This is a genomic window from Ruegeria meonggei (assembly GCF_900172215.1).
Taxonomy (GTDB): Bacteria; Pseudomonadota; Alphaproteobacteria; order Rhodobacterales; family Rhodobacteraceae; genus Ruegeria; species Ruegeria meonggei.
This window is the reverse complement of the sequence record NZ_FWFP01000001.1, coordinates 1-57,377: the sequence shown is the minus strand read 5'-3', so window position 1 is coordinate 57,377 and position 57,377 is coordinate 1. Positions and strand designations below refer to the sequence as shown.

General features: G+C 57.6%; 50 protein-coding genes and 2 tRNA genes (1 of these 52 running past the window's edge). 31 read left to right on the top strand and 21 right to left on the bottom strand.

Annotation, left to right across the window (positions count from 1 at the left end):
* Both RUM8411_RS00265 and RUM8411_RS00260 read left to right on the top strand, forming a co-directional pair.
* A protein-coding gene (locus RUM8411_RS00265; protein ID WP_085820643.1) for a vitamin B12-dependent ribonucleotide reductase crosses the window boundary here: on the top strand, positions 1–3,113 show its 3' portion. 508 nt of this gene lie to the left of the window's left edge; the window shows 3,113 of its 3,621 coding nt (coding positions 509–3,621); its start codon lies off the left edge, out of view; its stop codon occupies positions 3,111–3,113.
* 902 nt (positions 3,114–4,015) lie between these two features.
* Positions 4,016–4,261, top strand: a complete 246-nt coding sequence (locus tag RUM8411_RS00260) for an EF-hand domain-containing protein (RefSeq protein ID WP_085820642.1) — start codon at positions 4,016–4,018, stop codon at positions 4,259–4,261.
* Positions 4,262–4,318: 57 nt separating this feature from the next.
* Here the strand turns inward: RUM8411_RS00260 and RUM8411_RS00255 are convergent, their stop codons facing one another.
* On the bottom strand, positions 4,319–5,860 hold the full coding sequence (locus tag RUM8411_RS00255; RefSeq protein ID WP_085820641.1) for a trimethylamine methyltransferase family protein: 1,542 nt from the start codon (positions 5,858–5,860) through the stop codon (positions 4,319–4,321).
* Positions 5,861–6,280: 420 nt separating this feature from the next.
* Between RUM8411_RS00255 and RUM8411_RS00250 the strand changes: the two genes are divergently transcribed.
* Complete coding sequence (locus RUM8411_RS00250; RefSeq protein WP_085820640.1) at positions 6,281–6,799, top strand: outer membrane protein; 519 nt, start codon at positions 6,281–6,283, stop codon at positions 6,797–6,799.
* Between the two features lie 6 nt (positions 6,800–6,805).
* Here the strand turns inward: RUM8411_RS00250 and RUM8411_RS00245 are convergent, their stop codons facing one another.
* Both RUM8411_RS00245 and RUM8411_RS00240 read right to left on the bottom strand, forming a co-directional pair.
* Positions 6,806–7,993, bottom strand: a complete 1,188-nt coding sequence (locus RUM8411_RS00245) for a pyridoxal phosphate-dependent aminotransferase (RefSeq protein ID WP_085820639.1) — start codon at positions 7,991–7,993, stop codon at positions 6,806–6,808.
* A gap of 57 nt (positions 7,994–8,050) precedes the next feature.
* Positions 8,051–8,395 carry an MmcQ/YjbR family DNA-binding protein gene (locus RUM8411_RS00240; RefSeq protein ID WP_085820638.1) on the bottom strand — a complete coding sequence of 115 codons (345 nt, stop codon included), beginning with the start codon at positions 8,393–8,395 and terminating at the stop codon, positions 8,051–8,053.
* 216 nt (positions 8,396–8,611) lie between these two features.
* Here RUM8411_RS00240 and cysS point away from each other — a divergent pair, with 216 nt between their 5' ends.
* The 3 genes from cysS to RUM8411_RS00220 are packed head-to-tail and all read left to right on the top strand — an operon-like array spanning position 8,612 to position 12,422.
* A complete protein-coding gene (cysS, locus tag RUM8411_RS00230) occupies positions 8,612–10,009 on the top strand; it encodes a cysteine--tRNA ligase (RefSeq protein WP_085820636.1) in 1,398 nt (465 codons plus the stop codon).
* Positions 10,009–11,643 carry a citramalate synthase gene (cimA, locus tag RUM8411_RS00225; RefSeq protein WP_085820635.1) on the top strand — a complete coding sequence of 545 codons (1,635 nt, stop codon included), beginning with the start codon at positions 10,009–10,011 and terminating at the stop codon, positions 11,641–11,643. Before cysS ends, cimA begins: the two co-directional genes overlap by 1 nt.
* The gene (locus tag RUM8411_RS00220) at positions 11,640–12,422 is read left to right on the top strand and encodes a squalene/phytoene synthase family protein (protein WP_085821059.1); all 783 of its coding nucleotides are present in this window, start codon (positions 11,640–11,642) and stop codon (positions 12,420–12,422) included. The genes cimA and RUM8411_RS00220 overlap by 4 nt, the downstream gene beginning before the upstream one ends.
* Before the next feature lie 4 nt (positions 12,423–12,426).
* Here RUM8411_RS00220 and RUM8411_RS00215 read toward each other — a convergent pair whose 3' ends face one another.
* On the bottom strand, positions 12,427–13,653 hold the full coding sequence (locus tag RUM8411_RS00215) for an MFS transporter (RefSeq protein ID WP_085820634.1): 1,227 nt from the start codon (positions 13,651–13,653) through the stop codon (positions 12,427–12,429).
* Positions 13,654–13,750: 97 nt separating this feature from the next.
* On the opposite strand from RUM8411_RS00215, the gene RUM8411_RS00210 reads away from it, so the two are divergent.
* The 4 genes from RUM8411_RS00210 to RUM8411_RS00195 are packed head-to-tail and all read left to right on the top strand — an operon-like array spanning position 13,751 to position 15,847.
* Complete coding sequence (locus tag RUM8411_RS00210; protein WP_085820633.1) at positions 13,751–14,383, top strand: DNA-3-methyladenine glycosylase family protein; 633 nt, start codon at positions 13,751–13,753, stop codon at positions 14,381–14,383.
* Positions 14,380–15,045, top strand: coding sequence for an alpha/beta hydrolase (locus tag RUM8411_RS00205; RefSeq protein ID WP_085820632.1), 666 nt, complete (start codon positions 14,380–14,382; stop codon positions 15,043–15,045). The genes RUM8411_RS00210 and RUM8411_RS00205 overlap by 4 nt, the downstream gene beginning before the upstream one ends.
* Positions 15,046–15,047: 2 nt before the next feature.
* Positions 15,048–15,551: a GNAT family N-acetyltransferase gene (locus RUM8411_RS00200; protein ID WP_085820631.1), complete on the top strand. Its 504-nt coding sequence runs from the start codon at positions 15,048–15,050 to the stop codon at positions 15,549–15,551.
* A complete protein-coding gene (locus RUM8411_RS00195; protein WP_085820630.1) occupies positions 15,545–15,847 on the top strand; it encodes a putative quinol monooxygenase in 303 nt (100 codons plus the stop codon). Before RUM8411_RS00200 ends, RUM8411_RS00195 begins: the two co-directional genes overlap by 7 nt.
* Positions 15,848–15,857: 10 nt before the next feature.
* On the opposite strand, the gene RUM8411_RS00190 is transcribed toward RUM8411_RS00195, so the two are convergent.
* Both RUM8411_RS00190 and RUM8411_RS00185 read right to left on the bottom strand, forming a co-directional pair.
* A complete protein-coding gene (locus RUM8411_RS00190; RefSeq protein ID WP_085820629.1) occupies positions 15,858–16,283 on the bottom strand; it encodes a VOC family protein in 426 nt (141 codons plus the stop codon).
* Positions 16,284–16,314: 31 nt separating this feature from the next.
* Complete coding sequence (locus RUM8411_RS00185) at positions 16,315–16,920, bottom strand: pseudouridine synthase (RefSeq protein WP_085821058.1); 606 nt, start codon at positions 16,918–16,920, stop codon at positions 16,315–16,317.
* A gap of 212 nt (positions 16,921–17,132) precedes the next feature.
* Here RUM8411_RS00185 and RUM8411_RS00180 point away from each other — a divergent pair, with 212 nt between their 5' ends.
* On the top strand, positions 17,133–17,720 hold the full coding sequence (locus RUM8411_RS00180) for an HNH endonuclease (protein ID WP_085820628.1): 588 nt from the start codon (positions 17,133–17,135) through the stop codon (positions 17,718–17,720).
* A 3-nt stretch (positions 17,721–17,723) separates the two neighbouring features.
* Here RUM8411_RS00180 and RUM8411_RS00175 read toward each other — a convergent pair whose 3' ends face one another.
* The gene (locus RUM8411_RS00175) at positions 17,724–18,188 is read right to left on the bottom strand and encodes a disulfide bond formation protein B (protein WP_085820627.1); all 465 of its coding nucleotides are present in this window, start codon (positions 18,186–18,188) and stop codon (positions 17,724–17,726) included.
* Complete coding sequence (locus RUM8411_RS00170; protein WP_085820626.1) at positions 18,185–18,763, bottom strand: YqaA family protein; 579 nt, start codon at positions 18,761–18,763, stop codon at positions 18,185–18,187. The genes RUM8411_RS00175 and RUM8411_RS00170 overlap by 4 nt, the downstream gene beginning before the upstream one ends.
* Positions 18,764–18,907: 144 nt before the next feature.
* On the opposite strand from RUM8411_RS00170, the gene RUM8411_RS00165 reads away from it, so the two are divergent.
* The 4 genes from RUM8411_RS00165 to RUM8411_RS00150 all read left to right on the top strand — a co-directional run bounded on the left by RUM8411_RS00165 (position 18,908) and on the right by RUM8411_RS00150 (position 23,587).
* A tRNA-Leu gene (locus tag RUM8411_RS00165) sits at positions 18,908–18,993 on the top strand.
* A gap of 488 nt (positions 18,994–19,481) precedes the next feature.
* A complete protein-coding gene (locus RUM8411_RS00160; RefSeq protein ID WP_085820625.1) occupies positions 19,482–20,450 on the top strand; it encodes a TAXI family TRAP transporter solute-binding subunit in 969 nt (322 codons plus the stop codon).
* A gap of 99 nt (positions 20,451–20,549) precedes the next feature.
* Positions 20,550–23,159 carry a TRAP transporter permease gene (locus RUM8411_RS00155; RefSeq protein ID WP_085820624.1) on the top strand — a complete coding sequence of 870 codons (2,610 nt, stop codon included), beginning with the start codon at positions 20,550–20,552 and terminating at the stop codon, positions 23,157–23,159.
* A complete protein-coding gene (locus RUM8411_RS00150) occupies positions 23,156–23,587 on the top strand; it encodes a universal stress protein (RefSeq protein WP_085820623.1) in 432 nt (143 codons plus the stop codon). Before RUM8411_RS00155 ends, RUM8411_RS00150 begins: the two co-directional genes overlap by 4 nt.
* A gap of 1 nt (position 23,588) precedes the next feature.
* On the opposite strand, the gene RUM8411_RS00145 is transcribed toward RUM8411_RS00150, so the two are convergent.
* Genes RUM8411_RS00145 through RUM8411_RS00135 form a run of 3 tightly spaced genes read right to left on the bottom strand, consistent with a single transcriptional unit; the run spans position 23,589 to position 27,677 of the window.
* Positions 23,589–24,629, bottom strand: a complete 1,041-nt coding sequence (locus RUM8411_RS00145; RefSeq protein WP_085820622.1) for a lipocalin-like domain-containing protein — start codon at positions 24,627–24,629, stop codon at positions 23,589–23,591.
* Positions 24,619–27,033 carry an ABC transporter permease gene (locus tag RUM8411_RS00140; protein WP_085820621.1) on the bottom strand — a complete coding sequence of 805 codons (2,415 nt, stop codon included), beginning with the start codon at positions 27,031–27,033 and terminating at the stop codon, positions 24,619–24,621. The genes RUM8411_RS00145 and RUM8411_RS00140 overlap by 11 nt, the downstream gene beginning before the upstream one ends.
* Positions 27,030–27,677, bottom strand: coding sequence for an ABC transporter ATP-binding protein (locus tag RUM8411_RS00135; protein WP_085820620.1), 648 nt, complete (start codon positions 27,675–27,677; stop codon positions 27,030–27,032). Before RUM8411_RS00135 ends, RUM8411_RS00140 begins: the two co-directional genes overlap by 4 nt.
* Positions 27,678–27,842: 165 nt before the next feature.
* Here RUM8411_RS00135 and RUM8411_RS00130 point away from each other — a divergent pair, with 165 nt between their 5' ends.
* On the top strand, positions 27,843–28,277 hold the full coding sequence (locus tag RUM8411_RS00130) for an ion channel (RefSeq protein ID WP_085820619.1): 435 nt from the start codon (positions 27,843–27,845) through the stop codon (positions 28,275–28,277).
* On the opposite strand, the gene cls is transcribed toward RUM8411_RS00130, so the two are convergent.
* The 4 genes from cls to RUM8411_RS00110 form a co-directional block, all read right to left on the bottom strand.
* Positions 28,274–29,686: a cardiolipin synthase gene (gene cls, locus RUM8411_RS00125; RefSeq protein WP_085820618.1), complete on the bottom strand. Its 1,413-nt coding sequence runs from the start codon at positions 29,684–29,686 to the stop codon at positions 28,274–28,276. The two genes, RUM8411_RS00130 and cls, sit on opposite strands and share 4 nt — an antisense overlap.
* A 23-nt stretch (positions 29,687–29,709) precedes the next feature.
* Entirely contained in the window at positions 29,710–30,684 is a 975-nt protein-coding gene (locus RUM8411_RS00120) for an HAD family hydrolase (protein ID WP_085820617.1), read from the bottom strand.
* A gap of 72 nt (positions 30,685–30,756) precedes the next feature.
* Positions 30,757–32,343: an arylsulfatase gene (locus tag RUM8411_RS00115; RefSeq protein ID WP_370738028.1), complete on the bottom strand. Its 1,587-nt coding sequence runs from the start codon at positions 32,341–32,343 to the stop codon at positions 30,757–30,759.
* Positions 32,344–32,573: 230 nt separating this feature from the next.
* The gene (locus tag RUM8411_RS00110) at positions 32,574–33,662 is read right to left on the bottom strand and encodes an AI-2E family transporter (RefSeq protein ID WP_085820616.1); all 1,089 of its coding nucleotides are present in this window, start codon (positions 33,660–33,662) and stop codon (positions 32,574–32,576) included.
* Positions 33,663–33,840: 178 nt separating this feature from the next.
* On the opposite strand from RUM8411_RS00110, the gene RUM8411_RS00105 reads away from it, so the two are divergent.
* From RUM8411_RS00105 to RUM8411_RS00095, 3 genes are all read left to right on the top strand, one after another.
* Complete coding sequence (locus RUM8411_RS00105; RefSeq protein ID WP_085820615.1) at positions 33,841–34,707, top strand: YihY/virulence factor BrkB family protein; 867 nt, start codon at positions 33,841–33,843, stop codon at positions 34,705–34,707.
* Complete coding sequence (locus tag RUM8411_RS00100; protein ID WP_085820614.1) at positions 34,704–36,605, top strand: multiheme c-type cytochrome; 1,902 nt, start codon at positions 34,704–34,706, stop codon at positions 36,603–36,605. Before RUM8411_RS00105 ends, RUM8411_RS00100 begins: the two co-directional genes overlap by 4 nt.
* Positions 36,606–36,702: 97 nt before the next feature.
* A complete protein-coding gene (locus tag RUM8411_RS00095; protein ID WP_085820613.1) occupies positions 36,703–36,891 on the top strand; it encodes a hypothetical protein in 189 nt (62 codons plus the stop codon).
* A gap of 2 nt (positions 36,892–36,893) precedes the next feature.
* On the opposite strand, the gene RUM8411_RS00090 is transcribed toward RUM8411_RS00095, so the two are convergent.
* Both RUM8411_RS00090 and RUM8411_RS00085 read right to left on the bottom strand, forming a co-directional pair.
* Complete coding sequence (locus RUM8411_RS00090; RefSeq protein WP_085820612.1) at positions 36,894–37,610, bottom strand: RlmE family RNA methyltransferase; 717 nt, start codon at positions 37,608–37,610, stop codon at positions 36,894–36,896.
* A 270-nt stretch (positions 37,611–37,880) separates the two neighbouring features.
* A complete protein-coding gene (locus RUM8411_RS00085; RefSeq protein ID WP_085820611.1) occupies positions 37,881–38,993 on the bottom strand; it encodes a Ppx/GppA phosphatase family protein in 1,113 nt (370 codons plus the stop codon).
* A gap of 240 nt (positions 38,994–39,233) precedes the next feature.
* On the opposite strand from RUM8411_RS00085, the gene RUM8411_RS00080 reads away from it, so the two are divergent.
* The 5 genes from RUM8411_RS00080 to RUM8411_RS00060 all read left to right on the top strand — a co-directional run bounded on the left by RUM8411_RS00080 (position 39,234) and on the right by RUM8411_RS00060 (position 42,660).
* The gene (locus tag RUM8411_RS00080; RefSeq protein WP_085820610.1) at positions 39,234–39,530 is read left to right on the top strand and encodes a virulence factor; all 297 of its coding nucleotides are present in this window, start codon (positions 39,234–39,236) and stop codon (positions 39,528–39,530) included.
* A gap of 26 nt (positions 39,531–39,556) precedes the next feature.
* Complete coding sequence (locus RUM8411_RS00075; protein WP_085820609.1) at positions 39,557–40,483, top strand: methylenetetrahydrofolate reductase; 927 nt, start codon at positions 39,557–39,559, stop codon at positions 40,481–40,483.
* A gap of 9 nt (positions 40,484–40,492) precedes the next feature.
* Positions 40,493–41,554, top strand: coding sequence for a methyltetrahydrofolate cobalamin methyltransferase (locus tag RUM8411_RS00070; protein WP_085820608.1), 1,062 nt, complete (start codon positions 40,493–40,495; stop codon positions 41,552–41,554).
* A gap of 128 nt (positions 41,555–41,682) precedes the next feature.
* Positions 41,683–42,510: a polyphosphate kinase 2 family protein gene (locus tag RUM8411_RS00065; RefSeq protein ID WP_085820607.1), complete on the top strand. Its 828-nt coding sequence runs from the start codon at positions 41,683–41,685 to the stop codon at positions 42,508–42,510.
* Between the two features lie 76 nt (positions 42,511–42,586).
* Positions 42,587–42,660 (top strand) — tRNA-Gly (locus RUM8411_RS00060).
* Position 42,661: 1 nt separating this feature from the next.
* Here the strand turns inward: RUM8411_RS00060 and RUM8411_RS00055 are convergent.
* Positions 42,662–43,519 carry a class I SAM-dependent methyltransferase gene (locus RUM8411_RS00055; RefSeq protein WP_085820606.1) on the bottom strand — a complete coding sequence of 286 codons (858 nt, stop codon included), beginning with the start codon at positions 43,517–43,519 and terminating at the stop codon, positions 42,662–42,664.
* A gap of 24 nt (positions 43,520–43,543) precedes the next feature.
* Positions 43,544–45,586 (bottom strand): ASKHA domain-containing protein, encoded by a 2,043-nt coding sequence (locus RUM8411_RS00050; protein ID WP_085820605.1) that lies wholly within the window; start codon positions 45,584–45,586, stop codon positions 43,544–43,546.
* 217 nt (positions 45,587–45,803) lie between these two features.
* Here RUM8411_RS00050 and guaB point away from each other — a divergent pair, with 217 nt between their 5' ends.
* The 3 genes from guaB to RUM8411_RS00035 all read left to right on the top strand — a co-directional run bounded on the left by guaB (position 45,804) and on the right by RUM8411_RS00035 (position 50,880).
* The gene (guaB, locus tag RUM8411_RS00045) at positions 45,804–47,252 is read left to right on the top strand and encodes an IMP dehydrogenase (RefSeq protein ID WP_085820604.1); all 1,449 of its coding nucleotides are present in this window, start codon (positions 45,804–45,806) and stop codon (positions 47,250–47,252) included.
* A gap of 74 nt (positions 47,253–47,326) precedes the next feature.
* Complete coding sequence (locus RUM8411_RS00040; RefSeq protein ID WP_085820603.1) at positions 47,327–48,484, top strand: RsmB/NOP family class I SAM-dependent RNA methyltransferase; 1,158 nt, start codon at positions 47,327–47,329, stop codon at positions 48,482–48,484.
* A gap of 104 nt (positions 48,485–48,588) precedes the next feature.
* Entirely contained in the window at positions 48,589–50,880 is a 2,292-nt protein-coding gene (locus tag RUM8411_RS00035; protein WP_085820602.1) for a hybrid sensor histidine kinase/response regulator, read from the top strand.
* A gap of 3 nt (positions 50,881–50,883) precedes the next feature.
* Here RUM8411_RS00035 and RUM8411_RS00030 read toward each other — a convergent pair whose 3' ends face one another.
* Entirely contained in the window at positions 50,884–51,477 is a 594-nt protein-coding gene (locus tag RUM8411_RS00030; protein WP_085820601.1) for a sulfotransferase family 2 domain-containing protein, read from the bottom strand.
* A gap of 192 nt (positions 51,478–51,669) precedes the next feature.
* Here RUM8411_RS00030 and recA point away from each other — a divergent pair, with 192 nt between their 5' ends.
* The 4 genes from recA (at position 51,670) to RUM8411_RS00010 (ending at position 56,889) form a co-directional block, all read left to right on the top strand.
* The gene (gene recA, locus RUM8411_RS00025; RefSeq protein WP_085820600.1) at positions 51,670–52,737 is read left to right on the top strand and encodes a recombinase RecA; all 1,068 of its coding nucleotides are present in this window, start codon (positions 51,670–51,672) and stop codon (positions 52,735–52,737) included.
* 212 nt (positions 52,738–52,949) lie between these two features.
* Positions 52,950–55,619 carry an alanine--tRNA ligase gene (gene alaS / locus RUM8411_RS00020; RefSeq protein ID WP_085820599.1) on the top strand — a complete coding sequence of 890 codons (2,670 nt, stop codon included), beginning with the start codon at positions 52,950–52,952 and terminating at the stop codon, positions 55,617–55,619.
* A 1-nt stretch (position 55,620) separates the two neighbouring features.
* Positions 55,621–55,908, top strand: a complete 288-nt coding sequence (locus tag RUM8411_RS00015) for a DUF1330 domain-containing protein (RefSeq protein ID WP_085820598.1) — start codon at positions 55,621–55,623, stop codon at positions 55,906–55,908.
* A 351-nt stretch (positions 55,909–56,259) separates the two neighbouring features.
* Positions 56,260–56,889 carry a transglutaminase-like cysteine peptidase gene (locus RUM8411_RS00010; protein WP_234995101.1) on the top strand — a complete coding sequence of 210 codons (630 nt, stop codon included), beginning with the start codon at positions 56,260–56,262 and terminating at the stop codon, positions 56,887–56,889.
* 143 nt (positions 56,890–57,032) lie between these two features.
* Here the strand turns inward: RUM8411_RS00010 and RUM8411_RS22660 are convergent.
* Positions 57,033–57,377: hypothetical protein (locus tag RUM8411_RS22660; RefSeq protein WP_200818514.1), on the bottom strand; the 345-nt coding region annotated here is incomplete at its 5' end.

Sequence of the window (57,377 nt, the reverse complement as noted above, 5' to 3'; positions counted from 1 at the left end):
ACTATAAGACCGGCAAACTGACCAAATCCAAATCCGCGTACGAGCATCCGCAGCCGCATGCATGTTTCATCCAGTCCGTCGACGATGATCTGGTGAACGAGGGCGGTATCATGGACCTGTGGGTGCGCGAGGCGCGCCTGTTTAAATACGGCTCGGGTACCGGGACCAACTTTAGCCACCTGCGTGCAGAGGGTGAGTCGCTTTCAGGTGGCGGCAAGTCTTCGGGGCTTATGGGTTTTCTCAAGATCGGCGACCGCGCCGCTGGCGCGATCAAATCAGGCGGGACAACCCGTCGAGCAGCAAAGATGGTAATCGTCGATGCAGATCACCCCGATATCGAAAAATTCATCGAATGGAAGGTGATCGAAGAGCAGAAGGTGGCCTCGATCGTTGCCGGATCGAAGATGCACGAAAAGATGCTGAACGGTATTTTCGAGGCCATCCGCACATGGGACGGTGCGCAGGAAGATGCGTATGACCCCAAGAAAAACGACGCCCTTAAAATCGCCGTTCGCGAAGCGAAAAAGGTTGCAATCCCCGAGACTTACATCAAGCGCGTGTTGGACTATGCGCGGCAGGGTCACGACAGCATCGAATTTCCGACATACGATACAGACTGGGATTCGGAAGCATATAGCTCGGTCTCGGGTCAGAATTCTAACAACTCGATCAGGGTGACCAATACGTTCCTGACGGCGGTGAAGAAAGACGCCGATTGGGAGTTGATCAACCGCACCAATGGCAAGGTCGCCAAGACCGTCAAGGCACGCGATCTGTGGGAAAAGGTTGGCCACGCGGCTTGGGCCTGTGCCGATCCGGGTATCCAGTTCCACGACACTGTCAACGAATGGCACACATGCCCCAAAGACGGTGAGATTCGCGGATCGAACCCGTGCTCGGAATACATGTTCTTGGATGACACAGCCTGTAACCTGGCGTCGATGAACCTGCTGACCTTTCTCAAGGACGGCGAGTTTCAGGCCGCCGACTATATGCACGCCTCGCGCCTGTGGACCCTGACACTGGAAATCTCGGTGACTATGGCGCAGTTCCCGTCCAAGGAAATCGCGCAACTATCCTATGATTTCCGCACCTTGGGTCTGGGGTACGCCAATATCGGCGGTCTGCTGATGAACATGGGGCACAGCTACGACTCGGACGAAGGTCGGGCCATCTGCGGCGCGTTGACTGCGATCATGACCGGTGTTGCTTATGCGACCTCAGCCGAGATCGCAGGTGAGCTGGGTCCGTTCAAAGGGTATGAGCGCAACGCCGACCACATGCTGCGGGTCATCCGCAACCACCGCCGTGCATCGCAGGGTGTAACCGATGGTTATGAGAAGCTGGCCGTCAAACCGGTACCTTTGGATCATGGCAACTGCCCGGATAAACGCCTGATCGACCTGGCCATGTCGGCTTGGGACGAGGCGCTGAGCCTGGGCGAAAAGAACGGATACCGAAACGCACAGGCCACGGTGATTGCGCCCACTGGCACCATCGGGCTAGTGATGGATTGTGACACAACCGGGATCGAGCCTGATTTTGCGCTGGTCAAATTCAAGAAGCTGGCCGGTGGCGGATACTTCAAGATCATCAACCGCTCGGTGCCGTCGGCGCTGGAAAAGCAGGGCTATTCCTCGGCCCAGATCGAAGAAATCGTGTCTTATGCCGTCGGTCACGGCAGCATCGGCAACGCACCGGGGATCAACCACACTTCACTGACCGGTCACGGGTTTGGACCGAATGAACTGGCCAAGGTGGACGCCGCACTGGAAAGCGCATTCGACATTCGGTTCGTGTTCAACCAGTGGACGCTAGGAGAAGACTTCTGCACCGGCGTCCTGGGCATCCCGGCGACCAAGCTGAATGACCCGACCTTCGATCTTCTGCGTCACCTGGGCTTTACCAAAGCGGATATCGACGCGGCCAACGACCATGTCTGCGGGACAATGACGCTGGAAGGCGCGCCGCATCTGAAGGAAGAGCATTACTCGATTTTCGACTGCGCCAACCCGTGCGGTAAAAAAGGCAAGCGTTTCCTGGGTGTTGACAGCCACATCACCATGATGGCAGCAGCCCAGAGCTTTATTTCGGGCGCGATCAGCAAAACTATCAACATGCCGAATGATGCCACCATCGAAGATTGCCAGAAAGCCTATGAACTCAGCTGGTCGCTGGGTGTGAAGGCCAACGCGCTCTATCGTGACGGCTCGAAATTGTCGCAGCCTCTGGCCGCGGCTCTGGTCGAGGATGATGATGAGGCGGCAGAAGTACTGGAAAGCGGATCGCCACAGGAAAAGGCTGTAGTGCTGGCCGAGAAGGTCATCGAAAAGGTTGTGGTCAAGGAAATCATCCGCAGCCACCGCGAAAAGCTGCCGCATCGCCGCAAAGGTTATACCCAAAAAGCCATCGTGGGTGGTCACAAGGTGTATCTGCGGACGGGTGAGTTCGAGGACGGCCAGCTGGGCGAGATCTTCATCGACATGCACAAGGAAGGCGCTGGCTTCAGGGCGATGATGAACAACTTTGCCATCGCCGTGTCGGTTGGCCTGCAATATGGCGTGCCGCTCGAGGAATTCGTAGACGCGTTTACCTTCACCAAGTTCGAACCGGCGGGGATGGTGCAGGGCAACGACTCGATCAAAAACGCGACCTCGATCCTGGACTATATCTTCCGGGAACTGGCCGTTTCTTATTTGGATCGTACCGATCTGGCCCATGTGAAACCCGAAGGCGCAAGCTTTGACGATTTGGGTCGCGGAGAAGAAGAGGGCGTATCGAACCTGTCTGAAATCAGCGACAGCGCAGCGTCCAAATCACTGGAAGTGCTGAAACAAATCAGCTCCACCGGGTATCTGCGCAAGCGTCTGCCTCAGGATCTGGCGGTTTTCAACGGCGGACAGGTTGAGGTCACTGGCATGTCGGAAGCTGCACCGCAATTCGAAGCGCCAGTGACGGAAACTGCAGTTGCAACCAGCATGGATGCACGGACCAAGGCCAAGATGCAGGGCTATGAGGGCGACCCTTGTGGCGAATGCGGAAACTACACTCTGGTGCGCAACGGCACCTGCATGAAGTGCAACACCTGCGGCTCAACAAGCGGGTGTAGTTAAGAAATTGAAGGTTGGGGACCAGTGCGCCAACACTGATCCCCGGCTTTTCCCCCGCTTTACCAGTGCGGGCGAGGGATAAACCGACTCGGTTCGAAAGACCGATGGAAAGGAGAAAACACGTAAGAGTTCGGCAATCAATGACGCGCTGCCAACCCACAGGAAATACATGAGTTGTCCTCAACTCACCTGTGGATAAGGAGGGACTGAATATGTCTCGACGTAAGAACTCGGAAGTTACAAGTGCTAAGGCTGCATCTGCCGCAGCTAAAGTGCTTCGTAACCCGAAGTCCTCCAAAGCTGCCAAAACGGCAGCGGCGTCGGCGCTCACACAGCGGCCGAACAAGAAGAAGTAAGTTCTTCTCATTAGCGCCCCGGCAACCCGGGGCGCAGGGGTCGGAAGCTGCCACAGTTACCGGCCCCGACGAATACGGATCAAGGCGCAGAGACTTACCTTCGATGCCTTGGTCCACTCGGCCGACATGCCCGTGTTGGCCGGGAACAGGGTGGGGCGGAATATATGCTCTTTCCCACTCTTTCACGGAACGGGTGCGCTCGTTCCATGCGACGTCCAGGCCGCAGGCAAACAAAACACCGGGCGGTCAACGAATGGAGCCTGGATGGCGAAACTGACAGGGGGCCTCGGCCCCCTTTCTTTTTGCCCGCCCTTTGTAGCTATTTAGGCAACGCCTTGCCGGATCGTTCCTATCCCGTCGGGCAAGAACCGCCGAACGCGGATGGGGGAATTTTGCCCAGCGGCCAACCGCAGACGCGACTCTGTCAAACACGCGGAGATTGGCGCGAAAACTTCGGGTTCCCGCAATGCGGGTGACACCGGCGGTGTTGCGGTGTTTTTGGTGCCTGTCCGGACAGGAAATACACAAACTTAATCAGGAGGCATCACAATGAAACCGAAGACTCTGGCCACACTCTCTGTACTTGCTTTTGGACTGCCAGCGCTGGCCGTTGCGCAATCGTCGGCTGACACCAACGGAGACGGGGTTCTGACGATCGAGGAAGTGCAGGCTGTTGTACCCGAAGTTGACGCAGACGGATTTTCGCTGATGGACGCCAACGGCGATGGCGCGTTGGATGAGGCAGAGATTGCTGTTGCGCAGGAAGCAGGTTTGCTACCGTCCACCAACGGCTAACTGCCCTTGAATCAGGAAAGCGGCCAGAGCGATTCTGGCCGCTTTTTCAAATTACTATCAAGAGAGGTGGATGTTGAATGCATCGCGCAACTTTGCGTCCAGCATCGGGTCAAAACGGGCCGGGGACGGCGTTGACAGGATCTCTTGTTTCCGTTGGATCGCCTTTTCGATCAGATCCGGCTTGCCAAGTTCCACCCATTCCTTGGGGGATGCGCGGTCACCGAAGGTTGGATAGACATAATCCGCCTGCATCCGGCTTAGCGTTGCATCCGTTCCCAGATAGTGACCGGGTCCGTCCATGCAAACTTCGGCCATCTGATCCAGCGCCAATGTCTCATCCGTCACTTCGATCCCACGTACGCAGCGCAGTGCCTGACCGATCAGATCATCGCTGAGGATCAGGCTTTCAAAGCAAAAACCCAGCAGTGAAGCATGCATGCCCGCTGCTTCATACACCATGTTCAGGCCAGACAGCCCGGCCATGACGTTCGAACACATCTGTTCCCAACCGGCCTGCATATCCGGCAGTTTCGAATCAGACGCACCGGCAGCAGCCCCACCCGGAAGATCGTAGAACCTGTGCATCTGAGCGCATCCCGAGGACAGCAAAGCCTGTTCCCCCGACCCGATGGACATCGCCCCCGTGCGCAAGTCCAGCCCGAAGGGCCAAGTGCCAAAAACTGCGGGCGCACCGGGGCTTACAGCGTTTACATAAACCAGACCAGCCAGGCATTCCGCTGTGGCCTGGGTGATCGCACCGGCAATGGTCGAGGGTGCCGTTGCTCCGGCCATTCCGGCAGAAAGCAGCAGAACCGGCATTCCGGCCTTGATGCACAGTTCCATCACCTCGCAGCTTTCGGTCGCAAACTTCATTGGCGGTACGACAAAACAGTTCGAATTCGACATGAACGGGCGTTCCCGCCATTTGTCCTCACCCCCGGCAATCATGTGGAGCATTTCGATTGCAGGGCCGACATGGCTGGGTTCGGTGAAGGAGGTGCCGATATGTTTAAACGTGCCAGAGGTGGTGGCATAGACCGTGTTCAGATCCATCTCCAGGTTGTCTGCGATGTCACGACAGACCATAGGTCGTTGAACAAAGTGAATATTTTCAAGGTTTTCGCAGATACGTGACGCGTCATGCAAATCCTGTACTGTCGAATCCCGGTATTCCCGCCCGTGAACGTCCACCATGCTGACAGCTGCACCAGCAGTGCCGTAGTGAACTTTGGTGCCGGACAATTCCAGATCGGTTTTACCGTCCCGGCTGTGCAAGGTGACGGACCTGTTTGCCTTGGCCAGCGTATCTTCGACCAAAGCGCGAGGAAATCGGATGCGGCCATCATCGCCCAGAATGCAGCCAACACCCGTCAGGTAGTCGATGCCGCTTTGGGGCGCATCTGCTAGCCCGATGGTTTCAAGCGCGGTTAGTGCCGCCTCGTGGATACGTTCGATCTGCGCCTGTGTCAGGACATTCAGAACTCCGCCTTCCATGCCGGGGCGGATGGGGCGCAAATGTTCTGGCAGGGCCGAGGCACGGGCCGCACGGCGCGCGGCGCGTCCACCGCTGCGAGGTGTATTACGGGGTTGGTCGTTCATGGTTTGGATTCCGGGTGTAGACGTGTCTTTCAGGGTGGCCAAAATCAGACCGGCCCCGGGCGCCCACGTGCCGCACGCCCGCGGTCCGCACCGATAGTGCGGCTGATCAGGCGAATTATCCAAAATTCGTTTCGCATGCGTGTCCTCGGTATCTGGTCACGAATGGTACTAGGCAGATGGCTGCGTTCTGTTCTGTTTGCGACCCACATGCCTAAAAACGAAGTGCTTGATGTATCTGTCACAGTGTTAGCGGTGACGTCCCAGTTTTTTCCCCTGAGCGGCAAAAGTCTGTTATCCTACCTTCACTTATTAAAGAAAAGGTCGTGATCTCAATTGAATTTTAACGGTTGCTGACCAATTGTTGTGTAATAATGTACCGAATTGATCAAGGCTTTGGCCCAAAGCTTTTTGGAGAGGTTGATGAAAGCCCATAAGGCCCTCATTGTCGGTTTGATGATGACCTGCGCCGCTCCGGCAATTGCCGAAGATTGGACTGGGGCTTATGCCGGATTCAGCTTTGGGTACACAGATGCGGATGGCCCAAACGGCTCCAGCGGAAATGACACCAGTTTCGGCCCCCATGTTGGGTATGACCGCGATTTCGGGTCCTTCGTTTTGGGTGGAGAACTGGAGTATAACCGCCTGTCCCTGAATCTGGGTAATGGTGAGGGCAGTTTGGACAGTATGACCCGTCTGAAACTGCGTGGCGGGTACGATTTCGGTCCTGCATTGGGGTATGTTGTAATCGGCGCGGCCCGGGTCGAATCCTCGGTCGAGAGTGATACGGCGGCTGTCTACGGCATTGGCGTGGCTTACCCCATTGGTGAGCATTTCGTGATCAGCGGCGAGGCTTTGCGCCAGGAGTTTAACGACGTCACCCGTTCTGAGGGTGGGTTGGATTCAAACGTGTTCAACCTGCGTACAACTTTCCGGTTCTAACCCAAACTACTCGGCGGCGCGACGGTCGGCCAGCACTGCGGCATAAGTGCAGATCGTGGTCAGGGCCGCCGCGAACCTGTCGTCATCGATTGTCATAGCAACGCGAATATGACCCCTGGCGGCGGTACCAAAGCTTTCCCCTGGCATGACGGCAATTGAATGCGTGTCCAGTAAGGCGTTGGCAAAACCCTCGCCGTCCAGGCCAGTGGCGCGGATATCCAACATAAGATACATTGCCCCTTGCGCCGGAACCAAGCCAACCGTGTTCTGGGTACTCAGAACTTCCATCGCCAGCGCGCGCCGTCTGCGGAAGGGTGCGGCTATCTCTTCCACCAGTAAATTGCCCGCGTTCAGGGCAAAGCTGGCGGCGTCCTGAATAAACCCGGGCACGCCATAGGTCGTGTGCGTGGCTAGATTGATCAGGTGGGCAATTACCTCTTCCGGCCCAACAACCCAACCACAGCGCGAACCTGTCATGGCATGAGATTTCGACATTGACCCGACGATCAGAGTGCGTTCGGTCATTCCGGGCAAAGTGCGCGGAGAGATATGCGTGCCGTCCCAAACCTGTGTGTCATAAACCTCATCCGAGATCAGCCAAAGATCGCGGGCGTGACAGACCTGTGCGACGCCCTCTAAAGTTGCGCGCGAATAAACCACACCGGTGGGGTTGTTTGGTGTGTTGATCAATAGAGAAACCGCGCCGTCTGCTGCGGCGTCGATCCGCTGGGCACGGGGTTGGAACGCGTCATCGGCACTTGTCTGGATAGGCCGGGCCGTTGCACCAGCCCCACGGATCGTGCCGGGATAAGTGGCGTAATATGGGTCGATGAAAAGGCCAACATCACCGGGATCGCACACCGCGACATGAGCCGCGAACAGAGCGGATTGACCACCCGGTGTGATCAGCACGTTGTTTCGTGTAGTGGGAACGCCGGTGCGGGTCTGCAGACGGGCGGCCACTGTATCGCGTAACAGGTCGGTGCCAGGCACCATTGCATAACCGGTGTGACCCTGCCGGGCGGACAGGTCCATCGCCTCTAGGATTGAGGCATCGGTGCGGATGTCATGCTCACCAATCGTCAGTTCAGTCACTGCGTGGCCTTCGTCGATCATGCGGCGGGCGCGGTAGAACACATCCCACCCGTCACTGCCGCCTTCGGTCAGGTGCGTGATGCGCTGCGACAATTTCATGGTACGCTCCGGTCTGGGATTTACGCAGAATGGGCCAGAGGCGTTCGGAATTGTCAATCAGCTTCGCGGGGGCAGAGCGGCCTGTGCTTTCTTGGTCAACGAAGCCCGGACCAGATCATAAGATGTGGCCAGACGGTGAAGCAATTCCTCGCCGTCGCAATCGAAGGGCAATCGTATCCAGCTGCGGTGAAAATAAGGGGCTTTTACACCGACCCCTGCGTCGATCAGCATCTGTGCGGTTTCGATATCGGGTGTTTTGACTGAAACGCCGTCATTGGCAATGCCGATGCAGGCAAACATTTTGCCGCCGATTTTCCAGGCATCATGCCCGCCGCCCCAAGGATCGGACCATTCGGCACCCGGAAGGGTTCTACATATGGAATTAACATTTTCACGCGTCATGAGACCGAAAATGCGCCAGGGCGAGATGGAACTCAAGACTTGGCGTAGAGAGATCCACGTGCTAGGGGGTGGTCATGAACCGTATGACCTGCATCATTATTTGCTGCATTACCTGCTGATCCTTCAAGCGGGCCGGTTTCTTTCGTTTTCATCTCTGAGACAAGTTGCTAAGCCCGCGCCAACGCGAATAGCTATGCTGTCTTTAGGAGCCGACCGATGACGACAATCAAACTGCACAACACACGGACGCGGACGAAAGAGAACTTCGTTCCAATCAGCGCCGACAATGTGCGGATGTATGTCTGTGGACCCACGGTTTATGACCGGGCTCATCTGGGCAACGCCCGACCGGTGGTGGTGTTTGACGTGTTGTATCGGCTGTTGCGCCATACCTATGGGGCGGATCACGTCACTTATGTGCGCAACTTCACCGACGTGGATGACAAGATCAACGCGACCGCGCTGGCCCGCCAAAAAGCCGGAGCCGTAGGCACGTTGGAGCAGTTGGTCCAGGAACGCTCGGACGAGACCATTAGTTGGTATCTGAACGATATGGGCGCTTTGGGGGCGTTGCAGCCGAACGAAATGCCGTGTGCCACGCAGTACATCCCACAAATGGTTGCGATGATTGAGGAATTGATCGCGAAGGGGCACGCCTACGCAGCCGAAGGACATGTGCTGTTCGCCGTAGACAGCTGGAGAGAGCGATACGGCGCCCTGTCCGGCCGGTCGGTGGACGATATGATCGCAGGCGCGCGTGTTGAAGTCGCGCCCTATAAGAAGAACCCGATGGATTTCGTCCTGTGGAAACCCTCCAGCGATGAGCTGCCGGGATGGGACAGCCCTTGGGGTCGGGGGCGCCCGGGGTGGCATATCGAATGCTCGGCGATGTCGTACGAGCTGCTGGGCGAGAGTTTCGACATCCACGGCGGCGGCAACGATCTGATGTTCCCGCACCATGAGAATGAGATTGCGCAAAGCTGCTGCGCCCATCCCGATGGTGAGTTCGCGCGCGTCTGGCTGCACAATGAAATGCTGCAAGTGGAAGGCAAGAAGATGTCCAAGTCATTGGGCAATTTTTTCACCGTGCATGACCTGTTGGAGCAGGGCGTGCCGGGCGAAGTGATCCGCTTTGTCTTTTTGCAAACTCACTACCGAAAGCCGATGGACTGGACCGAGAAGAAAGCCCGAGAAGCCGAAGCAACGCTGCGCAAGTGGCGGGCGCTGACAGCGGGCATCGAGCCCGCAGCCAAGGCAGCGCCCGCGGCTATTGCCGCGCTGAGTGATGACCTGAATACACCGGGCGCTCTGACCGAGCTTTATCGTCTGGCGGCAGATGGAGATGCCGCGGGGCTGTTGGCCAGTGCGCAGCTGCTGGGTGTGTTGACGCCCGAGATGGGGGCGTGGGCGGAAACCGATGCGATGAACCTGTCTGCACATGCAGATCGATTGGCGGATGCGCGGGCGGTTGCGATGCAAAGCAAGGATTTCTCGGAAGTGGATCGCCTGAAGGCGGCTTACATCGCAGCCGGTTTGGAGGTTCGCATGAGCAAGGACGGTGTTGAACTGGTGCCGGGTACCGGATTTGACGCCACCAAGCTGGAGGAGGTGTGATGCACACGGAACGCCTCTACCTTTACGACACCACGTTGCGCGACGGCCAGCAAACGCAAGGTGTCCAGTTCTCGACAGCTGAGAAGATCCAGATCGCGCAGGCTCTGGACCAGTTGGGCGTGGATTACATCGAAGGTGGATGGCCCGGGGCGAACCCGACGGATAGTGCGTTCTTTGATGCTGCACCAAAAACGTCTGCTCGGTTGACCGCCTTTGGGATGACTAAGCGGTCCGGCCGGTCTGCAGAAAATGACGATGTTCTGGCGGCTGTGATGAATGCGGACACTCAGGCGGTCTGTCTGGTTGGCAAGTCGCATGACTACCACGTCACCCATGCGCTTGGCATCCCGCTGGAGGAGAATGTCGAGAACATCCGTGCCTCGGTCGCGCATGTCGCGGCTCAGGGGCGTGAAGCGCTTTTTGATGCCGAGCACTTCTTTGACGGGTACAAGGACAACCCCGGCTACGCAATTGAAGTCTGTCGGGCCGCATTAAACGCTGGGGCGCGCTGGGTTGTGCTGTGCGACACCAATGGTGGTGCTTTGCCAGCCGAGGTTTCGCGCATCGTGTCAGAGGTTATCGCCGCGGGTTTTCCGGGGGATCGGTTGGGTATCCACACTCATAATGACACCGAAAACGCAGTGGCTTGCTCCTTGGCTGCGGTCAACGCGGGTGCACGGCAAATTCAGGGCACGTTGAACGGGTTGGGCGAGCGGTGCGGCAATGCGAACCTAACCGCGTTGATTCCAACCTTGTTGTTGAAAGAGCCGTATGCCTCGCAGTTTGATATCGGCGTCAGCAATCAAGCTCTGGCGGACCTGACGCGGATCAGCCGGATGCTGGACGACATTCTGAACCGGGTTCCCAGCAAGCAATCGGCCTATGTCGGGGCGTCAGCGTTTGCTCATAAGGCTGGGCTGCACGCAAGCGCTATTCTCAAGGACCCGACGACCTATGAACATGTCGATCCGGCCAGCGTTGGCAATGCACGGATCATTCCGATGTCGAACCAGGCGGGCCAGTCGAACCTGCGCAAACGCCTGGCCGAGGCTGGCCTGACTGTCGATCAGGGTGATCCCGCGCTGGGGCACATTCTGGACCGGATCAAGCTGCGCGAGGCCGATGGCTATTCCTATGACACCGCACAGGCGAGTTTTGAGCTGCTGGCGCGGGACGAGCTGGGGCAGCTGCCCGCATTTTTTGAGGTAAAGCGCTATAAAGTCACCGTCGAGCGGCGCAAGAACAAGTACAACAAGATGGTCAGCCTGTCAGAGGCGGTCGTTGTGGTTAAGGTCGATGGTGAAAAGAAACTGTCAGTCAGCGAATCCCATGACGAAACGGGCAATGACCGGGGGCCGGTGAATGCGTTGGCCAAGGCGCTGTCGAAAGATCTGGGGCAGTACTCGCGCATTCTGGACGACATGCATTTGGTGGATTTCAAGGTGCGTATCACGCAGGGCGGGACCGAAGCTGTGACACGCGTCATCATCGACAGCGAAGACGGGCAGGGGCGGCGCTGGTCGACCGTCGGCGTCAGCGCCAACATAGTCGATGCCTCGTTCGAGGCACTGCTGGACGCGATACAGTGGAAGCTGGTCCGCGATTGCGGGCGGCAGTCGGCGGTGGCCGAGTGACCGTTCAATTCGACGCGGACATAAAGGGCTGCGCAGAGCTGGTGTATAAAGCTGATCCTGACCGTTTCATGGCTGCGATGGCCGCCCCAATCGCAGCCCGGACAGTGCTGTTTCCGATCTTCGCGTTGAATGTCGAGGTCGCCCGCGCGCCATGGGTGACCCAAGAGCCGATGATCGCCGAAATGCGCCTGCAATGGTGGCGCGACGCGCTGCAAGAGATAGCCGAGGGGCAGACCGTGCGCAGGCATGAGGTGGTGACGCCGCTTTCCCGCGTTTTGTCACCGCATCTGGCGACGGTCTTGGATGAATATGTGGCTGTCAGACGTTGGGATATCTATCGGGATCCGTTCGAAGATGAGGCCCATTTCGATGCCTATATCAACCACAGTTCTGCGACCCTGATCGTCGCCTCGGCGCAGGCGCTTGGGGTGGCGGATGAGGCTGTCCTGCGCGACTTTGGCTATGGCGTGGGGGTTGCGAATTGGCTGCGCGCCATTCCTGATCTTGAGGCGCGTGGCCGAATTCCACTACTGGACGGCACACCTGACGCTGTTGGAAACCTTGCCCAAACAGCGCTGGATCGACTAAGACGCGCACGTGTTGATCGGGCCGCCGTATCCGCAGACGCGCGCCCGGCGCTTTACGCCGGCTGGCAGGCGGACTGGGTTCTGCGGCAAACCGTGGCTCGGCCAGAACGTGTCGCTGCAGGCGCGTTGGGGCAAGGAGAGATACGCCGCAGGGCGTCCCTGATGTGGACCGCAGCCACCGGCCGCTGGTGAGGCGTTAGACGGTTTCCGGATCAGACGGCCTCAATACCAGCCACAACAAAGCTCCACCTGCGAGTGTTAGCAAAGGGATCATAGCGAGGTTAACGGCCGTCCAACCCTCGACCGCTGAGCCACCCGAACAGTTCATCAAACCGCCCGATGCCAGCGATGCGACCGTCACACCGCCGAACACCAACAGATCGTTCAGACCCTGCATCCGGCCCCGCTCACTGACATGATGCGACGCTGCCAGCATGGTTGTGGCGCCGATAAAGCCAAAGTTCCAACCGAATCCCAACAAGATCAAAGCGATGAAGAAGTTTTCCAGCTCAACGCCTTGCAGGGCGACGACGCCAGCCCCGCCCAGAATGGCCAGACCCAAGGCCACGATCTTTTCTACGCCAAAGCGCGCGATCAGCTGGCCGGTGAAAAAGCTGGGAACATACATGGCCAAAACGTGGGTCGTCACCACATCGGCCGCGTCATTTGCGCTGTACCCGCATCCCACAACCGCCAGAGGGGTCGAGGTCATCACAAGGTTCATCAGCGCATACGACACCATCGCGCAGATTATGGCCACTGCGATCCGGGGCGTTTTGAGCATTTCCATGCGGCTCCGACCCTTTGGCGCGTCTGCCGCCGGTTTTTCTGGTGTCGGGATGTCGAGGAAGAAGAACAGGGCCGAACCAAAGATATTCACCGCAATCACCGCCAGATAAGTGCCGAGAAACGGAATGACATAGGCCTCAGCCGTCAGTTTGACGATCTGTGGGCCAATGATAGCTGCGGCCAAGCCCCCGGCCATGACATAAGAAATGGCCTTGGGGCGAAACTCGTCGGATGCTGTATCAGCCGCGGCAAACCGGTAGAATCCGTGCGCGCTCATATAGATGCCTGTCAGCAGGCTGCCGAGCAGGAAGATGGGGAAAGACCCCAGGTACAGCCCATAGGCCCCGACCAGACCGCCGCAAGCGCCCGCAGTGGCCCCGACCAGAAATCCAACCCGACGCCCCCAGTGCTGCATGATTGCAGAAATCGGTGTGGCTGCCATCATCGAGCCCAGAACGATCAGCGAAATCGGCAGAGTGGCAAGGCACGGATTGGTAGCCAGCGACTGTCCCGCAAGCCCGCCAACGATAAAGATCATTGGCATCTGTGCGCCAAGTACGGCCTGCGCAGCCACCAAAACGGCGACGTTGCGTTTGGCCTGACTGTTATCTGGGGTGGTCGAGGTCAGTGTCATGCGCCCATGCGTAGCCCTGAAAAGGCAGTCACACAAGCGGGTTGCATCTGCGGCAAAGCGACGTAACGTGCGCGCTACCCCAACTGCCGGAGCGCACATGTCTGTCGGACGGATCATTGACACACCTGACTGCGTCGAAGAAGGCGCGGCATGGTTGGCGCAGGCCTGTCCACGAATGGCATACGCGATGGAACAGACGGGGCCTTTGCCCCTGCGTCGCAAGCCGGACGGGTTTGCCCAGCTTCTGAGCGCGATTGTCAGCCAACAGGTCAGTGTCGCGTCAGCCAATGCAATCTGGAAGCGTTTGCAGCAGGCCAAACTAACCGGGCCGCGCAAGATCATTTGGGCCACAGATGACGACTTGCGTGCTGTCGGGTTGAGCCGCCAGAAAATCCGGTACGCTAGGGCCTTGGCTGCAGCACGCATAGATTACAGTGCCTTACGCGATGTTCCTGATGAAGAAGTTATTGCAATCCTGACCGAAGTGTCGGGTATCGGTGTCTGGACGGCCGAGATTTACGCGATGTTTTCACTGGGTCGCGCGGATGTGATCGCACCCGGTGATCTGGCGCTGCAAGAGGCAGCGCGCATCCTCTATGACCTGCCCAAGCGGCCCACTGACAAGGAACTGCGTCAGATGGCCGAGGCCTGGTCGCCCTGGCGGTCGGTTGCGGCCCGGGTTTTGTGGGCCTATTACCGGGTAGCCAAAGAACGAGAAGGGATCAGATGACACGGGTTTTGAATGCGCTCCGAAAAGAGCCGGTTTCGGGCGACATCCGCTCAGTCGTGGTGTTCGTGCACGGCTATGGGGCCAATGGTGCAGACTTGCTGGGTCTGGCCGACCCGCTGGGCGAACACTTGCCCGATACGCTGTTTGTGGCCCCTGACGCGCCCGAACAGATCGAAGGGATGCCCAACGGGTTTCAGTGGTTCCCGATCCCCTGGATCGACGGCTCGTCCGAAGAAGAGGCCCGCCGTGGCATGGACATGGCGGTTGAGGATTTTAACGCCTTTCTCGACGCCCTGATGGTGGATGAAGATGTGTTGCCGGAACAGGTTGTGCTGTTTGGATTCTCGCAAGGCACAATGATGAGCCTGCACGTCGCTCCGCGCCGCGAGGACCCGGTGGCGGGCATCGTGGCCTTCTCGGGCCGCTTGTTGGAACCGGATCTGTTACCCGACGAAACGGTCAGCCGGATGCCTATCCTTCTGGTGCATGGGGATGCTGATGATGTGGTGCCGCCTCAATCGCTGCCCGAAGCAGCCGAAGCCCTGCAGGCGGCTGATTTCAAAGAGGTCTACGCGCATGTGATGAAGGGCACCGGGCACGGAATCGCCCCGGATGGCCTGAGCGTTGCGCTGGCCTTCATGCGCGACAAGCTGAGCCTGTAATCATGATCGTTGTCCGGCAGATGATGTCCGAAGATGTGGCGGCTTCATGCCGCATCCTGAATGAGATCATCGAAATCGGCGGCACGACGGCGAATGAACTGCCGTTCTCCAAGGCTCTGTTTGTGCAGAAATATCTTGATGGTTCGGACAAGATCTGCTGCCATGTGGCGCTGGATGATCGTGGCGAGGTGGCCGGGTTTCAATGGCTGGGTGTGAACGAAAATTTACCGCAGGATTGCGCTGATATCGCGACTTTTGCTCGACAACATCCGGTTTTAAAGGGCACGGGACGCGCTCTGTTTCGGGAAACGGTCAAGATGGCGGGTGCGATGGGGTATACGACCCTGAATGCGACTATCCGGGCTGATAACGCTCCGGGCCTTAGCTATTATGGCAAAATGGGGTTTCAGGATTTTGCCATAGCATACGGCGTGCCCCTGCGGGATGGCACCCCGATTGATAGAATTTCAAAACGATTTGAACTGAGAAAGGACGCGGCATGTTGATTGTAACCGGAACGGTTGAGGTCTCGGTGGAGGGCGTTGAAAAAGCAGCCAAAGCCGCGCAGGAGATGGTCGCCGAAACGGTTAAGGAACCCGGCTGCCTGATTTATGAATTCAGCCAGATACTGGGCCATGCCAACCGGTTTCGCGTCTATGAGGAATGGCAGGATCAGGCTGCGCTCGAGGCGCATTTTTCGGCCCCCCATATGGCGGCCTTTCAGGCTGTTCTGGGCGAGGTCGGCGTGACTTCCAGCGATATCTACCGCGTTGCCGGTGGCGAAAAGCAACCTCTGCGATAAGGTTCGAGTGTCACGCCCAAAGATGGCTTTCGGCAAATTCAACCGAGTTTCCCGCCGGGTCGCGCACATAGAGTGAGCGTGCCCCGGATGGCCAGTCAAACTGGGCATCAACAGGGATGTTCCAATCGAGAAGATGTTTGCGCATCGTGTCGATCTGCGCGCGCGTCAGGATCAAACAGACATGGCCCGGTCCGCGTGCGCCGTGGGGCGGCACAGGTAGGTCGGGATTTCCCGGCGGTTTTTCCGTCTCATCGGCGTTGAACAGCAACAGAACCGACCCGCCTACACGAAAAAACACATGGCGATTGGATGCTCTTTGGATTTTCTCAAGCGCCAGAACGTCACCATAAAACCGCTCAGCCTCGTCCAGATCGTCGACGTAAAGCGCGGCCTCAAGAATGCCGATAGGCGCAGGTATGTCCGGCGTGACCTTCATGCGATAAGCCTATCACATTGTGGCGTTTTTGTCACCTTCGCGGGCGACGGTCCCGTTTGCGCTGTGGGGCTGCTGTCAATGCAGGTGCGGGCAAGCTGTCCCATTGGCCGGGATCTAGGCCGTTCAGTGTCCAGTCGCCGATCTGCGCCCGGATCAGACGCAGGGTCGGATGCCCCACCGCTGCCGTCATCCGGCGCACCTGACGATTACGTCCTTCGCGCAATGTCAGTTCAATCCAGCAATCAGGAATAGTCTGACGCACCCGGATCGGAGGAGTTCTGGGCCACAACCCCAGCGGCTCATCCATAAGCCGTGCCTTGGCGGGGCGGGTCATGCCATCCTTTAGGTCTACACCTTCTTGCAGGGCCTTCAGGGCTGTTGCATCGGGCAGACCTTCGACCTGAACCCAATAAGTCTTGGTCATTTTGTGCTTTGGGTCGGAAATATGCGCCTGCAGCCGACCGTTATCCGTCAACATCATCAGCCCTTCGCTGTCGCGATCCAGCCGCCCGGCGGGGTAAACGCCGGGCAGGTCGATGTAATCCGACAGCGTGCTGCGCGGAGAATCCGCGTTGGCGCTGTCGGTGAACTGCGGCAGAACATCAAACGGTTTGTTGAAGCGAATGAACCAGGACATGAACCACGCCATAGCCCGGCGATCACATCGGTGCAACCTGTGGATAAGTGTCACGATGTTGTTACGGATCGGGCTTATCCAATCCCCGAGATATTGTGGAAACTCAGGGCTTGTCAGAGTTTTAACACGATATATAGTTAACTAAAGGCCGGGGCGGATGATCTCCGCTCTGATGTCAAAAAAGGCAGAGCAGAGCGTGGAGCGATTCTGATATGGACGGAGACTTCAGGACCGAATTTGTCAGGGAACCCGGTGCGCTGAGGCATCATCCGGCATTGGTTTTGAACGCCGACTATCGCCCTTTGTCCTACTACCCATTGTCCCTGTGGCCCTGGCAAGAGGCAATCAAGGCGGCCTGGTTGGACAGGGTGGACATTGTCGCCGAGTATGACGAGGTTGTCCGAAGCCCGAGTACACAGATACGAATACCTTCGGTCGTGGTGCTGAAAGACTATGTAAAACCCAGAAAGCGCGTGGCCTTCACGCGCTTTAATTTATTTCTAAGGGACGAATTTCGCTGTCAGTACTGCGGCAGCCGCGGAGATCTGACCTTTGACCACGTTGTCCCGCGCGCGGCTGGCGGCGTGACGAGTTGGCAAAACGTTGTGGCGGCGTGCAGCCCCTGCAATCTGCGCAAAGGGTCGAAATCGTTGCGACAGGCTGGAATGAACTTGCGCAAACCGCCGCGCCAGCCAGATGCCGAAGCACTGCGCAATACCGGGCGCAAGTTCCCGCCGAACCATCTGCACGACAGCTGGATTGACTTTCTCTACTGGGATGCAGAGCTGGATGAGTTCTGAACGTTAGCGCGCGCGCCACGCGGTAAGCCACACCAGAACCAGAACGCCCGAAAGAACGGCGTTCCACCCGGCCATGGACAAGCCAAACAGTTCCCACGGGATGTCATCGCACCGGACCAGTGGCGCAGACAGGATTTGATCCATCAGCTCTTGCGTCGACAATCCACCGATATCACCGGACGTGCAGCTTGTGGGGCCTTCCCACCAACCCTGTTCGACCCCGGCATGAAAAACGCCAATGGCTGCGGTCGTTAAGGCCGCAAGGGCGCCAAGAAGTGGCAGCAGTACCTGGCGAGGCAAAGCAAGCGCCAACACTCCGATCAGGATGGCCGCGCCATGAGGATAACGTTGCCAGATGCACATTTTGCAGGGCGGAAGTCCACCGAGGTGTTGAAAACCCCAGGCCCCAAGCAACAACGCCAAAGAGCCGCCAGCGGCGATGAGAACCAGTAAATTTCTGCGTGTCATAGGTACCGCACCAGAAGAAATCCACCGAAAAGCAGAATGATGAACAAGGTGAACATAAGGCCCAGCCGTTTTTCAATAAAGGCTCGGATCGGCTCACCAAATCCCCAAAGCAGACCGGCAACAATGAAAAACCGCAAGGCCCGCGCCAGAATCGATGTGGCGATGAAAGTGCCCAGCGGCATGCCCGTCCACCCCGACATGATGGTGATCACTTTATACGGGAAAGGCGTGATCCCGGCAGCCAGAACAGCCCAGAACCCGAAATCGTTGAACCGTGTGTTGAATTCTTCCATGGCGTGCGCCTTGCCCATGGATTCCAGTATCGGCTGGCCGATTCCTTCGTAAAAAAACGCACCGATTGCGTACCCCAGCATGCCGCCCAGCACCGAAGCGACCAGAGCCACCGATGCAATCAGCCAGGCCCGCGATGGTCGGGCAAGGATCATCGGAATCATCAGAACATCCGGGGGGATCGGAAAGAACGAGCTTTCGACAAAAGCCACAATAGCCAGCGCCCACAAGGCGTGCGGATGTTCGGCCAGACGGATCGTCCAGTCATAAAGCGAACGCAACATAAGGTGTTAAAATCCCATACTCATCGGATGCTAGCCAAACCATGCAGCCATCAAAGCGTCAACCGCCGCCGGAAAACAAACTGGATTTGAGGTGTTTTTTGCCTCTGGACCTTCCCGGTTATGAACGCTAATTCAATGTTCGAGGCCCAAGTGGCGGAATGGTAGACGCAGGGGATTCAAAATCCCCCGTCCTAACGGACGTGCCGGTTCGAGTCCGGCCTTGGGTACCAAAGTAAAAACAGAGAGTTAGGGGAACCTGCTCTCTGTTTTTTCTTTTCTGGATTCTTGTTTGCTCGATTTCCCACATTCCGGGAATTCATGCCGTCCTAGCCATGAGATTCACTTTTTCCCTTGTTCCCCGTCAGTCAGGCGGTTTTCGCCGCAGTTGCGTTCAGGCTCCTTGAGAGTCCGACCTGCAGAGGCTGACATACCATGCGGTTCTGGGCCGGAATCGAGGGGCTACGACCCAACTGAGAAGCTGTGAAGCTGACGGGGAAACTTCTTCGATTGCCGTCAGATATGCAGCTTTGGGCACTGGATCAAGGCACGGGGCTTGACAAGTGCAGTATCTGAATGAAACGTCGAAGGTGTTGGGAGATTTTGGAATTTCAAGCGCTTGCACCTTTAGCAAGGCGTGCGCGCTTGATGTATCGGCGGGGCCCCAGGAGGGGGTGCCGACAAATCTCCCATCCACCATAAGAATTGGGAGTTCTCAAAAATGAAAAACAGCAGCAAGCTCAGCCTCGGCGCGGTGGTCACCGCCGCCCTCATGGCTCCGGCCGCTTATGCAGAAGAATTTATTACCATCGGCACTGGGGGTGTGACCGGGGTTTATTACCCAACGGGCGGCGCGATTTGCCGTCTGGTGAACAAAGGCCGCAAAGAACATGGCGTGCGGTGCTCGGTCGAATCGACTGGCGGTTCGGTTTACAACATCAACACCATTCGCGAAGGCGAGCTGGAGTTTGGCGTTGCGCAGTCCGACTGGCAGTACCATGCCTATAACGGCAGCTCAAAATTCGAAGAAGCGGGTCCGTTCGAAAACCTGCGCGCGGTCTTTTCGGTGCACCCCGAGCCGTTCACCGTTGTTGCACGTGCCGATTCCGGCATCACCAATTTCGAAGACATGAAGGGTAAGCGCGTCAACATCGGCAACCCCGGTTCCGGTCAACGCGGCACCATGGAAGTTCTGCTGGGCGAAATGGGTTGGACCACCGATGATTTCGAACTGGCGACCGAACTGAAGGCGGCTGAACAGTCGGCTGCTCTGTGCGACAACCAGATCGACGCAATGGTCTATACCGTGGGCCACCCCTCGGGTTCGATTCAAGAAGCGACCACGGCTTGCGACTCGGTTCTGGTCAACGTCAGCGGCGATGCGGTTAGCAAGCTGGTTGACGACAATTCGTTCTACCGCACTGCGACCATTCCCGGTGGCATGTATCGCGGCTCGGACGGCGACACCGCGACCTTTGGTGTTGGTGCAACCTTCGTGACGTCGGCAGACGTGTCGGATGACGCGGTTTACGCGGTTGTCAGCTCGGTCTTTGAAAACTTCGATGATTTCAAAAAGCTGCACCCGGCTTTTGCCAATCTCAAGCCCGAAGAAATGATCGCAGACGGCCTGTCGGCTCCGCTGCATCCGGGCGCCGAGAAGTACTATAAAGAAAAAGGCTGGATTCAGTAATTCAGACCTGACGCAGGGTGCCTATGGGCGCCCTGCACAACGCCTGTATCAAACAGGTGAATTAGAAGGCCAAAAATGGCCGCGACGGGGAGACATTTTATGAGTTCCGACACACAATCCAATCGTCCGCTATCCGAAGAAGAGCTACAGGACCTTGTAGCCTCGTCCGACGCGGGTGGACGCAATCCAGTTGGCAATGTCGGGATCTTCCTGGCGATCGTCGCGGCAATCTGGTCCATCTTTCAGGTGGTTCTGGCCTCACCTATTTCCAACTATGTTTTGCCCGGCAGCGTGGTGAACAACTCGCGCCAGTTCCATCTGGCCTTTGCGATGTTTCTGGCCTTTGCGGCCTATCCGGCGCTGAAGTCCAGCCCGCGGAATTATATTCCTGTCCAGGATTGGATCATGGGAATTCTGGGCGCGTTTGTCGCGCTTTATGGCTATTTCTTCTATGACAAGATCGTCGATGCTGGCGGCCTTGCCGACGATACGGACAAGTGGATCGCCCTAGGTGGCTTGATCCTGCTGTTCGAGGCGGCGCGCCGTGCGCTTGGTCCGGCGATGGCGATCATCGCGACGATCTTCTTGGCCTACGTGTTCTTCGGGTCCTCTGAATGGGTGCCCGAGGTAATCCGCTGGAAGGGCGCTAGCCTGAAAAAGGCGATGAGCCATATGTGGATCACATCTGAGGGTGTGTTCGGCATCGCATTGGGCGTTTCGACCAAATTCGTTTTCCTGTTCGTCCTGTTTGGCGCATTGCTGGATAAGGCCGGGGCCGGGAACTACTTTATCAAGATGGCGTTTGGCGCGCTTGGACACCTGCGCGGCGGCCCCGCCAAAGCGGCAGTTGTCGGCTCGGCTGCAACCGGTCTGATCTCGGGTTCGTCCATCGCCAACGTTGTCACCACAGGCACGTTCACCATTCCGCTGATGAAGCGGGTGGGCTTTTCCAGTGAGCAGGCAGGCTCGGTCGAGGTAGCCTCGTCGGTCAACGGTCAGATCATGCCGCCGGTCATGGGGGCTGCGGCTTTCCTGATGGTGGAATATGTCGGCATTTCGTATGTCGAGGTGATCACCCACGCCTTCCTGCCTGCCGCGATCTCGTATATCGCGCTGGTCTATATCGTGCATCTGGAAGCCGTAAAGCGGAACATGCCGACACTGGGCGATCGCGACGTAAAACTGGCGCGCACCGTCGTTGGGATGCTGTCCTTCTTCCTGGTTTTTGCGGGCCTTTGCTATGGTTCTCAGTTCCCGGTGGATGTTGTCACCAGCTGGGTGCCTTCTGCTGCTGGTCTGGTGCTAAGCCTGATCGTCTGCGCGCTTTACATGGCGCTGCTGTTTCTGGCCGCACAGGTACCGGATCTGGAGCCGGATGATCCGAACGCCAAGGAAGTCACGCTGCCGGTCATCGCCGACATCTACAAAGCTGGTCTGCATTACCTTTTGCCGATCATCGTTCTGGTCTATTTCCTGATGATCGAACAGAAATCGCCGGGCCTGTCAGCTTTCTGGGCCACGTCGTTACTGTTTGTAATCCTGCTGACGCAGAAGCCGCTTAAGGCGATCTTCAGAGGTCAGAGCAATGTTTATAACACCTTCATCGATGGCGTGGCCGACCTGTGGCAAGGCCTGATCGACGGCGCGCGCAACATGATCGGTATCGCGTTGGCCACGGCCACTGCGGGCGTGATCGTTGGCACCGTGACTTTGACCGGTGTGGGTCAGGTCATGGCTGACTTGGTTGAGTTCCTGTCGGGCGGCAATTTGATCCTGATGCTGGTCATGGTGGGTATCCTCAGCCTGATCCTGGGTATGGGGCTGCCGACAACAGCGAACTACATTGTTGTCAGCTCGCTGATGGCCGGGGTGGTTGTTGAACTGGGCGCGCAAAGCGGTCTGATCGTGCCGCTGATCGCGGTACACTTGTTCGTCTTCTACTTTGGCATAATGGCAGACGTGACGCCGCCCGTGGGTCTGGCAAGTTTTGCTGCCGCCGCCGTGTCGGGTGGGGATGCAATAAAAACTGGCTTTATCGCCTTTTTCTACAGTCTTCGGACCGTGGCGCTGCCGTTTGTATTCATCTTCAATACCGACTTGCTGTTGATCGATGTCACGTGGGTTGAAGGGATAATCGTGGCCATATCGGCGACCATAGCCATCCTTGTCTTCACAGCAGGAACGATGGGTTACTTCCTGACCCATAGCCGCATCTATGAGAGCTTTGCCCTGATCTTTGTGGCCTTTGCGCTGTTCCGACCAGACTATTTCATGGACCGCATCTCACCGCCCTATGCCGCAGTTGAGCCCGCTGCCTTTGTTGAAACCATTGGCCAGACGCCTCCGGGGACTGAGGTGCGCATGGTCGTCAGCGGTCCCGATTTCGACACGCTTGAGATGACGGACACGACCGTCGTCGTGACTGTCGGCGATGAGGACGGCGGCGAGGCGCGGGTCGATGCCATGGGTCTACTGCTTGTGCCCGAAGATGGCTTGATCAAGCTGGAAGAGCCGCTGTTTGGCACTCCGGTCGCGGATGAGCTGGACATGTTTGACTATTACGGCGATGACGCGGTGCGTCTGACCTCGGTCAACCTACCGTCCAGCCAACCTCCGAAACAGCTGATCTTTATACCGGCGTTTATCCTGCTGGGGTTGATCGCTTTCCTTCAACGTGGCCGTGCCGCCAGACAAGAGGTGCCCGCATGACAAACTCAGTTCTTTGTGCCGTCGATATCAGCAACGGTGATTTGGACGTAAATGTCCTGAAAACAGCTGCTGCATTGGCCGATCAGGGCGGTGCGCAATTGGATGTGGTAACGGTTCTGCCGGATTTTGGGGAAAGCTGGGTTTCCGGCTTTTTCCAACAGGATTTCCACGAAAAAGCCCTGGCAGAGGCGAGTGATAAATTGACCGAGATGTGCGTCTCAACCCTGGGTGCAGAGCGGAACGAAAACATCCGCCATGTGGTCGCCACCGGGACTGCCTATCAGGAAATTCTGAAGACAGCCGAAGGCGCCGGCAGCGATCTGATTGTGATAGGTGCGCACAAGCCGGACCTCAAAGACTATCTTCTGGGGCCAAACGCCGCGCGGGTTGTGCGGCACTCTACAGCTTCGGTCTACGTCGTGCGCTGATCTAATACCCCGTCATCTCAAGGTATCCGCGGCCGGACCGGTTGCCGGATACTTTGACGGGGCCTTCCCAATACTCAAACCGTGTGGCCATCCAGGCCTTGGGGGTCAGAGCTGTGACTTCGACGTCCAGATCATAGTCGGGCAGGGTAACCTGCCACGTAACAGGGACATCGCGGCCTTCTACGCGCGCGGTTTCCAGCGGGATGAAGGACGCTGACCCATCAGGCAGTGGTGTTGCGGTGCCATCAGCGCTGATCCAGGTGGCGGCGGTGAAATCTCCGCGCCCTCCGCGCAGACGAAACGCCATCAGCTTGTCGCCATCATCGAAGCTGAGAGAGAACCAGTCCCACCCGCTTTGATCCTCGGCCAAAGGTTGCGAGGACCATTCCCGGTCCAGCCATCCCTGACCAGTTACTGCAACGTCGCCATCAGGAAGATACAACACGCCTTCAACATCATAAAAGGGCTGTGAGTAGTAATGGCTGGCTTGTCCGTCCGCCGACTTGACGGAATACCCGGCGTCCCCGTGAAACACCAAAGGCCCCAGCGCCGTGAGGGACAGATCATAGTGGAACTCTTCCCCGCTTGCGGTCAGGGTTAGCGTGTCCGGATCGGGGCCGCGCATATGCCATTCGTCAATCCAGGCCTCATAGGGGGCGGCTGTTACGCCGGCCTGACCGATTCCGCCCCGCGACAGACGCTCTGCCAGGTAATGCGCGTCTGGTGTCGTCACTGCCGCGTGTCCCATCCACAATTGCGGGCTCTGCCAACCGTCTGTCTGGGTGGGTTTCAGGGCAGACCGAAAAAGGGTCCACTGAACGCCGTAGTCGCGCCCGTCCTCTCCGATCAGGTTCGCGGTCAGGTACCACCACTCAATCCGGAAACTCGGATGTGGGCCGTGGTCGCGCGGAAACTGGAATTGATAGCCCTGTTTTGGAATATCAAACCCGTCCGCCGAGCCACCCAGACCCGCATAACCCTGCGCCCACATCGGGGCGGGCAGCAGAAAGAGCAGACCAAAAAGCAAGGCTTTAACGTTCATAGGCAAACACCTTCAGCAGGTCAGCGGGCGGCAGGCACAGCAATCGCAGCGCGGGGAGGGCGGCGGCGATAAAGGCGGCCAACAGGGTCAGGGCAAACAGATAGGCCCAATCCTCGGGAAACAGATACATCGGCAACCGCCAGCCAAAGGCCTGAACATTGATTACCGCCAGCAGAGCCCAGGCCAGAACCAGCCCAAGGGGCAGGGCCAGAACTGCGGTCAACGCAGCCAATAATACACTGCGCAACAGTTCAATCCGCGCAAGCTGCGCCCGCGTCAGTCCCAGCGCCCAGACCGGCGCAATCTGCGGCAGGCGCTGGGTCCACAGGGTCAGCAGGCTGGTAAGAATGGCGAACCCTGCAACCCCAAGTGTCAGAATGTTCAGGGCAGAGGTCACCACAAAGGTCTTGTCAAAAATCGCCAGTGATTGCGCCTTCATCGAGGCCTGCTGGACCACTGCTTGGCGCGGCAGATCAAACTGGTCGCGCAGGGCCTGGGCCATCTCGGTCGCGCGCTCTGGTGCAAGGCGAATGCCGAACCGTCGGGTGTCGGCACCCGGCGCGATCCGGTCCAGTTGGGCCATGGACACGATGGCTTGTCCGGTGGGGTTGCCGTAATCCGAATACACTCCGGCAATGGTCAGCGTCTGGTCAGGTTTCAGGGTCAGGTCGTCGCCGGGCCACAAGTTTGATCGGCGCGCAAGCTGTTCGTTGATCAGTACGGCTTCTCCTGCCAATACGCGATCCCATACCTCGTCAGAGGACGCAATAAGCGGCCAGTTCTGGCGATAGCTCTGGTGATCGACAATCCCATACAGGAACAGCGGACCTGACAAATGCGCCAGTTCGATGCTACGGATTGGCAGCACGGCATCCACCTGCGGGTCCAGCCATTGTGCGATCTGTTGCCCCTGTTGGTCGTCGGCGGCCGTCACGTACAGCTCTGATGTCAGGCGTTGATCCAGCCATCCGGTGAAGGTCAGCCGAAAACTGGATACCATGGTTCCCACACCGATATTCGCCGCGAGTGCCAACAACAGGGCCATCAGCGCCAGAGAAAGACCAGGCAATTGCGCACGCATATCGGCCCAAACCCATTGCGTCACTGGTCCTCGTGCACCACGCTGAAGAAGCGACAGCGCAAAGGATAGAAGGGCGGGCAAGACTAAGGCTGCACCAGTCAGGATACCCGCCACCATAGCAAATCCAGCGACTAATCCTTCAAACGCGTAAGCCGTGACAAACCCGCCTGCAATCAGCGCCAGACCGATCAGTGCTGTCGCCCGTCTGCCTGACGCAGCACCCCGCCACGCCTGCAGGCCAGCACCGCTCAGCAAGGGCATGCGTGACAGTCTGTGCAAGGCGTGCCCGCTGGCCAGCAACGTTCCCGCCAGGGCTATCGCAAGCCCCGCCACCACCCATTCAGGTTGCAACCGCATCTGCCCATCAACCGGCGCACCGTATAGACCACGCAGTGTTGCGGCGACGTCCGGCAACAGCGCTCCGGCCAGAAAGAATCCCAGGATCAACCCTAGCGCTCCGCCAATCAGGGCCAGCAGCGTCAGTTCCGCGGTGATCATCCACACAAGACGTCGCATGGACACCCCCAACGCGCGCAGGGTTCGGATCATCCCGCGCCGCTGGGCAAAGGCCAGACCAACCGTGCCGTGAACGATGAACAACCCAACCGCAAAGGACAGTAGACCAAAGGCGGTCAGGTTCAGGTGAAAGCTGTCGGTCAGCTGCGTCGTATCCAATCGGGTTGAGGCATTGATGCGCTCCAGATCCGGCGCAATTTCTGACAGCGGAGGGATGCCCATTGGTTGATCTGGCAGCACAATCAGGCGCGAGATTTGCCCCGGTTGGTTCAATAGAGTTTCGGCCACGCCGATATCTGTCAGGATCAGATCGGACGGCAACGCATCAGACGGCAAGATCGGTGGAAAATCGGAACGTACACCAAGGGTCTGCGCAAGATCGGGCGCAGCCAATAAGCGACCAGGTGCGGTCAACATATCGGCCGGATCGGGGGGCGTGTCGCTTTGTTCCACCTGCGTGACGGCGGGCAGGGCCGGGTAGGTGACCATGTCCACGCCTAGCACCTGCACTCTGCGATCACCGACTTGCAAGGACCCTTCCAGCACTGCCGCAACTTGCCACCCTGCGCGGCGCAGTGCGACATAGCGTGCAAGAGGGATCGGACCGGACGGATCGCGCAGCTCATCATAGCGGCCCAGCGCCAATTGGTCTGAGGCGCGTTGATAGCTGGCGCGTGCCTCGGCATTGATGGCCTGAACCGCCGACCATAGCCCGGTTGCCAACGCAATCCCAATCAGCAGCGTCGCCAATTGCAGGCGGTGCCGACGCCAGTGGGATAGCAGAGCCTGCGTGACAGCCCAGGTCATGCGATGCGACCACCGGTCAGATGCGCGTGCCGGTCCAGCCGTGCGGCGATATCTTGCGAATGGGTCACCAACAGCAATGCTGCCCCGGTGTCGGCCACCAGAGACAACATCAGATCCAGAACCGTCGCGCTGGCTGTTTCGTCCAGATTGCCCGTTGGTTCATCCGCCAGCAGCAGTTTTGGTTGGGCGGCCATAGCGCGGCCTATCGCAACGCGCTGTTGCTGTCCGCCTGACAGGTTCTCGGGGTAACGTGGCAGCAGCTCTGACAGGCCCAGCCGGTTTGCCAGATGGGCTGTCCAGCCCGTGTCCTCGCGCCCGGTCAGCCGAGCGTGAAAGGACAGGTTCTGGGCAACCGTCAACGATGGGATCAGGTTGAATTGCTGGAACACCAACGAAATGCTCTGCCGCCGCAAGGTGGCTCTGCCGCGATCATCCAGCGGCGACAACGCGGTGCCGTCCAGCGTGATCTCGCCCCCGTCCAAACTGTCCAGCGCCGCAGCGAGGTTTAGCAAGGTGCTTTTGCCGCTGCCGCTTTCTCCGGTCAGCGCTAGCGTCTGACCCTGATCAAGGGTCAATGATACATCCCGCAAAACGGGGCGCCCGCCCGGATAAGATTTCTGGACTTTGTCGATGTTGAGAAGCATGCAAAACCCTTGGACTGTGCTCGCAACAATGTGCGCCGCCGCGCGGCAGAGTCCAGCGCCTAGGCACATTCGTTTCCATTCGTCGCAGCTGTTGCTGTGGGGTTGTCCCGTTTCGCCTAAACCGCCATTGTGTGACGAATAATGCAGACCGGGACATGAGAATTAATGACCTTAACTGAGCAGATTGTTTGGGGCAGTATTTATCTGGGCATCTGCTTTATAATTGAGATCATATTTCTAACATGGTGCACGCAGGTGATCCGGGTGATGTCCCTGCGTTTGGAACAAAGCAAAAAGTTCCTAACGATTGCCGCGCCAATCTGTATTTCCTTGGTGTTCATCGTGACCATCCACACTTTTCAGGTCTGGTTGTGGGCCATCGTCTGGGTATTGGGGGACGTGCTGCCCGATTGGAACTCGGCGCTGTATTTCTCATTGGTGACCTTCACCACACTGGGTTACGGCGACATAGTTTTGGGTGAGCAATTGCGTATCTTTGGCGCATTTGCATCCGTTACCGGGCTGTTGTCGTTTGGTCTGTCTACGGCCTTTATGGTGGCTGTCATGACCGAGGTCTTCAAAGAAGAGCTGTCGGCCTAGAGGATCGGTGCAAACAGTCGCGCCAGCGGTGAGCCGAACCGGATAAAGGCGGGCTGATCAGGCAAGTTGCGGGTTAGCTCATAGCTGGACTCGAAATCCTTGCGCAGCATCTTGTCCACTGCCCCGGCAGCCCGAGGATCAAAGAACAAGGCCATTGCCTCGAAATTCAATCGGAACGAACGGTTATCCAGATTGGTCGTACCAACCGCGGCCAGCGTATCGTCCACCACAAATGCCTTTTGGTGCATGAACCCATCTGTGTATCGGAACACGCGCGCGCCGCAGTCCCGGATTTCGTCGAAATAGGCAAAGGCTGCGAGCCAGGGCAGGCGGTGGTCGATCTTTTCGGGCACTAAAATTCGCACGTCCACGCCGCGTAGGGCCGCGTGTTGCAGGGCCGTCATGATGTCGATATCCGGCACAAAATAAGGCGACGCGATCCACAGCCGTTCTTTCGCCTCGGCGATGGCGGCAAAGAACATCATCGCTCCGGTCTCGGTCTCGTCGCCAGGGCCGGTTGCGACGATCAGAGCATTCATGTTTTGCTCGGATTCCGTGCCGGCCCAGTCCAGCTGGTCAATAAGGTCCTCAGCATGCGCCCAGTGCCAGTCTTCAGTGAAGATCAATTGCAATTGTCGGACGATATGACCGGTCATCTTGACATGGGTGTCGCGCCAATGGCCGAAATGCGCGTCCTGGCCCAGGTATTCGACCCCCACATTGTGGCCACCGATAAATCCGGTCTCACCGTCAATAATCACTGTTTTGCGGTGATTGCGGTAGTTCAGCTGAAAACGGTGTTGTGGGCCCCGGCGGTCACGTGGGTTGGCAATCTCGACCCCCGCTGCGCGCAACTCATCCAGATAGGCGGTCGGCAGGCCGTAGCTGCCCACCGCATCCGTCATGAACCGCACCGAGACACCACGATAGGCAGCCGCGATCAAATTGGCTTTGAGTTGTTTGCCCAGCGCATCGTCGCGAACGATGTAGAACTGGATCAGTACATAGTTTTTTGCCGCGTCGATCGCCGCGAAAATCGCTTCGAACGTGGCTTGTCCATCAATCAGCAGTTCCACGCCATTCCCGCGAGAGACCGGCAGATGCGCCAGCGCCTCGAAGGGGCGGGGGTTGATCGACATTGATCCGGGGTCGGGTTTCGAGAAATCCGCAAAGCTCTTGATCCCTTCAACCACGGTTTCGCTGTGTTTGCGCGCGATGCGGTAGCCTTGAAACCGGTGATGCCCCAGAAACAGATAGAGGGGCACCGCAAACATCGGGGCCGAGATCAGAAAGACCACCCAGCCAACTGCGCCCTGCGGCGTGCGCGCGGTCTGTGCCGCCCGTATCGCAAACACCACGGCCGTCACATAAAGGGTCAAGGCAAACGCGGAAACAAGCAGTGTCCACATGGGGTTACCAGTCTCTGAGGTTCTTATTCTGCCCCAGTGTAGATGCGATCCCAATCCTGCGCCATATCAACAATGACCCATCCATTTTCCGAACCTTTGTCCAGACCGTCGGCGAGTTTTCCAATAGGGCTTTCCCGGTCATAGGCCCATTCCCGTTCCGCATCCGTGTGATGGATCAAAACACCAAGCCGGGGGCCATCGCCGGCCGTGGTCCATTCCAGCATGGCGAAATCCCCGTCGGAATTCCCGGCCGCGAGAATTGGACGCCTGCCAATGGTGCGTTCGATGTTGATTGGTTTGCCTTCTTTGTCATCGATGAAGGCAATGCCGGGTGCCTTAATGATCGACGGCGTGCCGTTGGTGACCTCGTAAGTGGTGTCGGTATAAGTGCCCAAAACCTGTTCGGGTGGAATGCCATAGGCTTCCTCGGCAAATACGCGCATGAAGTGGAGCCCGCCGCCTGATACGATATAAGTGCGGAACCCTTCGTCCCGCAGATAGCGCAACAGTTCGACCATCGGCTGATAGGTCATCTGATCATAGGGCAGGCCGGTATCCGGGTGTCGTGCGGTTTGTAGCCAATCCGCGACCGCAGCCTGAAAATCCGGGACATCCACGCCGGAATGCGACGCGTTTAACACTTCGATCAATGCCTCATGACCGCCGTCGACAATTGCCTGCAAATCGCCCTCCGCCGCGGCTTTTAGGGTAGGGGTCGTCAGGATCGAGGGGTCAGCCTCAGCCATCTCAGAAAGGCGGTCCAGGGCGAAGGTCAATTGAAAATAGACCGGCTGTTCAGACCACAGGGTTCCGTCATTGTCGAACACCGCAACGCGCGCTGCAGGTGTGACATAATCCGTGCCTTCAGGATCGGTCACGGCGCCAACAAAGTCGATGATCCGGGCGCGGGTTTCGGTGTTCGCCCAGCTTGGTAAAGGATCGGCGAATACACAAATAGGGGTCGCTGAAATGACGGCGGCTAAGGCAAGGCGCAGCATAATGAATTTCCTTGTTGGTAAGGACAGAGGCCGCAGGTAAATGCGGCCTCTGCGTTCGTTCAACGGTCTGTCTTAGTTGGACGTTGGTGTAGACAGTTTTTCCATCACCTGATCCAGGCTAAAGCTGGCCGCTTTCTGGCGTGGCGGGTACTCCTGGAACGTGCTGAGGAAGTTGCCAACATATTGCTGGGCAGGCACCAGGAAATAGACGCGGTCGATCATCCAGTCGTAATAGGTGTTCGACGTGCGGTAGCCACGTTCATACGGGTCACGCCGCAGGTTGATGATGATAGGCACACGCAGTTCAGTAAACGGCTCCATCCACGCGCGCAGCGTGGCCCAGGCTTTCTGCTCGAGGAAGATCAGTTTCCAATCGTCGAAACGCAGTGCCGACAGATCGCCATCGTCGGTGAAATAGAATATCTCACGACGCGGACTGTCGACGGTTTCACCGGTCAAAAGCGGCAGGATGTTGTAGCCATCCAGATGCACCTTATAGTCCCGGCCCATCGCTGGAGAGGAATATCCGGTTTTCAGCTTTTCCTTGATCTCGGCATCACCAGCGACGGCCAGATAAGTCGGCAACCAGTCCATGTGGTGGACGATCTCATTGGTGACCGAGCCGGGCTCGATCTTGCCGGGCCAGCGCACCATTGAAGGGACCCGCCAACCGCCTTCCCAGTTGGTGTTCTTCTCACCCCAGAACGGAGTCGAAGCAGCGTCAGGCCATGTGTTGTAATGCGGGCCGTTGTCGGTCGAGTAATGGACGATTGTGTTATCCGAAATGCCCAATTCATCCAGCAGATCCAGCAGCTGGCCGACCTGAATGTCATGTTCAATCATGCCAGCGGTGTACTCATCCGCCGCACCACCGATCATATCATTCGCCTGTTCGCGCATCTCGTCTTTGACATGTGTGCGGAAATGCATCCGGGTGCCATTCCACCAGACATAGAACGGCGTTCCATTCTCGTTGGCTTGACGAATGAACTCTACTGCGGCTTCCAGTGTTTCTTCATCGACTGTTTCCATCCGCTTTTTGGTCAGCGGACCGGTGTCTTCGATCTCACCACCTGCGGCCGAACGGATCACGCCGCGCGGGCCATAGGCTTCGCGGAAAGTGCGTCCGTCGGGCATGACGGCGTCACCGGGGTAATCCTCGTGCTCGGGTTCTTCTTCAGCGTTCAAGTGGTAAAGATTGCCAAAAAACTGGTCGAATCCGTGGTTGGTCGGCAGATGCTCATCCCGGTCGCCCAGGTGGTTCTTGCCAAATTGGCCGGTGACATAGCCGTGGTCTTTCAGCAGCCCGGCGATGGTTGGGTCTTCGATCTGCATGCCTTCTTTCGCACCCGGAAGGCCGACTTTGGACAGGCCAGTACGGAACACCGATTGCCCCATAATGTAAGAAGAGCGTCCGGCGGTACAGGATTGCTCGCCGTAATAGTCGGTAAAGATCATGCCTTCTTCGGCGACACGGTCGATATTGGGAGTTCGGTAGCCCATCATACCCATCGTGTAAGCAGATATATTGGATTGACCGATGTCATCTCCCCAAATGACAAGAATATTGGGTTTTTGCTCCTGCGCCCAAGCGGGGATGGCAAGGCATGCAGCAAAGGTTGCTGCGGCAATCTTGCCGATCCATTTCGTTGATATCATTTCTGATTGCGACATAGAAAGCTCCTAAAATACTGGGGCCCATCGAGGGCCGCTTTCAAATCGAGAACGGTGTGCCAGCACCGCTGTAAGCTACTGATTCACGTCTAATGTCGTTGATTAAGGCGGATACGATTGTTCCAAAGCCCGAGACAAACCAGCGACGGTTCTCATAACACATACAGAAAATTAAATACATGGTTATGCGAAATAATATAAGTGAATCAGGAACTTTAAGTTGAGCCCGCAGAGGCTCTTTGATCCTCTGTTAGCCGTCCGTCCAGCGACATCAGGATCGCGATAGGGCGTAGCGCGGGTATGTGGCTGAACACGATCAGGATGCAAACCGTCAGTGGTACGCTGAGAAAAGCACCAATCAGACCCCAGATTGTGGTCCAAAATGTCAGGGCCAAAATCACAAGGAAAGTGGACATGTTCAGGGAACGCCCCAGCATGGCCGGGTCCAGGAAATTTCCGATCATGAATTGCAGCGTGCCGCAGCCCAGTACGATGATCAGAAATGGACCGACGCTTTCGAATTGAACCAGCGCGATCATTGCCGGAAAGATGACCGCGATGATCGAACCGATGGAAGGGATGAAGTTCAGCGCAAAGGTCAGAACGGCCCATGTCTCGGCATATTCCAGTCCAAGCACTTTGAAGACCGAATAGCTGATGCAAGCGGTGATCAGGCTGATAAAGGTTTTGACCCCGACATAGCGCTGCAGACTGTTGGTTATCGCATCCAGAATGGCCGCAAACTCGGCCCCGGTTTTTGGGTCGCCCGCCGCCAGTTGAATCTTTTTTCGAAACGCCAACCGCTCGGCCATCAAGAATGCAACGTAGAGGCTGATCAGAAAGAAGTGGTTCAGCAGCGACGTGGCGCTTCCCAGCAAAACCCGTGCCACATAGGACATGTCGATGCTGATCAGATTATCCCTGATGAAAGAGGTCACATCACTGCCGATCAGCCCGGCAATGCGGTTAACGGCCCCATCGAACTGGGCTTCATAGGTATTGATGGATCGCGCAAACTGGGTCGCCTGACTACCCAGTATATACATGATGACAAACAACCCGGCCAAAACAACCGTGACGCCTGCGATATTGGCCAGCCAAACGGGCACACGCGTCAACGAGGTGATACGGTCGCTCAGCGCTATGATCAGAACGTTGATCAACAAAGCAAGGGTCAGCGGAATAAGAAAAGCAGACCCGGCATAGAGCCCGAGCACCATCAGCGTAGCCACAATCGACACGTCCCGCACGACCGGCAGCCGGAGTTTCGCGGTGTTTGCAGTGTCGTTGTTTTCTACATTCATTGGTTGGCCCATTTCAGAGGCTGCCCTTTATGCGGATGCGGCAACAATCAGTATATGCGGATGATCCTGCACAGCCGGGCAGGATTATGCAATGCGGCCAGACGTTTGTATGAGTTTATTTGCCCAATACGCGGATTTGCCGGTTCAGTGGCGCGGACAGGCAGGATAGACTTCGAGGATGAGCGCGCGAGTGATTCCTTCTTTCGGTCGACCGGTTCAGGCGCTTTGGGTGGCAGTTGTCCGCTTTGACGCCAAGAACGGCTTTGTCATGAGCAGCCACGTCGCCATGTCACTTATGCTGGCCCTTTTTCCCTTTGTTCTGTTTACAGTGGCTTTGGCCGGATCGTTATCGCAGGACTATGTAACCAACGAACTGATCGAGCTGATTTTCGGCGCGTGGCCAAAAGACGTCGCTGGTCCGATTGTGGCCGAACTGCGCTCGGTCCTTGCCGAGTCCAGTTCGGGTGTCATCACGCTGGGCGGTTTGCTAGCGGTGTTTTTTGCGTCGAACGGCGTTCTTGCAGTGCGGAAGGCAATGAACCAAGCTTATCACGATCATGACAGTTGGCCGTTCTGGAAAACGCGGCTGTTGTGTTTGGTGCTGGTGATTGTCGGAGGTGTCGCCATCATGATCATCGCGGCAGTTGAAGTGGTGCTGCCTGTCTACACCCAGCTGGTTTCGGAGAAGACGGATGTGAACGTGTCCGAGTGGCTGTCGGTGGATCGCCTGCGCTGGACCTTTACAGTTGCCGTTCCCGCAGGTGTGGTAGTTGTGGCGCATCTGATCCTGCCAACGGGGCGGCACAAGTTGCGGCAGATTCTGCCGGGGGTACTGCTGACGCTTGCTCTTTGGGCTGCTGGCGGATGGGGGTTTTCGGTCTATATCGCACAGTTTGCCACTTACAGCGCGACTTATGCCGGCCTGGCCGGCGTTATGGCAGCATTGATCTTTTTGTACCTGTGTGCCGCGATTTTGATCCTGGGTGCCGAATACAACGGGGCTTTGATGGACCTGCAGAACGAACCGGAAGGCCCCATTGAATGAGGCTTTTGGGATTTGCCTTATGGCTGCTCACTCCTTTAGCCGCTTTAGCTGAACCGCCAGGCTACGTCGGCTCGGACCAATGTACGGATTGCCATGCAGACGCGGCCGAGGCGTGGTCTACGTCGCATCACGCACTGGCGTGGACGCAGATGAGCGCGGGGCATGTGGAGGCGGATTTTGACGGCACGCAGTTCGAACATGACGGGATGTCAGTGACCTTCGGCAAGACCGGCGGCGCGCTTCAGGCAAATATAGTCGAAAAAGATGGCGCAACCACGCTTTATGATGTGCATTCCGTGGTCGGGATCGAACCCCTGCAACAATATCTGTTCGAAACCGAACCCGGGCGGTTACAGAGTTTTGACGTGGTTTGGGACACCGAGAACAAGCGCTGGTATCACCTCTATCCCGATCAGGACCTGCCGCCTGACGACGGGTTGCACTGGACGGGACCATATAAGAACTGGAACGCGCGCTGCGCCGAATGTCACGCCACTGGTTTTGAAAAGAACTATGACGTGCAGACCCGCAGCTATAGCTCGACCCAGGCCGAGATCGGAGTCGGGTGTGAGGCATGCCATGGCCCTGGGTCTGCCCACATAGACTGGACCAAGGGCCAGAACATCGCGGACGACTTGAACGACTTTGGGTTCACCATGAGCTGGGGCAGGGGTCAGACCGAGGCGGAAATCCAGCAATGCGCCGGATGCCATTCCCGGCGCGAGGCGCATCTGGACGGCAACCCACTGCCCGGTACGCCCTATCATGACGCCTATAACCTGGCGGTGCTGCGGCCAGGGTCTTACCATCCCGACGGCCAGATTTTGGACGAGGTATACGTCTACGGCTCGTTCCTGCAATCCAAGATGTATGCGCAGGGTGTTGGCTGCATGAACTGCCACGAACCACACAGCACCGATTTGCGGGCCGAGGGAAACGGTGTCTGCACACAATGCCATTCACCAGCCGCCAATCCGGAATTTCCGACTCTGACAGCCAAGAACTATGACACAACAGATCATCACCACCATCCGGACGGCAGTGCAGGGGCGCAGTGTAAATCTTGCCACATGATCGAGCGGGTTTACATGGGCGTCGATGGGCGGCGCGACCACAGCTTTCGCATTCCACGCCCGGATCTTGGGCTGGGTGAGGATGCGTGCACCGATTGCCACGAAGATCAGGATCAGCCCTGGGCCGCACAACGGATCGAGGGTTGGTATCCCGCGTCCCAACACCGCGGGCCCCATTTCGGAACTGCTTTTCAAGCAGCGGCAATGGGCGCAGCCACCAGCTCCGACGATCTGTTGAGGATAGCGATTGATCAAAATGCAGCAGGTATCGTGCGGGCGACGGCCGCTTATCTGTTGCAACCTTTCGGGTCACCCGACATTGCGGCCCAAACGGCCCCGTTGCTGACGGATGCCGACCCGCTGGTGCGCGCTTATGCGATCCCTTTGCAGGGTCAGGCTGACTTGCCGGACCGGCTGCAGCGCCTGGAGCCTTTGTTATCAGACCCTTTGCGCAACGTGCGCATTTCGGCGGCGAAAGAGTTCCTGTCCATTCCCGGCCAGTCCCTGACGCCCGAACAACAAGCGCTGGCCGGACAGGGGATGGCAGAATGGCAGGGTGCCATTGCCAACCGTCTGGACTTTCCGGAAACACATCTGGTGCTGGGCGGTATGGCTTTGACTTTCCGCAACTCACAGGCGGCCGAACGTGCGTTCCGCGAGGTTGTCTCGCTGGACCCGCAACGGGCCGAGGCTTGGCCGATGCTGGTGCAACTGGTCCAGATCAATCGCGGCAACGCGGCGGCACGAGATGTCTTGCGCGAGGGATTGGAACTGGTGCCGGAGCATCCGGCGCTACTGCAGCTGAGGACCCAGATCGGACCCTGAAACGGCATGGCTTGGCCCGGTTTCGGCCATTATCCTGGCAAAATTACCGGTTATCGCTAGGGCAGTACAGAAATACCGCAATGCCCTTAGGTGACGAATGTCTGACAAACCGATCCATACATCGCAGCTGCAGCGCCCGTTGTCATTGAATCAGCGGATTGCTGATCTTCAGGCCAAAAAGCCGGAATACATCAACCATGGTGAGGCACTTTTACTGCAGCGCATGGCGGAAAATTCGTTGCGAGAACAGTTTTTGACCGGGGACCGGATTTCCTTCAACGACTAATCTCAGCCGCGGAACCCGGTGGCGACCACAAATTTTTCGGAACTGTCCGAGCGCGACGCAGGCGGCTTTACGTTGGCCACCTTGTCGAATTTCTGTTTCAGTAGCTTTTGCAGGTCGCCCTCAGCACCCCCGGCCAAAACTTTGGCGACAAACGTCCCGCCTTCCTCCAGAACGTCAAAAGCAAAGTAAGCCGCTGTCTCGCACAAGGCCATGATCCGCAAGTGGTCGGTTTGTTTGTGCCCGGATGCCGAGGCTGCCATGTCCGACATTACCACCTCGGCCTTGCCGCCAAGCCAGTCCTTCACCTTCTGATCCGCGTAATCTTCCATGAAATCCAGCACATATGTGTCGGCACCTGCAACGGGCTCGACCTCTTGCAGGTCAATGCCCAGAACGGTGCCGACGCGCTTGCCGGGCCGTTCGCCCAGCGCGTTGACGCGTTTTACGGCGACCTGACACCAGCCACCGGGCGCACAGCCCAAATCGACCACGCGAGCGCCGGGGACAAGAAAGCGAAACTTATCGTCCAGCTCCAATATCTTATAGGCCGCTCGCCCGCGATAACCGTCCACCTGCGCACGCTTGACGTAAGGATCGTTCAACTGCCGTTCAAGCCAGCGGGTTGAACTGAGCGTGCGCCCACGCGCGGTCTTGACCTTTACTTTCAGGTCGCGTTGCCCTCGGCCAGAAGTGTTTTTGCCTGTGGGTGTTTTCGCCATTGGGTCGCTTTCAGTCTGGATTGTGTTCGGGGCTGTTCATCGGATGCCCGTTTCGGTCCCGGACACCCCCGTGATACCGCCAGTGATTGACCGCAAGCAAGGCCTACTGTCGTGTCCCGGCTCTATGTAAGTCGATTTCGAGTTGAGATAGGCCCTTATCACTGGGTCATGACCTGCGGGTGTCGTCGAAAATCTGCGTCCGGAAGGTATCGAGACCATTTTTGATTTCGATCTGCCGAACGGGATACGTCAGCCCAAGGGGTCCCGACATCAGAAGGGCCCGTCTTCCAAAACGCCATTCGCGCTCATTTGTGCGTAGAGCAATCCCTCACGCAGTCCACGGTCGGCCACCGATAACCGATCCGTAGGCCAGCACCGCAGTAATGCCTGCAAAATCGCCGAGCCCGACATTATCAAGGCCTGACGATCATCACCGATCCGTGGATCCCGACGCCGTCCCACCGGGCCCAGTTCCAGATAACCGCGGATGACTTTGTCAATCTGATCGCTGGTCATACGCAGACCGTCCACCTTGGTCCGGTCGTACCGTTTCAGCCCAAGATGCGACGCGGCCACGGTTGTAACAGTGCCGCTTGTGCCAACGATCTGGAAACCCTCGCGTGCCTGCACGTCTTTATAGGGGGCAAAATCGGCTAGGTTTTCTTCGAAAAACCAGCTCATCAAGGCAAAGCGGGCCGAGTCGTCCTCGACATCGTTGAACTGATCCCGCAGCGTGGCAACGCCCAGCGGAACGCTGATCCAGTCGACCACCTTAGCTGCCGGAAAAGGGCTTTCGGCAGTATGGAATCCGTTGTGCAATCGCATGATCGCGGCTGGCCGGTCGCGGCGCGGAACGGATGAGATGTCAATCCACACCAGCTCGGTCGAGCCGCCGCCGATATCCACCACCAGCAATTGTTCGGTTTTGGTCGACACCAACGGCGCGCAAGAGATCACGGCCAGACGGGCTTCTTCCTCGGGCTGGATGATCTCAAGCGTCAATCCGGTTTCGCGCTTTACCTGGCGAATGAAATCGCGTGAGTTGCGGGCGCGTCGACAGGCTTCGGTTGCGACCAGACGCATCCGTTTGACCTTGTTGCGCTTCAGTTTTTGCTGGCAAATCCGCAACGCCTGAATGGTGCGCGCCATTGAAGACCGTGACAGTCGTCCGGTCCGTTCCAAGCCTGCACCCAATTGCACAGACTTCGAGAAACTGTCTACCACATGGAACCCGCTACCCTTGGGCTGGGCTATCAACATGCGACAGCTATTGGTTCCCAAATCCAGAGCCGCATACAACGCATCTGGATCGGGTCTTGCCGGCGCGGGGCTTTCGACCGCCTTCGGGAGCGCGCCCGCACCTTTGGGACGCTTGGGCGCCATCTTAACGCCCTCCGATATTTCAAGTTACCCCGACCATAGGTCGCGCAATTGTCTCGTGCAAGATGCTCATTAAAGTGATGAGCATTTTGATATGCGCATTCTGCGGCGACTAAGGTACAAGCCCGGTAATCCATCGGGGCAAAAAGGTCGCTGGAAATACGCCTTGTGTCGAAAATCGACCGACGCAAGCCCACATTGAGGTCTAGAACCGATCCATCTGGTTAGGAGGAATCATAGGCGATGCCTGACGTAACTATCGTTTACTGGCGCGACATTCCCGCCCAAGTCATCGTTGGCAAAGGCCGACGCGGCGCAAAGCGGCAATTGGAAGAGCGGTTCGAGCAAGCCATCGACCGGGCTGCAATGAAAGTAAATGCCAAAGACAGTGACGCCTATCTGGCCGAATGGCGCAAGGCTGCCCCTTTTGCAATTGACGGCGACCCGTCCGAAATTGCCGAGGCCGAGGCCGTGCGTCTGGAGACGGAATATGATCAGGACCGCATCAAGGCGCTGATCGCTAATGACGGTTGGGCATGAGCCCCAAATCTTTATGGGAGGCCGCAATGGCTTTGCTGAACTTCAAGAAACGCGATGCGGTCGAAAACGGACCGGTGAACCCGACCGTCGAAGCCTTTTTGCGGGGCTATTCGATCGAGGTGATGCCGCGCACCGCCGAAAAGGTCGAGGATTTCCGCGCGCTGCTGCCCGAAGGCACCCGCGTCTACATCGCCCATATCGAGGGCACGCCCATCGAGGACATGGTGAAAACCGCCAAGCGGATCGCGGCCGAGGGTTACCCGGTGATGCCGCATTTCCCGGCCCGGATCATCAACGATGCCGCCACGCTGGAAAACTGGATTTCCATGTATCAGGGTGAGGCCGGTGTAGATCAGGCATTGCTGCTGGCCGGTGGCGTGGCCAAACCGCATGGGGATTTTGACAGCTCGATGCAGATGTTGGAAAGCGGTCTGTTCGACAAGGCAGGCTTCAAGCGCCTGCATGTGGCAGGTCACCCCGAGGGCAACAAGGATATTGATCCGGACGGTTCGACCAAGAACGTTGATAACGCACTGCGCTGGAAACAGAAGTTCTCCGAGAGTACCGACGCGGAAATGGCACTGGCCACGCAGTTCGCGTTTGACGCTAAGCCAATCATAGCCTGGGCGGACAGCCTGAAAGAAGCCGGGATCGACATTCCGGTGCATATCGGCATCGCCGGCCCGGCCAAACTGCAGACGCTAATCAAATTCGCCATTGCCTGTGGCGTTGGTCCGTCGCTGAAGGTGCTGCAGAAACGCGCCATGGATGTGTCAAAGCTGTTGTTGCCCTACGAGCCGACCGACGTGATCACCGAACTGGCCAACCACAAGGCAGCGAACCCGGATTTCAACATCACCAACGTTCACTTCTTCCCACTTGGCGGCATCAAGACCAACGCCAATTGGGCCATCAATAACGGCGGTGCTTCGGCGCAGCCTGTAAACTCCTAAGGAACGGACATGACCCGTACAGTCGTAGAATCAAAAACAAAAACTGCCGTTCTGGGCTTTGACGAACCGTTCTGCGTGATTGGCGAACGGATCAATCCCACCGGTCGCAAAAAGCTGGCGGCCGAACTGGAGGCCGGCGATTTCTCGACCGTTGAGAAAGACGCGATTGCGCAGGTTGCTGCAGGCGCGACCGTTCTGGATATCAATGCGGGCGTTGTCTACAACTCAAACCCCAACCCAAATGAAACCGAACCGCCGCTGATGCGTAAGATCGTTGAGATGGTGCAAGGGTTGGTGGATGTGCCACTCTGCGTGGATTCCTCGGTTCCTGGCGCGCTGGAAGCCGGCCTTGAGGCGGCTGAAGGGCGTCCGTTGCTGAACTCTGTGACAGGCGAAGAAGATCGTCTGGAACTGGTTCTGCCACTGGTCAAGAAATACAACGTGCCGGTTGTTGCGATCTCGAACGACGATACCGGGATATCTGAGGACCCTGATGTGCGGTTCGAAGTGGCCAAGAAGATCGTTGAACGTGCCGCTGATTTCGGAATCCCTGCGCATGACATCGTGGTCGATCCACTGGTTATGCCGATTGGCGCGATGGCGACTGCAGGTCTGCAGGTCTTTGCCCTGGTTCGTCGCCTTCGGGAAGAGCTGGGTGTGAATACCACATGTGGCGCATCCAACGTTTCGTTCGGCCTGCCGAACCGTCATGGTATCAACAACGCCTTCCTGCCTATGGCGATGGGGGCGGGTATGACCTCGGCGATCATGAACCCTGTGGCACTGCCGGTTGGTCCAAAGAAACTGGCAGAGAAAAAGGCCGAAGTCGAAGCTAAAGGCATCATTCTGCCTGCGGATATGGACGATGAAACCTTCTGCCAACTGTTCGGAGTGGGCTCGACCATGCCGCGTGCTGGCAAAGAGATGGAGGCCATCCGCGCCGCCAATCTGCTGACCAACAACGACCCGCACGGAGGCGCCTGGATCAAGTTCAACAAAGCCCCCAGTGAAGCCGGGGCCGAAGGGGCCGGAGGTGGCCGTCGCGGCGGGGGTCGCCGTCGTCGCGCCTGATCACTTTAGCACTACAAACCGAGGCCGGGCCAAGCGCCCGGCCTTTTTCGTTTTGACACTGATCAAAGTCAAAACCCGCAGGAGTTGCGACACTTACCGGACCCTCGCAGCAAGGTTCAGGTGCAGTGATGAGCAAACACCACCCTCCGAAACTGGCAGATGCCGACCTCAGTAAACGGCTGGCAAAACATGAATATTTCAGCCAACTGGCTGAATTTCAGGCGCAATTAACGCTGATCCAGCAGGCATTTCTATTCCACGGAATCAAGGGTGTACTGGTGTTTGAAGGTTGGGATGCCGCAGGAAAGGGCGGAACGATCCGCCGGATCAGCCAAGCACTGGACCCGCGCAGCTTCAAGGTCTGGCCGATAGGAGCACCCCGCAACTACTATCTGAACCGTCACTACTTGCTGCGGTTTTGGGAAAGATTACCACCTGACGGGGCCATTTCAGCGTTCGACCGCAGTTGGTATGGCCGGGTTCTGGTGGAACGGTTGGAAAAATTCACACCCGAAGAGCGTTGGCGTGCGGCCTATCGAGAGATCAGCGATTTCGAGAGGATGTTGGTCGATGACGGAACCCGCCTTGTGAAGCTGTTCTTCCACATCTCTCCGGAAGAGCAGATGAAACGGTTCTCAGAGCGTTTGCGCAACCCTCTTAAACGCTGGAAGCTGACCTATGAGGATTTCCGCAATCGCGAGCGTTGGGCGGATGCCGAAGTGGCGGTGGAAGAAATGCTGTCGCGTACTTCGACCGAAACCGCGCCCTGGTATGTGATTCCTGCCAATAACAAAAAATATGCACGAATCAAGGCGATGCGCGCGATTGTGGATGTGTTTTCAAAGGACATGGACCTTAACCCACAACACTTGGATCAGCGTACTTTGGATGCGGCCAGCCAGGCCTTGGAACTGGACCGCGCTCTGATCGACGGCTTGCGCGCGCGAACGGAATAGCGGGCCTGATGGGTGCTACTTTTGGGCAAAAGACGCTTGAAGTCGATTAAGGCAGAATGCTATCCACAGCAGCGCGGCGGGTATGATGTAATGGTAGCCTGTCAGCTTCCCAAGCTGAACGCGCGGGTTCGATTCCCGCTACCCGCTCCAATCACTCGGATCGACGAGCCTGAAACAGGTTGATGACGGCTGGAATGTACAGGTCTGCGCCGGTTTGGAATTGACGGAACTCTTCGGCGACGGTGGACTGGATCGCCTGAACGTCTTGCTCATCCCCTTCAAAATGGTCGATCACGCGGGCAGCGGGACCGACACGAGTACACAAGGTTGCCGTCCCATCAGCGCCATCAACACTGGCCAGTCCCACCGGGACTGCTTCGGCCTGGATGTCTGACAGTCCGGCTTTGGCCATCATGCCGGTAACATGATCGATATCGTGAAATGCCAGTGGACCGGGCGCATAGCGATCTACACGCGGGGGTTGGCCCAGTCGCGACACCGCAGCGACATGGGGCACGCGAAACCATGGGTTATCGGCCAGGGGTCCCCACGCGGCAAACGTCATTTGTCCACCAAGCCTTAGGGCCTTGGCAATATTGACAAATGCGGCCACGGAATCGCTGAAGAACATGACACCAAACCGAGAGATTGTGGCATCCATTTGCGCAGGCGGAAACTCAAAAGTCTGGGCATCCGCGTGTTGGAAACTGATATTGCTTTGACCAGCCTCCGCCGAGCGGGCAGCCGCGCGATCCAAAAAAGGTTGCGAGATATCAACGGCCAGAATGCGCCCCTCTGCACCAACTTGACCGGCTGCTGACAGCGTGCTGACACCCGTACCGCAGCCAATATCCAGTACGCTCTGACCGCCGGATAAGCCTGCGCGATCCAGAACCAGATCCAGAACAGGTGCCAACGCATGATCCAGTTGATCTTCGTAGGTCAGCCATTTGGCACCGTTTTCGGATTTGCCCCAGAACTCTGCCTGCTCGTAATTCGCTGATTGCATGTCGGCCTCCTGTGAATGGGGCGACTATGACCGTCTGCGTCGACGGCGACCAGAGCCTTCGTCGCCACCACCGGTGTTGAAGGACGGCGCGGGCAGGGTGACCACCTGCGCCAGTTCCGGGAACGGGTCGGTTTTATGGGGGATCGCGTTGGCGGCCACGAAATGATCCTGGAACTTGGGCTCGATCGCGGTTTCAACCTTGGTGATCTGGCGCACTATGCGTTCGATTTCCGCCCGGGCAGTGATATTGCACAGCGCGATCCGGGCACCGGTTCCGGCGGCGTTACCCGCGCTTGAGACCTTGTCCAGCGGCGCGTCAGGGATCATCCCCAGAACCATTGCGTGTTTGGTCGATATATGGGCACCAAACGCCCCGGCCAGAACGACACGATCCACGGTGTCGACTGCCATCTCATCCATCAGCAGCCGCGCACCGGCATAGAGCGCCGATTTGGCCAGTTGAATGGCGCGGATGTCGCCTTGGGTGACGGTGATACGCGGGCCACCTTCGGCACTGGCATCGTGGATCAGGTAGGAATGGGTGCGCCCTTCGGGGATACAGCGCGGCGTGCCGGTTTGTTCTGCCGACCCAATCAAGCCGCTTTCGTCCAACAGACCGGCGATGCGCATCTCTGCCACCGCTTCGATGATCCCCGAGCCACAAATGCCGGTAATGCCCGTTGTTGCAACGACCTGATCGAAGCCCTCTTCGTTCGACCATTTCTCGGACCCGATGACACGAAAACGAGGCTCCTTGGTGACCGGGTCGATTTCTATCCGCTCAATCGCGCCGGGCGCCGCCCGCTGGCCTGAACTGATTTGAGCGCCCTCAAAGGCCGGTCCTGTAGGCGAGGAACAGGCCAGCACCCGGCTGGTGTTGCCCAGCAGAATTTCGGCGTTCGTACCGACATCGACGATCAGCACAAGGTCTTCGGACTTTCCCGGTTCCTCGGACAGCGCCACAGCCGCACAATCGGCCCCCACATGGCCCGCGATACAGGGCAGGATATAGACCTGTGCCCGCGGGTTCATTTTGGTCAACTCCATCTCTCGTGCGGGCAGGGACATGCTTTCAGAGGTAGCCAGCGCAAAGGGTGCCTGTCCCAATTCAACCGGATCCAGCCCTAGCAACAGGTGGTGCATGACCGGGTTGCAGACGAATACAGTCTCGACGATCAGGGCGGCGTCAATCCCGGCCTCTTCGGCAATTGAGGTGGTCAGGTCGTTAATCGCCTCGCGCACGGCGCGAGTCATCTCTTGATCACCGCCGGGGTTCATCATCGCGTAAGACACCCGGCTCATCAGGTCTTCGCCAAAGCGGATCTGCGGGTTCATCAGGCCCGAAGACGCCTTGACCTCACCCGTGTCCAGATCGGTCAAGTGCGCGGCTATGGTGGTCGATCCTAGGTCGATTGCCAGACCGTACAGCCCGTCTTCGTGCAGGCCGGGCCAGATTTCGACGACTTGCGCGACCTCGTCCTTGTGACCTCTGTGAACGGCAACTGTGACTTCCCATTTCCCCTTGCGCAGAACCGGTTGCAGCTTGGACATCAACGACAGATCTGCGGTGATCGCGTCGATCTGCCATTGTTCACGCAGGGCACGCTCCAGCCGCTCAAGATCGCCGGTGGGAGAGTGCATGTCCGGTTCCTCTACCACGACAAAATACAACCGCGTTGCCGGATCCATGGTAATGGACCGCGCGGCGGCAGCCTTGCGCACGACCTGGCGGTGAACCTGGCTTTCGGGGGGCACATCGATCACCACGTCACCCTGAACCGTCGCCTGACAACCCAGACGACGCCCCGGTTTCAGGCCACGTTTGTCGTCATAGCGCTGTTCGACCGCGTTCCATTCGCTCAGCGCGCCCTCGGATACCGTGACGCCGTGTTTGGGGAACTCACCATAGCTGGGTGTGATCTGACATTTCGAGCATATGCCGCGCCCGCCACAGACCGAATCCAGATCAACCCCCAACTGCCGGGCTGCAGTCAGAACCGGAGTGCCGAGGGGGAAATGCCCGCGTTTGCCCGACGGGGTAAAGACAACAAGGGGATCGGTGGTCATAATTTGCCTGCCTTTTGTATTCGCGCCTATGTCGCGCAAGATATGGGTTTGTGCGCAAAGGGAAAGGCCATTCCGCGGCACGTTTTGTGCGCGTTGCGTCGTTTTTCACCGCGGCATCGGCCCGCAATCGAAAACTAGTTTAGGTCAGGGGCTTTTCCTTAGCTTGAATCCATGTAATAGGGTCACCGCCAAACGGGCTTTTGCATGGGGTTAACAGATGCAGATTCGTGAGGCACTCACCTTTGACGACGTTCTCCTGGTTCCGGGCGCATCTTCTGTGCTTCCGGCAACGGCGGATACAACCACGCGCGTGACGCGGGAAATCACCATGAACATCCCGCTGCTCAGCTCGGCGATGGACACGGTGACCGAGGCGCGCATGGCCATTGCCATGGCGCAAGCCGGCGGAATTGGCGTTGTTCACAAAAACCTGACGGTGGATGAACAGGCCCGCGAAGTGCGCCGGGTCAAACGGTTTGAATCCGGTATTGTCTATAACCCTGTGACACTGCGGGTGGATCAGACGTTGGCTGACGCCAACGCGCTGGTACAGCGCTATAACTTCACTGGCTTCCCGGTGGTTGACGAACAGGGGCGCGTCGTTGGCATTTTGACCAACCGTGATATGCGCTTTGCAACCTCGGATGATACACCGGTTCACGCGATGATGACTTCGGACAATCTGGCGATGCTGCAGGAACCTGCCGATCTGGAAGAAGCCAAAAGCCTGATGAGAGCCCGTCGCATCGAAAAGCTGCTGGTGGTTGATGGTGGCGGAAAGCTGACCGGTCTTTTGACGTTGAAAGACACAGAACAGGCCGTCCTGAACCCAACCGCGTGCAAAGACCGGCTGGGACGTTTGCGCGTCGCGGCCGCGACCTCAGTCGGCGATGCCGGGTTTGAACGGTCCGAGCAGTTGGTGGATTCCGGCGTGGACATCATTGTGGTCGATACCGCACATGGGCATTCGCAGGGCGTTCTGGATGCGGTTTCACGGGTCAAGACCTTGTCGAATGAGGTTCAGATCATCGCGGGCAACGTAGCCACGGGTGAGGCGACCAAAGCACTGATCGACGCGGGTGCGGATGCGATCAAGGTGGGGATCGGGCCGGGCTCGATCTGTACCACTCGGATGGTTGCTGGTGTCGGTGTGCCGCAGCTGACGGCGATCATGGATTGCGCCACAGCTGCAGGGGATGTGCCGGTGATTGCGGATGGTGGCATCAAATTCTCGGGCGATTTTGCCAAGGCGATTGCGGCGGGTGCGTCCTGTGCCATGGTTGGCTCGATGATTGCGGGTACCGACGAAAGCCCGGGTGAGGTGATTTTGTATCAGGGCCGTTCGTTCAAATCCTATCGCGGCATGGGCAGCCTTGGCGCGATGGCGCGCGGCTCGGCGGATCGCTATTTCCAGAAGGATGCCGCCAGCGACAAGCTGGTGCCCGAAGGGATCGAGGGGCAGGTGCCTTACAAAGGATCTGCCAGCGCCGTGGTTCACCAACTGGTCGGCGGCCTGCGTGCAGCCATGGGCTATACCGGCTGTGCAACCGTTGAAGAGATGCGCAGGAACTGCAACTTTGTGAAAATCACCGGTGCGGGGCTGAAAGAAAGCCATGTGCATGATGTGCAGATTACACGTGAAAGCCCGAACTACCGGGTCATGTAACTCAGACTATCGCCTTGTGCGGCGCCCCGACCGGGGCGCCGTTTGCGTTTCTTTTAGCAGGATCGGATCGTGCAATGACCCCCGCCGCGCGTGTTCAGGCGTCGATTGAAATCCTTGATGACATTCTGGCTGGGGTGCCCGCCGAAAAAGCCCTGACCGGGTGGGCCCGCCGCAGCCGCTATGCCGGGTCCAAGGACAGGGCGGCGGTGCGTGACCATGTGTTTGCTGCGCTCCGGTGCCAGCGATCCTATGCAGCGCTGGGTGGATCACAGACAGGGCGCGGCCTGATGATCGGAGCGCAGCGCGCGGCCGGTACAGACCTCAACGCTGTGTTCACCGGTGACCGTCATGCGCCCGCGACTGTGTCCGGGGATGAGGAAGGTCGCGCCTTTGCAGGCGACGCTGAGCAATATGATATCCCTGAATGGCTGTGGCCTCGATTCCAAATGTCTTTGGGCGATCAGGCGATCCCGGTTGCGCAAGCGTTGCAAAACCGGGCGCCGGTTCATCTGCGGGTCAATCTGATCAAGACTGATATCGCCGGGGCAATTGCTGCGCTTGAGGCTGACGGCATTCAGGCGCAGGTGCATCCTGCCTGTGACACTGCACTCGAAGTGAGCGAAGGCGCGCGTATGATCGCACAGAGCAGCGCTTATGCTAATGGCCTGGTTGAGCTTCAGGATGCCGCCAGCCAGGCCGTTGTCGCTGCGCTGGAATTGCACCCGGGCTTGCGGGTTCTGGACTATTGCGCGGGTGGTGGGGGCAAGTCTCTGGCCCTGGCAGCGCATCCGGGTTTAGAGGTTTTTGCCCATGATGTGAACGCGGCCAGGTTGCGGGACCTCCCCGTAAGGGCTGGGCGCGCAGGGGCCAAAGTTACGGTCCTGACAACGGATGAAGCGACAAGGCAGCCGCCTTTTGACGTGGTGCTAGTGGATGCACCCTGCTCAGGCAGTGGGTCTTGGCGGCGTGCGCCTGCCGGCAAATGGGCCCTGACCGAAGCCCGCCTGCAAGAGCTTACGACCATTCAATTCAACATTCTGAACCAGTTGTCGCCTCTCGTCGCGCCAGGTGGTGTTCTGGCCTATGCGACCTGCTCGATGCTGGCCGACGAAAATGGTGCTGTTGTTGACGGCTTTTTGCATTCCAACACGGATTGGCGCGAGAGTTTTCGCAAAACGTGGCTGGTATCACACGGCACAGACGGTTTCTTTACGGCACACTTGACGCGATAGCGCGTCAAGTCGTAGCAACTTTAAGGAGAGTGTTTAGCTTTTTTTAAGCTGGCATTAACCTTGTTTGGGCTCATTTGAGAAAAGCCCACTAATTTGAGTTGTTTATGTCTGACACCGCAGAAATTGCTATTGATCCCTCCTATAAAAAAGCACCATCTGGTTTACGATTTGCCGCCCTTGTTGCGCTGGGGATGATTCTCAGTTTGACGCCCGTTGCAAAGATCTTACCGCAGGCCTGGAACACGGGGCTTCTGGTCGCAGGTATTTCTCTGCTGGCCACGGCGTTTCTGGTGGTGCTACGGGGCCAGATCTCCGATTTTTCGTCACGCCAGTCCGTTAGGTCCATGGCCGTATTTACTGAGCAAGATTTGTTCCCCTCTCTGATCGCAACTGCGCAGGGGGATGTTCTGGCCTGCAATGGGCAGGCACGAACACAACTTCACACGCGTCCGGGTCTTCGCCTTGAGCAATGTCTGAAAACACTGTTTGCGAACCCGCCCGCCATTTTGCTGCGTCTGCAATCGTTGGCCGAGATTTACGGCAAGGCGCGCGAAGATATCGTGACCGTTGGGTCCACTGTTCCAGTTACAGTATTTAGCGTTGGAAACGGCCTGTTTTGCTGGTGGTTTCACATGGACACCCCCGGACAGTGGGATGATGTCGCCTTTCCTGTCGTGACCGAGGGCCGAAATGGAGCGATCCTGCGGGTGAACGCCGCAGCCGAGAATCTTTTGGGGTTCAGGCCAGACAACCTGAAAGAGGTGTTTCAGACCGAACCCGGTGGCGAAAGTGCGTTTCTTCAGGCCCAAACCGCGACCGAGCAAGTATCGGCCGTGGTGAGTGAGATCAGCCGCTCGGGCACTATGCGGGACCTGCTTGTTCTTCCGTTGGCTGTTTCAGGGCCAAGCGCAAGCGGCGCGTCATTTGCCGATCTGCCCGTTCCGATCATGTGTGTGTCCCCCGAAGGCAGCATCGTCGAGGCCAACCGGCTGGCCGCCAAACTGATCGGGGACATTCAGCCGGGAGAAACCAATCTCGATCAGATCATGGAGGGGTTGGGATACCCCATTCTGGACTGGCTGCAGCGTACCGCAGCGGGCGAACCTGCGATGCGGTCCGAGTTTCTGCGCCTGACGCGTCAGGACAAGGAAGTGTTCGTGCAGGTCACGCTGAACCGGGTGATCAACCACGGGCAGACAACTCTGATTGCCGTTCTGAATGATGCGACTGAGCTGAAGACACTTGAGGCACAGTTCGTTCAGGGACAGAAAATGCAAGCAGTCGGGCAACTGGCGGGCGGTGTTGCGCATGATTTCAACAACCTGCTAACGGCGATTTCCGGTCACTGTGATCTGTTGTTGCTGCGGCACGATCAGAACGACCCAAATTACGGTGACCTGGTGCAAATCAATCAGAATGCCAACCGGGCGGCTGCTTTGGTCAGCCAGTTGCTGGCCTTCTCGCGCAAACAAACATTGCGGCCAGAGGTGTTGGACCTGCGGGACACGATTTCTGACTTGATCCATCTGTTGAACCGGCTGGTAGGCGAGAAAGTGCGCCTGATCCTCAGCCACGATCCGGTGCTCAAACCGGTGCGCGCGGACAAGCGACAGTTGGAGCAGGTGTTCATGAACCTCGTCGTTAACGCGCGGGACGCTATGCCGGATGGTGGCGAAGTGCGGATCGAGACTGAGGTGGTGATCTTGGCCCAACCCATATCGCGCGACCGCGCAACGGTTCAGCCCGGAGAATACGTGACCGTAAAGGTGATCGACAGCGGAGTTGGTATCCCTGCAGACAAGCTGCAAAAGGTGTTTGAGCCCTTCTACACCACCAAAAGAACTGGCGAGGGCACAGGGCTGGGCCTGTCGACTGTCTATGGTATCGTCAAGCAGACTGGCGGCTTTATTTTTGTTGACAGCTTGCAGGGTCACGGAACCGAATTCACAGTGTATCTGCCGGTGTCCACAGCTCCTCAGGAACCCGCACCCACAGAAGTGGCTGCGGCGGAAATTCCAAGCGCCCGTCAGGGCGAGGGTGTTGTTTTGCTGGTTGAAGACGAAGCGCCTGTGCGGGCCTTTGCGACACGTGCCCTACGGCTAAAAGGGTATACCGTGCTCGAGGCGGAATCGGCAGAAGAGGCGTTGCGCCTGCTTGAGGACGGGGAGCTGAACGTGGACGCGTTTGTCACGGATGTGGTCATGCCCGGTATGGACGGCCCAACCTGGGTGCGCAAAGCGATGGAGACGCGGCCCGATGTCCGGGTGATCTTCATGTCCGGATACACCGAAGGCGCCTTCGGTGACTCCGGGCCGCAAGTTGTAAACTCGACCTTTTTGCCGAAACCCTTTTCGCTGAACCAACTGACTGAGGCGGTCTTTCAGCAGCTAAATTGACAGCTAAAGCGCCGCGTCGTGGCAGGTAAACTCTGCTGCGTGACGTTTGCGAAAGGCCCGCTCGGTCCGGGGTGTCAGCGACAGGTCCCGCTGGGGTGAGACGTTTTCCTGCTGGAGATCGATCTGCATGTTCAGCCGGTCCTGCAGGAATGCCAGTATCTTGTCCTGGTTTTCGTATTTGAAGACATGGCTCGCGCCGGCGCCATTGCTGCGGGTACGGAAAAACTGGCTTTGGCTGCCGACATCCGCGAAGTCCGGGCGTGGATTTTGCATATAGGCCTGAACGAATTCGTCAAAGCTCAGATCGTGGGTGGAATGCGGATGCCCGATCCGATCTGGCCTGCTGCGGAATCGATACCAACTGCCCAGCCAGTCGATGGGCTCGCGCACCACAGCCATGATTTCCATTTCGGTGTCGTGCATTTTGCGAAAGATGTTTTGAAAAAACCGATCATATCGCCGCACGGGGGCATGTTTCAGATCCGGCGGACCTGTAACCACAAAGTCAGCCCGGTCGCGCAGGGCCGAGTGGTAGGCCGTGCTGCCTGTCTTGGGAACGGCAAGAAACGCAAGGCGTTCCTTATAAAAAACAAGCATTTATCAGCCCCTCGGCGAACTTTTTTACAGGTGCAGCTTGGCGTAAACGACTCTTTAACACAATTGCCCAACAGTAAGTATTGTAAGTTTTAGTTGAAATGTTCTCTTTTTGGTCCCATAAGGAACAAGAGGCGAACAAAGCAGCGATTGCCGCCCGTTCAAGGGTGTGACAAAAGGGAAGGCGACAGGACAATGGCGGATCTTCTGACGATGAGCGACAAGAAAAACGCAGATAAGCAAAAGGCGCTCGACAGCGCCTTGGCCCAGATTGAACGCCAGTTCGGCAAGGGCTCGATCATGAAGCTGGGCGAAGACTCCAAGCAGGATATCGAGGCCAGCTCGACCGGGTCTTTGGGCTTGGATATCGCGCTGGGGATCGGCGGCTTGCCGATGGGCCGGATTGTTGAGATTTACGGCCCCGAGAGCTCGGGCAAGACAACGCTGACCCTGCATTGCATTGCCGAGCAGCAAAAACGCGGTGGTGTCTGTGCCTTTGTGGACGCGGAACACGCGTTGGACCCGCAATATGCACGTAAACTGGGCGTGGATCTGGATGAGCTTCTGATCTCGCAACCCGACACAGGTGAACAAGCGCTTGAGATTACCGATACGCTGGTGCGCTCGGGTGCGGTGAACATGGTTGTGGTCGACTCGGTTGCGGCGCTGACACCCAAATCCGAGCTGGAAGGCGACATGGGCGACAGTAGTGTCGGTGTGCAGGCCCGATTGATGAGCCAGGCGATGCGTAAACTGACCGGCTCAATCAGCCGTTCGAAATGTATGGTTGTTTTCATCAACCAGATTCGGATGAAGATTGGTGTGATGTTTGGCAGCCCAGAAACCACAACCGGTGGTAACGCGCTGAAATTCTACAGCTCGGTCCGTCTGGACATTCGCCGCATCGGCGCAATTAAGGATCGTGACGAGGTGGTTGGAAACCAAACCCGCGTCAAGGTCGTCAAAAACAAGGTGGCGCCGCCGTTCAAGCAGGTTGAATTTGACATCATGTATGGCGAAGGCATCTCGAAGATGGGTGAGCTTCTGGATCTGGGCGTCAAGGCTGGTGTGGTCGAGAAGTCCGGGTCGTGGTTCAGCTACGGTGACGAACGGATCGGGCAGGGGCGTGAGAACGCCAAGCAGTATCTTCGTGACAACAGCCGAGCCGCGCTTGAGATCGAAGACAAAATTCGCGCCGCACATGGGTTGGAATTCGACATGCCGCCAGGCGCGGCCGAGGATGACGATATCCTTGAGGCCTAACTCATAGTTACAAACCCTGTGGTTACTTGCGGGGGCCCAGAAAAATCAATGCAGGGCGGTCCATCCGGGCCGCCTTGTTTTTGTTGGGCCGCCCTTCCTTGAACGACCCACCTAATTCTATCCTTTTGCTGAGTTGCCAATCCTGTGGACTATCCTTGGGGACAAGGATAAACCCGTCTCAGAACAAGATTATTGCGCGCTGAGAGAGCCCCATGCCCACGCTGAACGATATCCGATCCACTTTTCTGAACTACTTTGACAAGCAGGGGCACGAAGTGGTGGCGTCCAGCCCTCTGGTCCCGCGCAACGACCCGACGCTGATGTTCGTGAACTCGGGCATGGTGCAATTCAAGAACCTGTTCACCGGGGTTGAGACCCGCGACTACCAGCGTGCCACGACGGCACAAAAATGTGTGCGTGCAGGCGGCAAGCATAACGACCTGGACAACGTTGGGTACACTGCACGGCACCACACATTTTTTGAAATGTTGGGGAATTTTTCCTTCGGCGACTACTTCAAGCCCGAGGCGATCCCCTTTGCCTGGGAGTTGATCACCAAAGAATTTGGGATCGACAAGAACCGGTTGCTGGCCACGGTGTATCACACTGATGAAGAGGCGTTCGAGATCTGGAAGAAGGTTGGCGTGCCCGAGGACCGGATCATCCGCATCGCCACCAGCGACAATTTCTGGCAGATGGGCCCGACAGGCCCCTGCGGCCCGTGTACCGAGATATTCTATGACCATGGCGATCACATCTGGGGTGGGCCTCCGGGCTCACCCGAGGAAGATGGTGACCGGTTCATCGAGATCTGGAACATCGTTTTCATGCAGAACGAACAGTTCGAAGATGGCTCGATGGTCAAATTGGATATGCAGTCGATCGACACCGGCATGGGGCTGGAACGGATCGGCGCGCTGCTGCAGGGCAGCCATGACAACTATGACACCGACCTGTTCAAAACGCTGATTGAAGCGTCGGCAAATGCCACCAATGTCGATCCGTATGGCGATCAAAACGTGCATCACCGGGTGATCGCGGATCACCTGCGTTCTACGTCTTTCCTGATTGCGGATGGGGTGATGCCATCGAACGATGGGCGCGGATATGTTCTGCGCCGGATCATGCGGCGCGCAATGCGCCATGCGCATCTGTTGGGCGCGAAGGACCCGGTCATGCACCGTCTGGTCCCTACGTTGGTGCAATTGATGGGCGCGCAGTATTCCGAACTGGGTCAGGCACAGGCTTTGATCGAGGAAACCTTGCTGTTAGAGGAAACCCGGTTCAAGCAGACCTTGGATCGCGGGTTGAAGCTGTTGGATGACGAGGTTGCAAACCTGCCCGAGGGTGCGGCTCTGGACGGGGATGCCGCCTTCAAACTTTATGATACCTACGGCTTTCCGTTGGACTTGACGCAAGATGCACTGCGGGAAAAAGGCCGGATCGTGGACACGGACGGTTTTGACGCCGCCATGGCCGAACAAAAGGCCAAAGCCCGCGCGGCCTGGTCAGGATCGGGTGAAGCTGCGGACCTGGTGGTTTGGTTTGACGTGCTTGATACAGCCGGAGCTACGGATTTTCTGGGGTACGACACTGAAAAAGCCGAAGGGCAGGTGGCGGCTGTGGTCGTGGATGGCGCCCTGGTCGATCAGATCGAAGCAGGTGGAAGCGGTTGGGTCGTCGTGAACCAGACCCCGTTCTATGCCGAGGCCGGCGGTCAGATTGGTGATACCGGTGAGATTCGCCGCCTGGACGAACGCAATGATGTTGCGCGGGTCGAAGACACCCGAAAATTTGCCGAGGGCAAAGTCTATGCCCATAAGGTCACAGTCGATCACGGTACATTGTCCAAGGGCGACGCGGTAGAGCTTGAGGTTGATCATACCCGCCGCACGGCCATTCGGGCCAACCACTCGGCAACGCACCTGCTGCATGAAGCGCTGCGTGAAACGCTTGGAGATCATGTCGCTCAGCGCGGCTCGCTGAACGCCTCCGACCGGTTGCGCTTTGATTTTAGCCATTCCAAGGCGCTTAGCACGGAAGAAATTCAGAAGGTCGAGCGTGAGGTGAATGACTTCATCCGCCAGAATTCCTCGGTAGAGACCCGCATTATGACACCGGATGATGCTCGTGAGCTCGGCGCTCAGGCGTTGTTTGGTGAGAAATATGGCGATGAGGTCCGGGTTGTGTCGATGGGCAAGGCGCCCACTGGTAAGGGCCAGGATGGTGAGACCTGGTCGATCGAACTCTGCGGCGGCACCCATGTGCGTCAGACCGGCGACATTGGGACATTTGTTGTTCTGGGCGACAGCGCCAGCAGCGCGGGCGTGCGCCGCATCGAAGCTTTGACCGGGGATGAGGCGTTCCGTCACCTGTCCACGCAGGACCAACGTCTGAGCCAGATCGCGACCGAATTGAAGGCACAGCCTGATGACGTGGTCAGCCGTGTCAAATCGCTGATGGATGAACGCAAATCGCTGCAAAACGAAGTGGCACAGCTGCGCCGTGATTTGGCGATGGCTGGCGGATCGGGACAGGGCGGAGCTGAGGCGCGTGACGTTAACGGCATCCCCTTTCTGGCGCAGGCCCTGACCGGGGTGTCAGGCAAGGACCTGCCCGCATTGATCGACGAACACAAAAGCCGTTTGGGATCGGGCGCAGTTCTGTTGATCGCGGATGCCGGCGGCAAGGCCGCTGTTGCAGCGGGCGTGACATCTGATCTGACCGGGAAGGTATCTGCCGTTGATTTGGTTCGCGCCGCTGTGGTCGAGCTGGGCGGTAAAGGCGGTGGTGGTCGTCCTGATATGGCTCAGGGTGGCGGTCGAGACGCGACTAATTCCGAAGCGGCGATCAAAGCCGCTGAACACGTGTTGGGAGGATAAAATGGCAGCACTTTGGATTGCCCATGTGACGGTAACGGATACGGAAGCCTACGCAAAGTATGCCGAGTTGGCTGGCCCTGCGATTGCCAAGCACGGCGGCGCGTTCATCGCCCGCGCGGCGCGCTATGTTCAGCTTGAGGGAAAAGAGCGTCCCCGCAATGTCGTCGCGCGTTTTCCGTCCGTCGACGCAGCGGTCGAATGCTATGAATCCCCCGAGTACCAGCAGGCGCTGGACCACGCGCGTGGCGCAAGTGAGCGTGAATTGGTGGTTGTAGAGATCACCGAATAGAATCAAACTGACCACTCGAGCCCTACTTTGGGTTGAGTGGGCGGATTTCAGCCAATGGTAGAGCCGGGTAACCTGACAGGTTGCTCGGTTTTTGGCTTACTAAGCCAACTTGATATTTTTCAGTCGGTTACGGCTGGATGTGAATGTTGAATTTCATGCTTTCACCCATAGATTGTGGCAGCCGCCTCTCAATTCTTGCCAGAAATGGACATATTGACGGACGAATTTCTGCCTCTTTTCGATTGCAATTTCGCTATTGATTGCAGAAACGACACCGTCCATCGATATTTAACCACATCGGAATACGGTCCGTGTTGTCCGCAATCGAACGGATAAAAACGAGATCGAGGGATGGGTATGAACTCAATTAGCATTGACCTAAGAGCTGTAACGGCTCGGTCGGCAACGATTTTTGGTCGCGCGATCGGTGTATTTGCTTTGGTTTTGGCATCGATGGCCATTAGTTCCGAAGCTACTGCTACCGAAGGTAAGTTTATCCCAAGTGCCTACGCATCGCCGCCGCCATCGGGCGCGCGTCAGTTGTGCCGTCAATACAATTGGGCCTGCTCAAACAAAGTGTCGGTTTCATTGTCTAACAGGCAAGAGATGCAGATTATTAAGCGGGTCAATCGACAGGTTAACGCGACCACGCGGTCAGTGACGGATCAGTCTCAGTACCGAACAACTGAGCGGTGGGCTTTGCCTACGTCGCAAGGCGGTGATTGCGAAGATTTTGCCTTGTTGAAGAAAAGAGATCTGATCAGAGCGGGTGTCGACCCCAGCAAACTGCTGATCGCAACTGTTCTTGATACAAAACGAAACTCTCATGCGGTTTTGGTCTACCGGTCAGCAGGCGGAGATTTGGTTCTGGACAACCTGACCAACCAGATCAAACCCTGGTCTGCTACTCGGTATTTGTTCCTGCGGATGCAGAATCCGCGAAAGCCTAGCGTGTGGGTTGGGATTTACGGACGAAGCTGACGAACGTCTCAGATCGAGGCTTTTAAGGGTCCGAATTGGGCTAGACTACCTGAAAAGGGCGACTTAACAGTCGCCCTTTGTCTTTGCAGATTGGGTAGGTGCCAAACCTGGCACTGGCATAGCCACCCAAAAGAGTTGGTCGTTTAGAACGTGCCGCCGCTGCCCGGACCACCAGCGTTTCCGCCGCCGTTGCCACCGCCACCGGTACTACCCGATCCACCAGTGTTGCCACCGCCATTGCTTCCGCCGTTGCCAGTTCCGGGGCCGGAGCCACCGGTATTGCCGCCGCCATTGCCACTGTTTCCGGCGTTACCGTTGCCGTTTCCAGGTCCACCATTGTTACCGCCGTTGCCGTTGCCGGTGTTGCCACCGCCGCCATTGTTGCCGCCGTTGCCATTGCCGGTGTTGCCACCGCCGCCATTGTTGCCGCCGTTGCCGTTTCCGCTATTGCCACCGCTGCCGTTGTTGCCGCCGTTGCCGTTGCCGCT

Coding starts and splice junctions, on each gene's coding strand:
- guaB (WP_085820604.1), top strand. CDS start 45,804: ATGCAGATTCGTGAGGCACTCACCTTTGACGACGTTCTCCTGGTTCCG.
- RUM8411_RS00205 (WP_085820632.1), top strand. CDS start 14,380: ATGACACGGGTTTTGAATGCGCTCCGAAAAGAGCCGGTTTCGGGCGAC.
- RUM8411_RS00150 (WP_085820623.1), top strand. CDS start 23,156: ATGACAAACTCAGTTCTTTGTGCCGTCGATATCAGCAACGGTGATTTG.
- RUM8411_RS00260 (WP_085820642.1), top strand. CDS start 4,016: ATGAAACCGAAGACTCTGGCCACACTCTCTGTACTTGCTTTTGGACTG.
- RUM8411_RS00190 (WP_085820629.1), bottom strand. CDS start 16,283: ATGAAGGTCACGCCGGACATACCTGCGCCTATCGGCATTCTTGAGGCC.
- RUM8411_RS00065 (WP_085820607.1), top strand. CDS start 41,683: ATGAGCAAACACCACCCTCCGAAACTGGCAGATGCCGACCTCAGTAAA.
- RUM8411_RS00240 (WP_085820638.1), bottom strand. CDS start 8,395: ATGACGCGTGAAAATGTTAATTCCATATGTAGAACCCTTCCGGGTGCC.
- RUM8411_RS00070 (WP_085820608.1), top strand. CDS start 40,493: ATGACCCGTACAGTCGTAGAATCAAAAACAAAAACTGCCGTTCTGGGC.
- RUM8411_RS00245 (WP_085820639.1), bottom strand. CDS start 7,993: ATGAAATTGTCGCAGCGCATCACGCACCTGACCGAAGGCGGCAGTGAC.
- RUM8411_RS00155 (WP_085820624.1), top strand. CDS start 20,550: ATGAGTTCCGACACACAATCCAATCGTCCGCTATCCGAAGAAGAGCTA.
- RUM8411_RS00050 (WP_085820605.1), bottom strand. CDS start 45,586: ATGACCACCGATCCCCTTGTTGTCTTTACCCCGTCGGGCAAACGCGGG.
- RUM8411_RS00110 (WP_085820616.1), bottom strand. CDS start 33,662: ATGAATGTAGAAAACAACGACACTGCAAACACCGCGAAACTCCGGCTG.
- RUM8411_RS00130 (WP_085820619.1), top strand. CDS start 27,843: ATGACCTTAACTGAGCAGATTGTTTGGGGCAGTATTTATCTGGGCATC.
- RUM8411_RS00180 (WP_085820628.1), top strand. CDS start 17,133: ATGGACGGAGACTTCAGGACCGAATTTGTCAGGGAACCCGGTGCGCTG.
- RUM8411_RS00200 (WP_085820631.1), top strand. CDS start 15,048: ATGATCGTTGTCCGGCAGATGATGTCCGAAGATGTGGCGGCTTCATGC.
- RUM8411_RS00030 (WP_085820601.1), bottom strand. CDS start 51,477: ATGCTTGTTTTTTATAAGGAACGCCTTGCGTTTCTTGCCGTTCCCAAG.
- RUM8411_RS00160 (WP_085820625.1), top strand. CDS start 19,482: ATGAAAAACAGCAGCAAGCTCAGCCTCGGCGCGGTGGTCACCGCCGCC.
- RUM8411_RS00140 (WP_085820621.1), bottom strand. CDS start 27,033: ATGACCTGGGCTGTCACGCAGGCTCTGCTATCCCACTGGCGTCGGCAC.
- cls (WP_085820618.1), bottom strand. CDS start 29,686: ATGTGGACACTGCTTGTTTCCGCGTTTGCCTTGACCCTTTATGTGACG.
- RUM8411_RS00170 (WP_085820626.1), bottom strand. CDS start 18,763: ATGTTGCGTTCGCTTTATGACTGGACGATCCGTCTGGCCGAACATCCG.
- RUM8411_RS00095 (WP_085820613.1), top strand. CDS start 36,703: ATGTCTGACAAACCGATCCATACATCGCAGCTGCAGCGCCCGTTGTCA.
- RUM8411_RS00185 (WP_085821058.1), bottom strand. CDS start 16,920: ATGTCCTGGTTCATTCGCTTCAACAAACCGTTTGATGTTCTGCCGCAG.
- RUM8411_RS00210 (WP_085820633.1), top strand. CDS start 13,751: ATGTCTGTCGGACGGATCATTGACACACCTGACTGCGTCGAAGAAGGC.
- alaS (WP_085820599.1), top strand. CDS start 52,950: ATGCCCACGCTGAACGATATCCGATCCACTTTTCTGAACTACTTTGAC.
- RUM8411_RS00135 (WP_085820620.1), bottom strand. CDS start 27,677: ATGCTTCTCAACATCGACAAAGTCCAGAAATCTTATCCGGGCGGGCGC.
- RUM8411_RS00120 (WP_085820617.1), bottom strand. CDS start 30,684: ATGCTGCGCCTTGCCTTAGCCGCCGTCATTTCAGCGACCCCTATTTGT.
- RUM8411_RS00250 (WP_085820640.1), top strand. CDS start 6,281: ATGAAAGCCCATAAGGCCCTCATTGTCGGTTTGATGATGACCTGCGCC.
- cysS (WP_085820636.1), top strand. CDS start 8,612: ATGACGACAATCAAACTGCACAACACACGGACGCGGACGAAAGAGAAC.
- RUM8411_RS00100 (WP_085820614.1), top strand. CDS start 34,704: ATGAGGCTTTTGGGATTTGCCTTATGGCTGCTCACTCCTTTAGCCGCT.
- RUM8411_RS00090 (WP_085820612.1), bottom strand. CDS start 37,610: ATGGCGAAAACACCCACAGGCAAAAACACTTCTGGCCGAGGGCAACGC.
- RUM8411_RS00175 (WP_085820627.1), bottom strand. CDS start 18,188: ATGACACGCAGAAATTTACTGGTTCTCATCGCCGCTGGCGGCTCTTTG.
- recA (WP_085820600.1), top strand. CDS start 51,670: ATGGCGGATCTTCTGACGATGAGCGACAAGAAAAACGCAGATAAGCAA.
- RUM8411_RS00055 (WP_085820606.1), bottom strand. CDS start 43,519: ATGCAATCAGCGAATTACGAGCAGGCAGAGTTCTGGGGCAAATCCGAA.
- RUM8411_RS00010 (WP_234995101.1), top strand. CDS start 56,260: ATGGGTATGAACTCAATTAGCATTGACCTAAGAGCTGTAACGGCTCGG.
- RUM8411_RS00145 (WP_085820622.1), bottom strand. CDS start 24,629: ATGAACGTTAAAGCCTTGCTTTTTGGTCTGCTCTTTCTGCTGCCCGCC.
- RUM8411_RS00215 (WP_085820634.1), bottom strand. CDS start 13,653: ATGACACTGACCTCGACCACCCCAGATAACAGTCAGGCCAAACGCAAC.
- RUM8411_RS00040 (WP_085820603.1), top strand. CDS start 47,327: ATGACCCCCGCCGCGCGTGTTCAGGCGTCGATTGAAATCCTTGATGAC.
- RUM8411_RS00115 (WP_370738028.1), bottom strand. CDS start 32,343: ATGATATCAACGAAATGGATCGGCAAGATTGCCGCAGCAACCTTTGCT.
- RUM8411_RS00105 (WP_085820615.1), top strand. CDS start 33,841: ATGAGCGCGCGAGTGATTCCTTCTTTCGGTCGACCGGTTCAGGCGCTT.
- RUM8411_RS00255 (WP_085820641.1), bottom strand. CDS start 5,860: ATGAACGACCAACCCCGTAATACACCTCGCAGCGGTGGACGCGCCGCG.
- RUM8411_RS00015 (WP_085820598.1), top strand. CDS start 55,621: ATGGCAGCACTTTGGATTGCCCATGTGACGGTAACGGATACGGAAGCC.
- RUM8411_RS00035 (WP_085820602.1), top strand. CDS start 48,589: ATGTCTGACACCGCAGAAATTGCTATTGATCCCTCCTATAAAAAAGCA.
- RUM8411_RS00195 (WP_085820630.1), top strand. CDS start 15,545: ATGTTGATTGTAACCGGAACGGTTGAGGTCTCGGTGGAGGGCGTTGAA.
- RUM8411_RS00080 (WP_085820610.1), top strand. CDS start 39,234: ATGCCTGACGTAACTATCGTTTACTGGCGCGACATTCCCGCCCAAGTC.
- cimA (WP_085820635.1), top strand. CDS start 10,009: ATGCACACGGAACGCCTCTACCTTTACGACACCACGTTGCGCGACGGC.
- RUM8411_RS00075 (WP_085820609.1), top strand. CDS start 39,557: ATGGCTTTGCTGAACTTCAAGAAACGCGATGCGGTCGAAAACGGACCG.
- RUM8411_RS00085 (WP_085820611.1), bottom strand. CDS start 38,993: ATGGCGCCCAAGCGTCCCAAAGGTGCGGGCGCGCTCCCGAAGGCGGTC.